Origin of the sequence: Corynebacterium renale (assembly GCF_002563965.1) — a bacterium.
Classification (GTDB): domain Bacteria; phylum Actinomycetota; class Actinomycetes; order Mycobacteriales; family Mycobacteriaceae; genus Corynebacterium; species Corynebacterium renale.
Genome location: NZ_PDJF01000001.1, coordinates 115344 through 173014, shown reverse-complemented (window position 1 = coordinate 173014; position 57671 = coordinate 115344). Strand labels below are relative to the sequence as shown.

55 protein-coding genes (2 of these 55 cut by a window edge) are annotated in these 57671 nt (G+C 60.2%); 37 read left to right on the top strand and 18 right to left on the bottom strand.

The features are described from left to right. Positions 1 to 481: the 5' portion of an acyl-CoA carboxylase subunit beta gene (locus tag ATK06_RS00805; protein ID WP_098388681.1), read on the bottom strand. It extends 1148 nt beyond the left edge of the window; 481 of the gene's 1629 nt are visible here — the first part of the coding sequence; it begins with the start codon at positions 479 to 481; its stop codon lies beyond the left edge, outside the window. Positions 482 to 756: 275 nt separating this feature from the next. On the opposite strand from ATK06_RS00805, the gene ATK06_RS00800 reads away from it, so the two are divergent. The 5 genes from ATK06_RS00800 (at position 757) to ATK06_RS00780 (ending at position 4292) form a co-directional block, all read left to right on the top strand. After that, on the top strand, positions 757 to 1506 hold the full coding sequence (locus ATK06_RS00800; RefSeq protein ID WP_053072887.1) for a biotin--[acetyl-CoA-carboxylase] ligase: 750 nt from the start codon (positions 757 to 759) through the stop codon (positions 1504 to 1506). Between the two features lie 6 nt (positions 1507 to 1512). Beyond that, positions 1513 to 2028, top strand: coding sequence for a hypothetical protein (locus ATK06_RS00795; protein WP_048381444.1), 516 nt, complete (start codon positions 1513 to 1515; stop codon positions 2026 to 2028). Positions 2029 to 2093: 65 nt separating this feature from the next. Continuing rightward, entirely contained in the window at positions 2094 to 3290 is a 1197-nt protein-coding gene (locus ATK06_RS00790; RefSeq protein ID WP_231913475.1) for a 5-(carboxyamino)imidazole ribonucleotide synthase, read from the top strand. Between the two features lie 24 nt (positions 3291 to 3314). Continuing rightward, positions 3315 to 3821, top strand: coding sequence for a 5-(carboxyamino)imidazole ribonucleotide mutase (gene purE, locus ATK06_RS00785; protein ID WP_258863129.1), 507 nt, complete (start codon positions 3315 to 3317; stop codon positions 3819 to 3821). Beyond that, entirely contained in the window at positions 3822 to 4292 is a 471-nt protein-coding gene (locus ATK06_RS00780) for a YdcF family protein (protein ID WP_048381442.1), read from the top strand. It abuts the gene before it with no gap. Here ATK06_RS00780 and ATK06_RS00775 read toward each other — a convergent pair. Continuing rightward, positions 4283 to 4945 carry a TIGR03089 family protein gene (locus ATK06_RS00775; protein WP_098388680.1) on the bottom strand — a complete coding sequence of 221 codons (663 nt, stop codon included), beginning with the start codon at positions 4943 to 4945 and terminating at the stop codon, positions 4283 to 4285. The genes ATK06_RS00780 and ATK06_RS00775 overlap by 10 nt on opposite strands. 168 nt (positions 4946 to 5113) lie before the next feature. After that, complete coding sequence (locus tag ATK06_RS00770; protein ID WP_048381934.1) at positions 5114 to 6634, bottom strand: LCP family protein; 1521 nt, start codon at positions 6632 to 6634, stop codon at positions 5114 to 5116. A 115-nt stretch (positions 6635 to 6749) separates the two neighbouring features. Here ATK06_RS00770 and rfbD point away from each other — a divergent pair, with 115 nt between their 5' ends. The 4 genes from rfbD (at position 6750) to ATK06_RS00750 (ending at position 10395) form a co-directional block, all read left to right on the top strand. Beyond that, complete coding sequence (gene rfbD / locus ATK06_RS00765) at positions 6750 to 7577, top strand: dTDP-4-dehydrorhamnose reductase (RefSeq protein WP_048381436.1); 828 nt, start codon at positions 6750 to 6752, stop codon at positions 7575 to 7577. Between the two features lie 5 nt (positions 7578 to 7582). Continuing rightward, positions 7583 to 8479: a glycosyltransferase family 2 protein gene (locus tag ATK06_RS00760; RefSeq protein WP_098388679.1), complete on the top strand. Its 897-nt coding sequence runs from the start codon at positions 7583 to 7585 to the stop codon at positions 8477 to 8479. Positions 8480 to 8616: 137 nt separating this feature from the next. Beyond that, on the top strand, positions 8617 to 9696 hold the full coding sequence (gene manB / locus ATK06_RS00755) for a mannose-1-phosphate guanylyltransferase (protein WP_048381434.1): 1080 nt from the start codon (positions 8617 to 8619) through the stop codon (positions 9694 to 9696). A 456-nt stretch (positions 9697 to 10152) separates the two neighbouring features. After that, the gene (locus ATK06_RS00750) at positions 10153 to 10395 is read left to right on the top strand and encodes a WhiB family transcriptional regulator (RefSeq protein WP_169916298.1); all 243 of its coding nucleotides are present in this window, start codon (positions 10153 to 10155) and stop codon (positions 10393 to 10395) included. A gap of 53 nt (positions 10396 to 10448) precedes the next feature. Here the strand turns inward: ATK06_RS00750 and ATK06_RS00745 are convergent, their stop codons facing one another. Beyond that, positions 10449 to 10904, bottom strand: coding sequence for a metallopeptidase family protein (locus tag ATK06_RS00745; protein WP_048381432.1), 456 nt, complete (start codon positions 10902 to 10904; stop codon positions 10449 to 10451). 167 nt (positions 10905 to 11071) lie between these two features. Here ATK06_RS00745 and ATK06_RS00740 point away from each other — a divergent pair, with 167 nt between their 5' ends. The 3 genes from ATK06_RS00740 to manA all read left to right on the top strand — a co-directional run bounded on the left by ATK06_RS00740 (position 11072) and on the right by manA (position 14373). Beyond that, entirely contained in the window at positions 11072 to 11509 is a 438-nt protein-coding gene (locus ATK06_RS00740) for a DUF3499 domain-containing protein (protein WP_048381430.1), read from the top strand. Positions 11510 to 11643: 134 nt separating this feature from the next. After that, positions 11644 to 13011: a phosphomannomutase/phosphoglucomutase gene (locus tag ATK06_RS00735; RefSeq protein ID WP_098388677.1), complete on the top strand. Its 1368-nt coding sequence runs from the start codon at positions 11644 to 11646 to the stop codon at positions 13009 to 13011. A gap of 189 nt (positions 13012 to 13200) precedes the next feature. Continuing rightward, complete coding sequence (gene manA / locus ATK06_RS00730; RefSeq protein ID WP_197712608.1) at positions 13201 to 14373, top strand: mannose-6-phosphate isomerase, class I; 1173 nt, start codon at positions 13201 to 13203, stop codon at positions 14371 to 14373. A 158-nt stretch (positions 14374 to 14531) separates the two neighbouring features. Here manA and ATK06_RS00725 read toward each other — a convergent pair whose 3' ends face one another. After that, complete coding sequence (locus ATK06_RS00725) at positions 14532 to 15341, bottom strand: hypothetical protein (RefSeq protein WP_048381429.1); 810 nt, start codon at positions 15339 to 15341, stop codon at positions 14532 to 14534. 207 nt (positions 15342 to 15548) lie between these two features. Here ATK06_RS00725 and ATK06_RS00720 point away from each other — a divergent pair, with 207 nt between their 5' ends. From ATK06_RS00720 to secA, 9 genes are all read left to right on the top strand, one after another. After that, positions 15549 to 15902 carry a hypothetical protein gene (locus tag ATK06_RS00720; protein ID WP_048381427.1) on the top strand — a complete coding sequence of 118 codons (354 nt, stop codon included), beginning with the start codon at positions 15549 to 15551 and terminating at the stop codon, positions 15900 to 15902. Between the two features lie 187 nt (positions 15903 to 16089). Next, positions 16090 to 17541, top strand: coding sequence for an adenosylhomocysteinase (gene ahcY, locus ATK06_RS00715; protein WP_048381425.1), 1452 nt, complete (start codon positions 16090 to 16092; stop codon positions 17539 to 17541). Beyond that, entirely contained in the window at positions 17541 to 18179 is a 639-nt protein-coding gene (locus tag ATK06_RS00710; RefSeq protein ID WP_048381423.1) for a dTMP kinase, read from the top strand. Before ahcY ends, ATK06_RS00710 begins: the two co-directional genes overlap by 1 nt. 56 nt (positions 18180 to 18235) lie before the next feature. After that, positions 18236 to 18919, top strand: coding sequence for an MtrAB system response regulator MtrA (mtrA, locus tag ATK06_RS00705; protein WP_048381421.1), 684 nt, complete (start codon positions 18236 to 18238; stop codon positions 18917 to 18919). 21 nt (positions 18920 to 18940) lie between these two features. Continuing rightward, the gene (mtrB, locus tag ATK06_RS00700) at positions 18941 to 20686 is read left to right on the top strand and encodes an MtrAB system histidine kinase MtrB (protein ID WP_098388676.1); all 1746 of its coding nucleotides are present in this window, start codon (positions 18941 to 18943) and stop codon (positions 20684 to 20686) included. Continuing rightward, entirely contained in the window at positions 20683 to 22404 is a 1722-nt protein-coding gene (gene lpqB, locus ATK06_RS00695; protein WP_098388675.1) for an MtrAB system accessory lipoprotein LpqB, read from the top strand. The genes mtrB and lpqB overlap by 4 nt, the downstream gene beginning before the upstream one ends. Before the next feature lie 21 nt (positions 22405 to 22425). Continuing rightward, a complete protein-coding gene (locus ATK06_RS00690) occupies positions 22426 to 23046 on the top strand; it encodes a ComF family protein (RefSeq protein WP_048381419.1) in 621 nt (206 codons plus the stop codon). 165 nt (positions 23047 to 23211) lie between these two features. Beyond that, on the top strand, positions 23212 to 23880 hold the full coding sequence (gene hpf, locus ATK06_RS00685) for a ribosome hibernation-promoting factor, HPF/YfiA family (protein WP_048381417.1): 669 nt from the start codon (positions 23212 to 23214) through the stop codon (positions 23878 to 23880). 210 nt (positions 23881 to 24090) lie between these two features. Then, complete coding sequence (secA, locus tag ATK06_RS00680) at positions 24091 to 26634, top strand: preprotein translocase subunit SecA (protein ID WP_098388674.1); 2544 nt, start codon at positions 24091 to 24093, stop codon at positions 26632 to 26634. 98 nt (positions 26635 to 26732) lie between these two features. On the opposite strand, the gene ATK06_RS00675 is transcribed toward secA, so the two are convergent. From ATK06_RS00675 to ATK06_RS00660, 4 genes are all read right to left on the bottom strand, one after another. Continuing rightward, positions 26733 to 27362, bottom strand: a complete 630-nt coding sequence (locus ATK06_RS00675) for a LutC/YkgG family protein (RefSeq protein WP_048381415.1) — start codon at positions 27360 to 27362, stop codon at positions 26733 to 26735. Continuing rightward, on the bottom strand, positions 27363 to 28901 hold the full coding sequence (locus ATK06_RS00670) for a LutB/LldF family L-lactate oxidation iron-sulfur protein (protein WP_048381413.1): 1539 nt from the start codon (positions 28899 to 28901) through the stop codon (positions 27363 to 27365). Next, the gene (locus ATK06_RS00665) at positions 28898 to 29683 is read right to left on the bottom strand and encodes a (Fe-S)-binding protein (RefSeq protein ID WP_098388673.1); all 786 of its coding nucleotides are present in this window, start codon (positions 29681 to 29683) and stop codon (positions 28898 to 28900) included. The genes ATK06_RS00670 and ATK06_RS00665 overlap by 4 nt, the downstream gene beginning before the upstream one ends. A gap of 128 nt (positions 29684 to 29811) precedes the next feature. Further along, on the bottom strand, positions 29812 to 30243 hold the full coding sequence (locus ATK06_RS00660) for a hypothetical protein (protein ID WP_048381411.1): 432 nt from the start codon (positions 30241 to 30243) through the stop codon (positions 29812 to 29814). A gap of 119 nt (positions 30244 to 30362) precedes the next feature. Here ATK06_RS00660 and ATK06_RS00655 point away from each other — a divergent pair, with 119 nt between their 5' ends. Together ATK06_RS00655 and ATK06_RS00650 are read left to right on the top strand one after the other, a co-directional pair. Further along, positions 30363 to 30773, top strand: a complete 411-nt coding sequence (locus ATK06_RS00655) for an HAD-IA family hydrolase (RefSeq protein ID WP_048381409.1) — start codon at positions 30363 to 30365, stop codon at positions 30771 to 30773. A gap of 2 nt (positions 30774 to 30775) precedes the next feature. Next, a complete protein-coding gene (locus tag ATK06_RS00650; protein ID WP_048381407.1) occupies positions 30776 to 31282 on the top strand; it encodes a DUF6912 family protein in 507 nt (168 codons plus the stop codon). Here the strand turns inward: ATK06_RS00650 and rsgA are convergent. Both rsgA and aroA read right to left on the bottom strand, forming a co-directional pair. Continuing rightward, positions 31279 to 32298, bottom strand: coding sequence for a ribosome small subunit-dependent GTPase A (gene rsgA / locus ATK06_RS00645; RefSeq protein WP_048381405.1), 1020 nt, complete (start codon positions 32296 to 32298; stop codon positions 31279 to 31281). The genes ATK06_RS00650 and rsgA overlap by 4 nt on opposite strands. Further along, entirely contained in the window at positions 32291 to 33577 is a 1287-nt protein-coding gene (gene aroA / locus ATK06_RS00640; RefSeq protein ID WP_098389357.1) for a 3-phosphoshikimate 1-carboxyvinyltransferase, read from the bottom strand. Before aroA ends, rsgA begins: the two co-directional genes overlap by 8 nt. A gap of 54 nt (positions 33578 to 33631) precedes the next feature. Between aroA and ATK06_RS00635 the strand changes: the two genes are divergently transcribed. The 3 genes from ATK06_RS00635 to ATK06_RS00625 all read left to right on the top strand — a co-directional run bounded on the left by ATK06_RS00635 (position 33632) and on the right by ATK06_RS00625 (position 35321). Next, entirely contained in the window at positions 33632 to 34306 is a 675-nt protein-coding gene (locus ATK06_RS00635; protein WP_098388672.1) for an SOS response-associated peptidase, read from the top strand. 67 nt (positions 34307 to 34373) lie between these two features. After that, entirely contained in the window at positions 34374 to 35054 is a 681-nt protein-coding gene (locus ATK06_RS00630; protein ID WP_048381403.1) for a sigma-70 family RNA polymerase sigma factor, read from the top strand. A gap of 3 nt (positions 35055 to 35057) precedes the next feature. Then, complete coding sequence (locus tag ATK06_RS00625) at positions 35058 to 35321, top strand: zf-HC2 domain-containing protein (protein ID WP_083986175.1); 264 nt, start codon at positions 35058 to 35060, stop codon at positions 35319 to 35321. 98 nt (positions 35322 to 35419) lie between these two features. On the opposite strand, the gene ATK06_RS11520 is transcribed toward ATK06_RS00625, so the two are convergent. After that, positions 35420 to 35494, bottom strand: a complete 75-nt coding sequence (locus ATK06_RS11520) for a 50S ribosomal protein bL37 (protein ID WP_374188503.1) — start codon at positions 35492 to 35494, stop codon at positions 35420 to 35422. Between the two features lie 677 nt (positions 35495 to 36171). Beyond that, positions 36172 to 36429 (bottom strand): WhiB family transcriptional regulator, encoded by a 258-nt coding sequence (locus tag ATK06_RS00620; RefSeq protein ID WP_048381401.1) that lies wholly within the window; start codon positions 36427 to 36429, stop codon positions 36172 to 36174. Between the two features lie 507 nt (positions 36430 to 36936). Here ATK06_RS00620 and ATK06_RS00615 point away from each other — a divergent pair. Next, positions 36937 to 37374 (top strand): hypothetical protein, encoded by a 438-nt coding sequence (locus ATK06_RS00615; RefSeq protein WP_231913476.1) that lies wholly within the window; start codon positions 36937 to 36939, stop codon positions 37372 to 37374. Positions 37375 to 37443: 69 nt separating this feature from the next. Here the strand turns inward: ATK06_RS00615 and ATK06_RS00610 are convergent, their stop codons facing one another. Together ATK06_RS00610 and ATK06_RS00605 are read right to left on the bottom strand one after the other, a co-directional pair. After that, entirely contained in the window at positions 37444 to 38664 is a 1221-nt protein-coding gene (locus tag ATK06_RS00610) for an Rv3212 family protein (RefSeq protein ID WP_098388671.1), read from the bottom strand. Continuing rightward, the gene (locus ATK06_RS00605; protein ID WP_048381399.1) at positions 38661 to 40031 is read right to left on the bottom strand and encodes a DEAD/DEAH box helicase; all 1371 of its coding nucleotides are present in this window, start codon (positions 40029 to 40031) and stop codon (positions 38661 to 38663) included. Before ATK06_RS00605 ends, ATK06_RS00610 begins: the two co-directional genes overlap by 4 nt. 212 nt (positions 40032 to 40243) lie before the next feature. On the opposite strand from ATK06_RS00605, the gene ATK06_RS00600 reads away from it, so the two are divergent. The 8 genes from ATK06_RS00600 to ATK06_RS00565 all read left to right on the top strand — a co-directional run bounded on the left by ATK06_RS00600 (position 40244) and on the right by ATK06_RS00565 (position 53073). Beyond that, positions 40244 to 40471 (top strand): DUF3107 domain-containing protein, encoded by a 228-nt coding sequence (locus ATK06_RS00600; RefSeq protein ID WP_048381397.1) that lies wholly within the window; start codon positions 40244 to 40246, stop codon positions 40469 to 40471. Between the two features lie 193 nt (positions 40472 to 40664). After that, positions 40665 to 41567, top strand: a complete 903-nt coding sequence (locus tag ATK06_RS00595) for a DUF3152 domain-containing protein (RefSeq protein WP_098389356.1) — start codon at positions 40665 to 40667, stop codon at positions 41565 to 41567. After that, positions 41564 to 42487 (top strand): TIGR02569 family protein, encoded by a 924-nt coding sequence (locus ATK06_RS00590; protein WP_098388669.1) that lies wholly within the window; start codon positions 41564 to 41566, stop codon positions 42485 to 42487. The genes ATK06_RS00595 and ATK06_RS00590 overlap by 4 nt, the downstream gene beginning before the upstream one ends. A 7-nt stretch (positions 42488 to 42494) precedes the next feature. Next, positions 42495 to 45629: an ATP-dependent DNA helicase gene (locus ATK06_RS00585; RefSeq protein ID WP_098388667.1), complete on the top strand. Its 3135-nt coding sequence runs from the start codon at positions 42495 to 42497 to the stop codon at positions 45627 to 45629. Then, a complete protein-coding gene (locus tag ATK06_RS00580; protein ID WP_098388665.1) occupies positions 45619 to 49056 on the top strand; it encodes an ATP-dependent helicase in 3438 nt (1145 codons plus the stop codon). The genes ATK06_RS00585 and ATK06_RS00580 overlap by 11 nt, the downstream gene beginning before the upstream one ends. A gap of 40 nt (positions 49057 to 49096) precedes the next feature. Continuing rightward, positions 49097 to 50173, top strand: coding sequence for a potassium channel family protein (locus tag ATK06_RS00575; protein ID WP_048381395.1), 1077 nt, complete (start codon positions 49097 to 49099; stop codon positions 50171 to 50173). Then, the gene (locus ATK06_RS00570; protein WP_048381388.1) at positions 50173 to 50937 is read left to right on the top strand and encodes an NAD(+) diphosphatase; all 765 of its coding nucleotides are present in this window, start codon (positions 50173 to 50175) and stop codon (positions 50935 to 50937) included. The genes ATK06_RS00575 and ATK06_RS00570 overlap by 1 nt, the downstream gene beginning before the upstream one ends. Positions 50938 to 51021: 84 nt before the next feature. Continuing rightward, on the top strand, positions 51022 to 53073 hold the full coding sequence (locus ATK06_RS00565) for an ATP-dependent DNA helicase UvrD2 (protein WP_098388664.1): 2052 nt from the start codon (positions 51022 to 51024) through the stop codon (positions 53071 to 53073). Here the strand turns inward: ATK06_RS00565 and ATK06_RS00560 are convergent. Continuing rightward, on the bottom strand, positions 53015 to 53944 hold the full coding sequence (locus tag ATK06_RS00560; protein ID WP_048381385.1) for a hypothetical protein: 930 nt from the start codon (positions 53942 to 53944) through the stop codon (positions 53015 to 53017). The two genes, ATK06_RS00565 and ATK06_RS00560, sit on opposite strands and share 59 nt — an antisense overlap. A 109-nt stretch (positions 53945 to 54053) precedes the next feature. On the opposite strand from ATK06_RS00560, the gene ATK06_RS00555 reads away from it, so the two are divergent. After that, the gene (locus ATK06_RS00555) at positions 54054 to 54596 is read left to right on the top strand and encodes a M48 metallopeptidase family protein (protein WP_048381383.1); all 543 of its coding nucleotides are present in this window, start codon (positions 54054 to 54056) and stop codon (positions 54594 to 54596) included. Here ATK06_RS00555 and ATK06_RS00550 read toward each other — a convergent pair whose 3' ends face one another. Further along, the gene (locus tag ATK06_RS00550; protein ID WP_048381382.1) at positions 54597 to 56024 is read right to left on the bottom strand and encodes a zinc-dependent metalloprotease; all 1428 of its coding nucleotides are present in this window, start codon (positions 56022 to 56024) and stop codon (positions 54597 to 54599) included. A gap of 157 nt (positions 56025 to 56181) precedes the next feature. Between ATK06_RS00550 and ATK06_RS00545 the strand changes: the two genes are divergently transcribed. Continuing rightward, entirely contained in the window at positions 56182 to 57237 is a 1056-nt protein-coding gene (locus ATK06_RS00545; RefSeq protein WP_048381379.1) for a YlbL family protein, read from the top strand. Positions 57238 to 57240: 3 nt separating this feature from the next. On the opposite strand, the gene ATK06_RS00540 is transcribed toward ATK06_RS00545, so the two are convergent. Next, positions 57241 to 57671 carry the 3' portion of a hypothetical protein gene (locus ATK06_RS00540; protein WP_048381377.1) on the bottom strand. The gene runs 250 nt beyond the window's last position, so only the last 431 of its 681 coding nucleotides appear in the window; its start codon lies beyond the right edge, outside the window — the gene reads right to left on this strand; the stop codon is at positions 57241 to 57243.

The window sequence follows — 57671 nt, the reverse complement described above, 5'->3', positions numbered from 1 at the left end:
CAATCCAGTCTAGGGAAACCGCGCCATCTTGAATGCGGGCGCCGGCGCCTTCGTACAGCCCGATGAGGGGCCGGCCGGTGGCGATGGCTAGCTCCATGATCTTGATCATTTTTTCGCCGTAGACCTCCCCCAGTGCGCCACCGAAGACGGTGCCGTCCTGGGAGAAAATGCAGACTTCGCGGCCGTCGATCGTGCCCCAGCCGATGACCACGCCATCAGTGACGGGACGTTTGGCCTCCATGCCGAAGGCCGTGGTGCGGTGGCGGGCCAACTGGTCGATCTCGACGAAGCTGCCCTCGTCGAGGAGGTAGTCAAGGCGGTCGCGCACGGAAAGGCGACCGGTCTCGCGCAGGCGGTCCAGGCGCGCTTGGCCCATGGGCGCTGCGGCCTCTTCGCGGCGACGCTGTAGGTCGCGCAGTTTCTCCGCAGTGGTTGCCGGTGCTGGGGTATCCGGGCGTGCTGGGCGTGCTGGGTCTGTCATGGAAGGTTATAGTAGCCCTTTTTAATTTTGATTTCCACGACAAAACTCATTGCTCCTCCGGTAAATGTGCTCTGAGCTGCGCCGTTGGTTCTGAAACTTTTCCAATTTCGCCAAAATATGCCTACGGTTGCGTAAGTTACGGTGCCGTAAAGGGCCCGTGATGTCCGGGGGTGCTGTTACTATGGCACCACTGTTACGAAGGCATGCACGAGTGCATGGCGCCGCCCGCGCATAGCTCTTCCCGCATAGCCTGCCCGTTTCTTGGAGGAATACTCATGGCCACGAATTTCACCCACGGAATCTGGAACGTCACCCATGTCGACGCCACCGGATCCACCAACGCTGACATCCTTGCCGATGCCGCGCACCCGCACGCTGCTGTGATTATCGCGGACCACCAGAATGCAGGGCGTGGGCGAATGGCGCGCCAATGGGTCGCACCGGCCGGCTCCTCGCTGTCCCTTTCTGCAGGCTGGCGGGTGCCCACCGAGCGGACCGACACAATTTGGGCCATCCCGCTGGCAGTTGGCCTCGCGCTCACGGACGTCATTCCCGGATCTCAACTGAAGTGGCCCAACGACCTCCTCCTCAACGGCAAAAAAGTCTGCGGCATCCTGTGCGAGGCCGAAACCTCCTCCGAGGGCGCCTACATTGCCATCGGTATCGGCACCAACATCAGCCTCACCGAAGACCAGCTGCCTGTCCCGCACGCTACCTCGCTCGCGCTCGAGGGCATCGAGGTAGATAAGGAAACCTACGCCACCCAGCTTCTCGACGCCCTAGCGCGCCGCCTCCACCAGTGGGAAAGCGCACTGCCCGAGCTTCTCGACGCCTACCGCTCCCGCTGTCTGACCATCGGCAAAGAGGTATCCGTGGACACCCCTTCAGGGGCAATCTCCGGAAAGGCCACCGGCGTCGATGATTCCGGCAACCTCGTCGTCGCGGCAGCGGATACTACCCACCACATCGCAGCCGGCGACGTGCACCACGTCCGCGGCGCCGACGGCAGCTACGAAGGCAACTAAAACTCTATGGCGAAGAAAGCGGCACTGTATCCCACCCGCGGCGAACGCGTGTACGTGGACATGACCTCTTCCTTGGGGTCGCTGACCTTCCATGTCCTCGAGGCGATTGCTATTACCGGCGTGGTGTGGATTGCGATTGGGGCGGTTGATACCGGTCTCTTATACGACTGGGGCGTGCTCGACCCCATGCCCGTACGCAGCGGGCTGCTCATCTTCTGGTTGCTGCTCCTGCTGTGGCGTCTCGTCCTGCCGACCTGGCGTGCGCGCCGCAAACGCTTCATGGTGACCAACCGTAGGCTCGTCGTCCGCCAAGACAAGATCAGCGCCCATGCCTCCGAGCTCCCCTTGGCCGATATCACGCAGGTAGGACGTGGAAAGCGGGGGCAGATTGTAGTCCACGCGTGGGGCCGGCCACGCCCGCTCGTCTTTGCCGGGGTGCCCCGGTCAAAGCGGATTGTAGAGGAGACGCAGCGGTGTGTTGATGCTGTTCCGCCACGTTCCTACGACGGCTATTACGCCTAGCGGTATGGGGGTGGCCATAGGGTGAAAACCCTTCGTGGCGCGTGCCACCCGCTATAGTGCGTAGCGTGAGCGGTCAACAGAATTCAGCCCGAACCTATCCCGTTGTCTCTGTGCTTGGTGATGGCCAACTGGCCCGCATGCTGCAAACCCCTGCCGTCGAACTCGGCATGGAATTGCACCTGCTCGCCGGTGCCAAAGACGCCTCCGCAGCCCAGGTTTTTACCACCGTCTATCCCGGTGATTACACCGTGTGGGAAGACGTGGACCGTGCCTGCCAAGACGCGGACGTAGTCACCTTCGACCACGAGCACGTGCCCGCAGAATTTTCCCGCCGCCTCGTGGAACGTGGGATTCAGGTAGAACCGCGCCCCGAAGCCCTGCAGTATGCGCAAAACAAGGCAACCCAGCGTACAAAGATGGCCGAGCTCGGGTTTCCTGTTCCTGACTTCGCGGTCCTGGAGACTGCAGATGACGTCGAGAAGTTCTGGGAACGCACCGGTGGGGCTGTGTGCCTGAAGACTGCAACCGGAGGCTACGACGGCCACGGCGTCTGGTTCCCGGAAACCGTCGCGGAAGCCACCGAACTGGTCGCGAGCGCGACCGCCGACGGCCACACCATGCTCGGCGAAGCAAAGGTCCCCTTCGAACGCGAACTGTCCATCCTGGTAGCACGTCGTCGCAGCGGGGAGGTCCGCGCCTGGCCAGTCGCGCAGTCCGTGCAGAAGAACGGAATCTGCGTCGAGGCGATAGCACCCGCGCCGGGCATGAGCGCAGAACGCAGCGCCGAACTCGAAGAAATGGGTACCCGCATCGCCGAACTCCTCGGGGTCACTGGTGTGCTCGCAGTGGAGGTCTTTGAGCTTGCCGACGGCTCCGTGCTTATCAACGAACTCGCAATGCGCCCACACAACACCGGCCACTGGACCCAGGACGGTTCCGAAACCAGCCAGTTCGAACAGCACCTGCGCGCCGTGTGCGACCTACCTTTGGGCTCAACTGAAATGCTGCGACCAGGTGCAACGACCGTCATGCACAACACTCTGGGCGCCGAACAGCCTGCTGGTGTGACATTGTCGGAGCGCGTGCGCACAGTCATGGAAGAACACCCCGACGCTAAAGTCCACCTCTATGGCAAGGACTACCGCGCCGGCCGTAAATTGGGGCACGTGAACATTGTGGGCGCGCTTGATGAACCCGCAGACGCCGTCCGCGAACGCGCGGCGCATGCTGCCCGGATTCTTACCCACGGCCCCGCCAACTAACACTCCAGAAAGGGGTACTCACCCGTGTCTACAGCACCTCAGGTTGGGCTCATCATGGGCTCAGATTCCGACTGGCCTACCGTCGAACCCGCAGCCCAGGCCCTGGCCGAATTTGGTATCCGCTTCGAAGTGGGTGTGATGAGCGCTCACCGCACCCCAGAACGCATGCTGTCGTACGCCAAAACCGCACATGAGCGTGGCTTGCAGGTCATCATCGCGTGCGCCGGCGGGGCAGCGCACTTGCCCGGTATGGTCGCGGCGGCCACGCCACTTCCAGTGATTGGCATTCCGCGCGCTTTGGAAACCCTGGACGGTTTGGATTCCCTGCTGTCTATCGTCCAGATGCCCGGTGGTGTGCCGGTGGCAACCGTGTCTATCGGTGGGGCGAAAAACGCCGGTCTGCTCGCTGCCCGCATCATCGGTGCCGGTGACCCCGAGATTCGCCAGAAGATGGTGGAATATCAAGAAAACATGGCCGACGAGGTCGTGCGCAAAGACTTAGCCTTGAAGACTCGCCTGTTAGGCGAATAAGTGCGCGCCCTCTTGGTGCTGGGCTGCAAAGTCCACGACCACGGGGTCAGCACCCTGCTGGAGTCCCGCCTGGAGTGCGCACTACGTATCGCTGACCAGCACCGCTACCTACCCATCGTTGTCTCCGGGGCCGGCGAAGCAGAAGCGATGGCGCAGTGGCTGGTAGCACACGGTATCCCGAAATCACGCGTGGTGGTGGAACCTACGGCAACGTCGACCAACGAAAATATTGAACGAGCCAGCGCACTCCTCCCCGAGGCCACGCGGTGGTGGATTGGCACCAGTGACTTCCACGTGTGGCGCACACGCATGTGGGCCTGGCACCTCGGAGTTCGCGCGAAGGTAACGGGGGCGCGCACCCCAGCTGAAGTGCGCGTGAAAAACTACGTGCGTGAAATGGGTGCATTGCCGCACTCGGCGCTGCGCGTGGCCTGGCGGCGGTTGAAATGGCGCCTAGTCCACTACACCTGATCGGTGATTTTCTCCGTCTTGGCGATATGGGCGAGGCGTTCGGGCGTCGTTAAGCCAGAGACGATGACCACCGATCCGCCGCTTGCTAGGGGTTGCAGAACTACGTGGTCGAAGCTGTCGGTATCTGTCCACCCGGTGGACAGGACGCGGGCACCGGGTTCCCACTGGCTGGGGTGGTCCGCGAGTGCTGGGGTGGGGGAGAAGAATTGGTCGCCGAAGAAGCGGACTGTGGGGCCGAAGTCGATCATTCCGGCAGGAACAGTTCCGCCGGTTTCTTCGACGCCACGGCCGAAGGGATCGTCGGTGACAAGCACTACGTCGATGGTGGCGGGGTCGAGGCCGAGCTCGGCGGCGCGGTCTGGGTTGGTGAAGTGGACCTCGGAATCAGAGGCTGGTTCGCCGAACCCGAATTCTATGCCGGCGGCCACGGCGCCTAATGCGATGGCGATGGCTTGCCAGCCGACGGGGAGGTCGATCGTGATGCGACTGCCGGGTTCGAGGTCGAATTCTTCGTAGAGCATGTTCGCCACTTTGGCCGCCCAGTTGTCCAGGGTGTGGCCGGAGAAGTCGAGGCGGGCCCCGGTGGTCTCGTTGTACACGGTTACGCGCGGGGCGGCGGGGTCGTCGTTGAGAATGTGCGCCAAGAGTTCCATGCCCGCCCATAATAGGGGGTTTTCCGGAGCGCAGAGCCTAGCTGTGAATAAGCTGGGCGCATCCGGGGTGCCAAAATCCTAACTTTTCCGCGAATAAAATGTTTTTGGCACCCCGAACGTGCCAAGGAAACTCACAGCTTACGTCCGGCGGCCCCAGCCCCGGCCGGGCTAGTTGACGCAGCGTGGGCCGTTGCCGCCGGCGTCGATGGTGGGGGCGACTTCTGCGGCGCCGAAGTCTGCACCGGGCTGGCCGACGGCATCTTCGGGGTCGGGTTGGATGTCTTCGGCGTTCTCGTCGCGTGGGCCGGTGTAGTCGTTGGCGGTGACCACAATCAGCGTGTTCGCATCCAAGGAAGCATTGGCAACGACGGGCAGGCCGCCGAGGGCTTCAGCAAGGGCGAGCGCATCCGGGTCGCTTTCCGACGGCGCCAGCACCTGCGAGGCGCTGTACAGCCCAGGCATCGCGTTTGCTGTTTCCACGACAGTGTTTCCGGCATTCGCCAGGTAGGATCCCACGCCGGCTGCCAGGCCTTGCGGGCCGCCTGCGTTGAGGACGTGGATTTCCTTGTCGGTGACCGCGACGCCACCAGCTGGTGCTTCCTGGGTGGGGGTTTCTTCAGCGGATTCTTCTTCGCCGAGGAGGTCGTCCATGAACGCGTGTACTTGGTCGACGTCGACGGTGACGATGGATTCGCCGTAGTCGCCGACGCCGTCGACGGAGGTGACGGGGATGGTGGAGAAGGTGACGTTGCCGCCGGCAAGGCCTGCGAGTTGGGTGGCAAAGGAGACGATGTCCCAGCCTTCGTCGATGATGACGGAGCGTTCCGCTGCAGTCGAAAGGTCGGAAAGTTTGGAGGGGCTGGTCAGGGTGCCGGCGGACAGGACCTTGTTGACCATGGAAGCCATGAATGCTTGCTGGCGGACAACGCGGTCGAGGTCCCCGCGGGGGAGGCCGTGACGTTGGCGGACGAAGGCTAGTGCTTCGTGCCCGTTGAGGGTTTGTACGCCGGCGTGGAAGTTTGCGCCGGAGAACTCGTCGTACACGTCATTGTTCAGGCAGACGTCTACGCCACCGAGGGCGTCGGTAAGCAACACAAAACCGACAAGCCCAATTTCGGCGTAGTGGTCGACCTCGACTCCGGTCAGCCGCGAGACTGCGTCGATGAGGCCTTTACGGCCGGCTTCGGTAGAACGTCGGACCAGCGTGTCCTCGTCGGTGACGCCGGCATTCATGAGCTCTTCGCGCTCATTGTTCATGTGGGTGGAGAAGACGCCGTTGATCTTCATGTTGCCGAAGTCGCCCTCGTTGACGTAGGTGTCACGGGGGATGGACACGGCGGTGGCAGAGGATCCGTCGTTGGGCACGCGGATAACCATGATGGTGTCGGTGTTGTATTCGCCGTCTTCGACACCGGCGTTTAGGGCGGCGAGTTCCTGTTCACTTAAGGGGTTGCCTTGGGCGTCCCTGCGTGAGTCCGAACCGACGAGCAGGATGTCCGTCGCACCGTCTTTGGCGTCCTTGACGCCTTGGCCACCGCCCAAGCTCAAGTTGCTTGCCGACGCCACCTCGTTACCCAGCCGCCCCACAGAGAAGTAGCCGAGCCCACCCACGACCAGGACGAGGACAGACATGACCGCGATGAGAGTTTTGCTGATGCCAGAGCCTGCTTGTTCGATACGCGTGGGCATATCGGGGGCGGGTTGGAATTCGCGCACAGTTCGCGCAGACCTGTTCTCTTTCACTTTCCGAGTGCACCTGTCTTCGACGGCCGTTGCATTTACTTAAGTTAATCTACTGTACGTGATGGAAAAGAAGCGGATTGTTGTCACTGGCGCTGCCGGCCAGCTAGGTCAGGCTTTGGCAATGCACCCCGATGCGTTGCCGGCGGTGTTCGCAACCAGGGAGGACCTGCCGCTTGCAGCCGCGGAGACCAGCCCGCTGCTCGACGGCGTGGACATCATCATCAACGCTGCTGCATACACGCTTGTCGACGCCGCCGAGTCCCACCCGGACGCCGCCTGGGAAGTCAACGCCGCCGGCCCGGCAGCGCTGGCCAGGCGCGCGGAGCGGGAGAAAGCGCACCTTATCCATGTGTCAACCGATTACGTGTTTGGCCAGGCACCGGCGCGTGAGCCGTTGCGTCCATGCGACCCACCGCGCCCGGTGAGCGTGTACGGCCAGACGAAGCTAGAAGGGGAGATCCCCGTCCTTGCCGGCGGTGGCACCGTGATCCGTACGGCGTGGGTTTATTCAGGCAACCTGCTTCCGGAGCACAAGGATTTTGTGTCAACGATGCTGCGGTTGGCGGCGGGGGAGGCCCCTGTCCGCGTGGTCGACGATCAAATCGGCAGCCCCACCTTCGTCGGCGATCTAGCAGGCGCTATCTGGCACGAAGCCCGCGCCCTGCGTCCTGGAATCTTCCACGCCACCGGCGCGGGGCGGGCCTCGTGGGCGGACGTCGCCCGCGCAGTCTTCGAAGAAGCAGGCTACGACCCCAACCGTGTAGAACGCATCACCACCGCCGAATATCCCACGCCTGCGCAGCGCCCGGCATGGTCCGTGTTGCACAGCGATTACGCACTACCTCAGTGGCGTGACGGTATTGCCCGCGCGGTAGCCGGTAGACTCTGACAACTATGAGTAGCCACGCCCCAAAGAAAGCAACAGAATCCTCCGCCCCAACCTTGGGCGTGGTGACGGTGACTTTCTCCCCCGGCGAGCACCTAGGCAAACTGGTGGATTCCCTGCCCACGGCCACGGATCGGGACGTGCAGCTCATCCTGGCGGATAACGGTTCTACCGACGGCTCCCCGGAAGAACAAGCACGCAAGCATCCTGATTGGGTCACCTTCTTCCCGACGGGCGGGAACATCGGCTACGGCGCCGCAATGAACGAAGGTGCTGCCCAACTTCGCGGCGAGGTCGCCTCCGACTACCTCCTCCTGGTCAACCCTGACGTGGTTTTTCACGAGGGCGCTATTGATGCCATGATCCGCTGCGCGGAGGCGCACCCGCGCGCCGGTGTGGTGGGCCCAAAGATTATTGATATCGACGGTTCCATCTACCCTTCAGCGCGCGCAATCCCGACGCTGCGTAACGGTATCGGGCACGCGCTCCTCAGTTCAGTGTGGCCGAATAACCCGTGGACACGTGCGTACAAGGATGGGGAACGCATGGATTCCGAGCGCGAAGCCGGCTGGCTGTCTGGGTCGTGCATGCTTGTTCGCTGGGATGCTTTCGAGGAGGTCGGAGGCTTCGACGAACGGTACTTTATGTACCTCGAGGACGTTGACCTGTGTGACCGGCTGGGCAGGGCAGGGTGGTCGAGTGTCTGGTGCCCAGACGCGGTTATTGAGCATGCGCGCGGCCACGTGGCCAGCACACACACTGCCATTACGGTTCCGGCACACCACGACAGTGCGTACCGATTCCTGGCAGATCGCCTACCGGCATGGTGGCAGGCACCGGTGCGTTGGGTCCTCAAAGTGGGGTTGAAGGTGCGGAGTGCGCTCATCCAGCGCAACGCCCATTAATCGTGTAGACGAAAACGAACCGGGAGGGCGTCGATAAGCGTGGCAGTCCCAGCGCCTAAGTGCCAGCCGGTAGCATCATCGTGAATTCGTCCCGGATTGGGGCGCGATGGAAAACGCCTATGTAGTGGGAGTAAGTAATGGTAAATCCAGCGGCAACAGATGCTGTGATTCTGGTCGGTGGCAAGGGCACGCGCCTGCGGCCCCTGACCGTGAACACACCAAAGCCGATGCTGCCGACAGCCGGGTTCCCTTTCCTGCAACACCTGCTTGCGCGCATCAAAGCGGCGGGCATCACCCACGTTGTGTTGGGTACCTCTTTCAAAGCAGAGGTGTTTGAGGAATACTTCGGCGACGGCTCCGACATGGGGCTCGAGATCGAATACGTCGTTGAGGAGACCGCCCTGGGGACGGGTGGCGCGATCCGTAACGTGTACGACCACTTGCGTCACGACACCGTCATGGTGTTCAACGGGGATGTCCTCGGCGGCACGGACCTGCATGCAATCTTGGATACGCACGCCACAACCGGCGCGGACGTGACCATGCACCTAGTGCGCGTTTCGGACCCACGTGCTTTCGGGTGCGTGCCTACCGACGCGGACGGCCGTGTTCTGGAGTTCCTCGAAAAGACCCAAGACCCACCAACTGACCAAATCAACGCCGGCTGCTACGTCTTCCGCCGCGAGATTATCGCCGATATCCCCGCAGGACGCGCGGTGTCCGTAGAGCGCGATACCTTCCCGCAGCTGCTGGAAAGTGGCCGCAAGGTTTACGGTCACGTGGATCAGGCGTACTGGCGCGACATGGGCCGCCCCGAAGATTTCGTGCAGGGGTCTTCGGATTTGGTGCGCGGCATTGCCCCCTCGCCACTGTTGGAAGGGCGTACGGGGGAGGCGTTCGTCGACGAATCCGCAGGCATTGCTGGTGGGGCGCTCCTGCTTGGCGGGACGACGATCGGACGCGGCGTCGAAGTGGGCGCCGGCTGCCGGATCGACGATTCCGTCCTCTTCGAAGGTGTGACCGTAGAACCTGGCGCGATTATTCGTGGTTCCATCATCGCTGCCGGCGTGACGATCGGTGCGAACAGTCGTCTCGAGAATTGCGTGATCGGCGAAGGCGCAGTTATCGGTGCGCGCTGCGAGTTGCAGGGCGGTATGCGAGTCTGGCCGGGCGTCCATATTCCGGACACAGGGATTCGCTTCTCGACGGACGCATAAAATCCTGACGCTACAGCCGGTAGGGGCGTGAAACACTAGGTGTGCTGCCTCCATCGGCGTCTATCGGCGTGGTGCCACCCAAAGTGTGTGGTCGCGTGCATGCGTCATGGGGCTTTGATTAGGTCGCAACACTACATGTAGTACCCCCGAAAAATGCCCCCTATTTGTGTGGTTTGTGACGGATGTGACTGGTGTGAAACTTGGTCTGAAACTTTCACGGCGTTTACGCAGGTTTGGAATGATTTTTCGCGGTGAAAGTCTCACGTAGTTGACGTGACCGAAAAACCCGTGTTGAATCACAGGGGTGTAATCAACTGCGCACACCAATCGCCACCCCTACATATAGTGTTGGCTTTCGCTACAGTGGTGTGTGTACCAGGACAACGGAAGGGAGTCGGCGTGGAAGATAGTGTTGGCAACGCCGCCCTCCGTGGTGGGGCGTCGAACAAGCTCACCCTGGATGATCTTTTTACTGCCGTTGAGCAGGAGTGGCAGGATCAAGCGCTCTGCGCGCAGACTGACCCAGAAGCATTCTTCCCTGAGAAGGGTGGTTCGACCCGGGAGGCTAAGCGTATCTGCAAGGCGTGCCCTGTCCGTGATGAGTGTCTGGAGTTTGCCCTCGAGCATGATGAGCGCTTTGGTATTTGGGGTGGTCTTTCGGACCGCGAACGCCGCCGCCTGAAGAGGGATATGGCTTAGAGGCCTGCTATTACCCGCTGAAACGCTTGCCGTGTTTCAGCGGGTTTGTGCATCTATAGCTCGAAGTCCGGCTTAATGGTGCGCGGGTCCACATTCAGGTAACTCGCTACGAGGGCCGTCACCACAAGGGAGAGTAGGTCCTTGCGTTCCCATGCAGTTTCACAACGCTGTTCAATCGGCATGCGGAACACTACGAACCGTGTGCGGGTAGGGCGTCCCTGACTATCTACGCCCGCCGGCAAAATGCGGCCGAGCGGAACAGGGCCGTCGGCAACAATCTCGTCGGAAAATAACGGCATATCGGCGCGCAAATTCATACGCGGAATCGTGTCTACCGCCAAATCCACGTGTGCTAACTGCTCCGGGAAGCGGGCCACCAAAGGGGCGTAGGCGTGCAGCACCGCGCGATCAAAATGCTCAGCGCGCGTTCTATAGGAAGGAACCGCCGTCGGAGTCAGCGGGCCACGTAGACCACGGCCGTGCCGGTCATGAAAAGGGCGGACATACATGCCAGGCATTCTAAACCGCACGCCGGGGCGCATGGGGGAGCAACGCGGAGAACGTGCACGTCAACTGTCACAATGTGGTGTGTGGCCGGAGGGAACGTCGAGAAGCGTCCTGAAACGGATGGGGCAGAAGTGGGCAAAAAGGGCGTCCGAGTCTACACTCTGAAGATGTGAGTCAGTTTCGTCGTTGTTCTCGTCCAGGTTGCGGTCGCCCCGCGGTCGCAACATTGACCTACACGTATGCAGAATCCACCGCCATCGTGGGACCCCTAGCACCGAACGCGGAACCGCACAGTTGGGACCTGTGCCAAGAGCACGCTGAGCGCATCACTGCGCCACTCGGGTGGGAAATGCTGCGTGTAAGCAACATCGATATCGACGACGATGAAGAACTAACAGCCCTTGCCGAAGCCGTACGGGAAGCCGGACGCATGCCATCAGGTCTTGTGGAATCGGCTGACCCCAACAATCAAGATGATTCCGCCTTGCGCCCAGACAGCTCCCGGCACCCTGTGCATCGTTCGAAGCGTGTCGCACAAGCGCGTAGCGCCCGCCGCGCACACCTGCACGTGGTGCCCGACATCGTCGAAGAAGACGCGGGGGACTAACCCCGGCTCTGCGGAAATCCTGGGGAAATGCTCCCTAAACCCTGTTGGTCCTCCCACTGCGGCGCAGACCTGCAGTCAAGCACGTTAGACTTGGGGGAAGTAAAAATCAGTGCTGTCCAAGGAGGACCGATTTCATGCGCGATCGCAACCAGCTTGCGGGAGTAATTAAGGCCTACGACGTCCGTGGTGTCGTAGGCAAGGATATTGACGCAGAGTTCGTCCGCGAGGTCGGTGAAGCCTTCGGTCAGCTCATGCGCGGTGAAGGTGAAACCACCGTCGCTATCGGCCACGATATGCGCCCCTCCTCCCCGGAGCTCTCCGACGCCTTCGCTGAGGGCGTAGCAGCCCAGGGCCTTAACGTGGTCAAGATCGGCCTTGCATCCACCGATGAGCTCTACTTCGCATCCGGAACCTTGGACTGCGCCGGTGCCATGTTTACCGCCAGCCACAACCCAGCCGAATACAACGGCATTAAACTGTGCCGCGCGGGTGCGCGCCCTGTTGGGCAAGAATCCGGCCTCCAGGACATCACCGACGCGCTCGTCGAAGGCGTTCCTGCCTACGACGGCCCATCCGGTGAGATTTCCGAGCGCGAGATGCTCGACGCCTATGGGGAATACTTGCGTGAGCTCGTGGACTTGAGCGAGATTCGCCCGCTTGTCGTCGCAGTTGACGCAGCCAACGGCATGGGCGGCCACACCGTGCCTGAGGTGTTCAAGGGCCTGCCGCTGGACATCAAGCCCCTCTACTTTGAGCTCGACGGCACCTTCCCGAACCACGAGGCCAATCCGCTCGACCCCAAGAACCTGGTTGACCTGCAAGCTTTCGTGCGTGAGACCGGTGCAGACATTGGGCTCGCCTTCGACGGTGACGCCGACCGCTGCTTCGTCGTCGATGAAAACGGTGAGCCCGTCACGCCGTCGTCAATCTGCGCGCTTGTTGCAGAGCGTTACCTGAAGAAGTACCCAGGGGCCACGATTATTCACAACCTGATCACCTCGAAGAGCGTGCCTGAGGTCGTGGAAGAGAACGGTGGCGTGCCAGTACGGACCCGAGTCGGCCACTCCTTCATCAAGGCGACGATGGCGGAGAAGCAAGCCGTCTTCGGTGGCGAGCACTCCGCCCACTACTACTTCACCGAATTCTGGAACGCGGACTCCGGAATTCTGGCCGCTATGCATGTGCTTGCAGCCCTAGGTAGCTACGAAGGCACTCTGTCGGAACTCATGGATCAGTACAACCGCTACGTTCCATCCGGGGAAATTAATTCCACGGTCGATGACCAGGAAGCCACCACCGAGGCCGTTATTGACGCGTTCGCTGAGCGCGCGGAAAGCGTAGATACTCTCGACGGCGTGACCATCCAGCTCAAGGACACTCCGGCCTGGTTCAACGTGCGCGCTTCCAACACGGAGCCACTACTGCGCTTGAACGCAGAAGCTCCAACGGAGCAGGAGATTACCGCTCTCACCGAGGAAGTCTTGGGGATTATTCGCGGCTAAAGACCGCAGATTTTCCGAGGCGGGGCTTGGTCTGGTGACTCATCTGGTTGTTTAGCCAAGCCCCGTAATGGTACTTTTGTACGAATCAGGCAGCCGGAAAGAGTCCATGATGGATAGCCGGCCGCCGTAACCGCCGCTGTGGGGTACAGGTGGCGGTTATTGTTGTGAATGGAAACGGAGACTACCACAATGAGCGTGTACAAGCTCGAAGGCGCATACCGTTCTTACCCGTGGGGTTCGCGTACCCTCATCGCAGGGCTCCGCGGCGAGCCCGTACCATCAACCCGGCCCGAGGCAGAGTTGTGGTTCGGCGCACACCCCGGCGCCCCTTCGTACGTCGATGGCACCCCACTGGACCAGATCATCGCACAGAACCCACAGCAGACACTTGGCACTTCGCTTGCCGACGACCATCCGGCCGCCCTCCCGTTCCTGGTCAAACTCCTTGCTGCTGATCAGCCGCTTTCTTTGCAGGCGCACCCTTCAAAGCAGCAAGCAGAAGACGGTTATGACCGTGAGGACTCCGCAGGCATACCGGTCGACGCACCACAGCGTAATTACAAGGACCGCAACCACAAACCCGAAGTCATCATCGCGTTGACCGAGTTCACGGCGATGGTGGGATTCCGCCCCTTGGACAAGACGATGGAACTCTTCACGGCGTTGGATTGCCCATTGGCCAGCCGTTATGTCGCTATGGTGGATGCGACTGGGGATGAGGAAGCGGGGTTGCGTGCGCTTTTTACCACCTGGATTTCATTGCCACGTTCGGCCCGCGAAGAGCTCATTTCCGCAATCATGGAAAGCGCGAGCGCTCTGGGCCAGCGAGGTGACTGGATCGGTGACGTCTTAAACAACGCTGCCGCATTGAATGAACGCTATCCCGGCGACGTAGGCGTGCTGGGTTCCCTATTGCTTAACCTTGTGACTCTCCAGCCAGGTGAGGCGCTGTTCTTGGACGCCGGCAATCTGCATGCTTACGTCAGTGGTCTGGGCGTTGAGGTGATGGCTAACTCCGACAACGTGCTACGCGGCGGCCTGACTTCTAAATACGTGGATGTTGGAGAGCTTGTTCGGGTCCTGAAATTCCAGTCGTTGAGCGATCCCCGCGTGCCCGAAGGGCCGAACGGCTACGAGGTTCCGGTTGACGATTTCACCGTGCGCCGCCTTAATATCGAGCCAGGTCACGACTGTACTGCAGATGTCACCGGTCCCGTCATCGCACTATGTACCCGTGGGCGCGCGCAGATTGGTGACGTCATGGTTCCGCAAGGCAATGCTGTGTGGATTCCAGCTGAATCCGACGCCGTCACGCTTTCCGCGGAAAATGCGCCGGCAGAAATTTTCTGGGTCACCTGCTAAGACCGCAGCACGATATCACTCCAGCGACCGTGTCGGCGCTGGGGTTTTTAGTATCACTGGCTGCAATGCGCGTATAGCTTAGCCCCGCCTGCGTTGTTGCGGTTAAGCGAAAACGGCCAGTTCACAAGGCGCGCTACATCACGGCCGGATTCTATTCTTTAGTTATCCGCTTCCGCTGTAGGGGTTGCGCTTGGAGTTGTACTCGGAGCTGTCGGCTCGGCAGCTTCCTGGCGCACCTCCGATTCAGATTCCTCCTGTGGATCGATTGGCGTGGGCTCAGGTGTTGGCGCAGGTGGTGGAACTGCCCCTGGCTCGACACCAGGTTCTGTGCCCGGCTGCGGAGTCGGTGGCGGAGGGGTCAGTGGTAAATCTTCGATGGGGGCATCCGGTTGCGGCCGGGCAGGTGAAGGTGCCGGTCGTGTGGTTGGGCGCTCATCATCGCTACCAAAAGTGGGCGTCCACGGACTGTAATCGGTAGTGTCCTCGGGCGCGTCGGCTCTGGACGAGCGCGACGCCGGTGGTTGTTGCGCAGGCCGTGGTTCAGCCGGACGGTTACTGTTCCGGCTGGTATCTGCGCCACCGGCTGGTGATGTGACGTTAGACGGGCGGTAGTGGCGCGTTGGCGCAGGTGCAGCTGGGGCTGCTGATACGTGGGCGTGCGGTGGCAGGAAAGGATCTGCTGCCGCGCCCCCGCGTTGCGGCGTACCAGGAAGGATGTGCGCCCGGGGCGTCTCCGTTTTCACCGCCGGGGTGGTTGGGGCGGAGGTGGCGTCGAGAAGCGGGGAAATCGAGGTGGGTTCGGTTGTGGGGGCGAAGCCAGCGGCCTCGACGTCGGGGGAAGACGTAAGCTTTGACACCGCGAAAGCAACCACAGCTAGAGCCACCAGACTTACGGCAGCGATGGCAGCGGGGGAGCGGCGGGTCGCGGACGTGTTGTCAGCGGAACCGTCCACGTTTTGGATCGACATGCCTCTCCTTCCGGGTGCGAAACTATCGCTCCTACAGCGTTAGGCACTGATATTAGCGCGCTCTAGCCCCGGTTGTACACCTTTGACCGAACCGATATTCGGGGCCGAATTCTCATTCGAGCGTCGACGTGGTAACAAAGGTAACAGATACGGATACGCCTCGGGGTGTGGACATTTTCCACATTCCACGGACTTGGAGGAAAAATCATGGCGTCGTGGGACGTAGAAGTCTTCACTGATGAACTCAACGTAGAATTCCTAGAACAGCTCGTTGACCTCGACGAAGATGACATTCTGGAGGCCATCGAGGCCGCTTGTCGCCTCGCCGCACCAGACAATGACCCCAATGAAGAAGAGCTTGCTAACGGCAACGCCGCTGCAACCATTGCCGCAATTTGGGCAGGCGCACCATTCTCCGCAGGTGAAGCCGCAGAAGAATACCCCTTCATCCGCGAAATGATCGGCACCGGCAGCGAAGCTTTGCACGAGGCTGCACTGGAGATCCTCGAAGATGTCGACGAACAGTACGACGTCGAAGTTTTCATCGAGGCCTTGTCTTAAAAATTCCGCGTCCTCGCAGCAATCGCGTTAATCGCGTTAAACGCAGTATTCTCGGGCACTTTCACAGGGCCACCAGCCTCGTGAGGGTGCCTGAAGTGTCTTTAGCGCGCAGCACGCTACAGTTGGGAGCGAATCTTTTACAGCGCACCAACGCATAAAAACACTCTACGAAGGGAAGTGTCACCCCATGGCCGAACAGCGCCCTACCGTCACTGAATTCAAGGTTGCAGACTTAAGCCTGCACGAGGCTGGTCGCCACCAGATTCGCCTCGCCGAGCATGAGATGCCTGGCCTGATGGAATTGCGTCGTGAATATGCTGATGAGCAACCTTTGAAGGGTGCTCGGATCGCAGGTTCTATCCACATGACCACCCAGACAGCGGTTCTCATTGAGACGCTGGTTGCCCTGGGTGCTGAGGTCCGTTGGTCTTCCTGCAACATTTTCTCCACTGAGGACGAGGCAGCGGCTGCGATCGTCGTCGGCGATGGCACCCCGGAGAATCCAACGGGTTCGCCAGTGTTCGCATGGAAAGGTGAGTCGCTGGATGAATACTGGTGGTGCGTGAACCAGATTTTCTCGTGGGGTGAGGGCGTGGAGCCGAACATGATCCTCGACGACGGCGGTGACGCCACCATGGCTGTCATCAAGGGCAGCGAATTCGAGGCTGCCGGCGCTGTCCCACAGCCGGATGAGACCACCTCTGACGAGGAAATCGCATTCCTGGGCATGCTGCGCGAGGCTTTGGCGAAGGACTCCTCCAAGTGGGGGCGCATTGCGGAGTCCGTCAAGGGCGTCACCGAGGAAACAACCACCGGTGTCCACCGCCTCTACCAGGCTGCCGCCGACGGCACCCTGCCGTTCCCCGCGATGAACGTCAACGACGCCGTCACCAAGAGCAAGTTCGACAACAAGTACGGCACCCGCCACTCGCTTATCGACGGCATCAATCGCGCTACAGACGTGCTCATCGGCGGAAAGAACGTGCTCATCTGCGGCTACGGTGATGTGGGCAAGGGCTGCGCTGAAGCAATGAAGGGCCAGGGTGCCCGCGTGAAGGTCACGGAAGCCGATCCGATTAACGCTCTCCAGGCGCTGATGGAAGGCTTCTCCGTGGTTCGCGTGGAAGATGCCATCGCCGAGGCGGACATCGTCATTACCGCTACCGGCAACCGCGACATCATCACCTGGGATCACCTCATGGCGATGAAGGATCACGCGATTCTGGGCAACATCGGCCACTTCGACAACGAAATCGACATGGCCTCCCTGATTCACCGCGACGACGTCACCCGCACAGAAATCAAGCCGCAGGTCGACGAATTCACCCTGCCTAACGGCCGATCCATTATTGTTCTGTCGATGGGCCGCCTGCTCAACCTGGGTAACGCCACCGGCCACCCCAGCTTCGTGATGTCCAACTCCTTCGCGGATCAGACCATCGCGCAGATTGAGCTCTTCCAGAATGGCGATAACTACGACAACGAGGTGTACCGCCTGCCGAAGATCTTGGACGAAAAGGTTGCCCGCATCCACGTCGAGGCTTTGGGCGGCCAGCTCACCGAGCTGACCAAGGAACAGGCTGCGTACATCGGCGTGGACGTTGCTGGCCCCTTCAAGCCGGAGCACTACCGCTACTAATGATTATCGCAGTCGAGGGCATCGACGGTGCCGGCAAAAACACCCTGGTGAGCGCTGTAAGCGAGGCCTTCCCGGGAGTGGAAGTGCTCTCTTTCCCACAGTATGGAAAGAACGCGCCTGCACGCCTGGTGCAGCGCGCCCTGTACGGGAAGATGGGGGACCTGACCGAATCCGTCAACGGCATGGCCACCATGTTCGCCCTTGATCGCCATGCCGCCGTGGATTATCTCAACCAATTCGCGGCAGGCGGCGCGCGGTCCCACGACATCTTGTTGTGCGACCGCTACGTGGCCTCGAACGCGGCATATTCGATGGCCCGCCTCCACGACCTTGACCCGAATGGTGCCATTGCTACGTGGACCAAAGACGTGGAGTTCACCGAGCTGGGCCTGCCGGTGCCAGATCTTCAGGTGTTGCTGGATACCTCCCCGGAAGTGGCGGCGCAGCGCGCCCAGCGCCGCGAAAAACTGGATGCGCGCCGCACCCGCGACGAATACGAAAAAGACGCGGGGCTTCAAGACCGCACCTTCGCCGCGTACCAGGTGCTTGCACAAAATAGTTGGGCCAGCCCGTGGCTGGTAACCTCTTCTGCAGAAGAATTGGTTGAGCAGATTACCTCCCTGCGCGCTGCCCGCTGAGTCCCAAGACCAGCGGACATACCGCGGGGCTGCAAGCAGAAAGGGGACCACTACGCATGGTTGCCACCATCCTGGTCGTCGACGATGATCCTGCGATCTCGGAGATGCTGACGCTCGTTTTGGAATCCGAGGGTTTCACAGCTGTCCCCGTCATGGACGGCACGGAAGCCGTAGCCGCGTTCCACCAACATGACCCCGATTTGATTCTGCTTGACCTCATGCTTCCTGGTATGAACGGGGTGGATATCTGCAGGGCTATCCGCACGGAATCTTCTGTTCCGATTGTCATGCTCACCGCGAAAACCGACACCGTGGATGTGGTGTTGGGCTTGGAGTCTGGCGCCGATGATTACGTGACCAAGCCGTTTAAGCCTAAGGAACTCATCGCGCGTATCCGCGCCCGTCTGCGCCGGATCGTGGAGCATGAGGAAGCGGAGATCATTCACATCGGAGATATTGAAATTGATGTCCCGCAGCACATTGTTACCCGCGACGGCGAAGACCTAGGGCTTACCCCAATGGAGTTTGACCTCCTCCTTGAAATGGCACGCAAACCAGGCCAGGTGTTTAGCCGCGAGGAACTGCTGGAAAACGTGTGGGGCTATTCCAATTCGCCGGATACCCGACTGGTGAACGTGCACGTTCAGCGGTTGCGCGCGAAGGTGGAGCAGGACCCAGAGAATCCACGCTTGGTGCTCACTGTGCGTGGTGTGGGATACAAGACCGCCCACGGCGAATAAGCCTTCAGGTGTTAACCAACTGTGCGTGAAAAAATTCAAGCGTGGATTGATCAGCTCGTCTATCGGTTCCGGACGTCGCTGCAATTTAAGGTCGTCGGTAGTTTCGTCGCACTGACTACCATCATCATGGTCCTGTTTGGCATCGGCCTGCTGACTTTGGTGACTCAGCAGTTGGTCAACGCAAAAATTGACACCGCGAGCGCGGAGGTGGAGCGTGCGCGGGTCACGGTCGAGGAACAAGTGTCCTCTACTGCCACTGGCAGTTCGGTCCAGGTGCGGTTGAACTCGGCGCGCGCGGCTTTGACCACGCGGGCGTCGCAGCAGGCTGAGACCCAGTCCACTTTCGACGCGGTGCTTCTAGTGAGCCATCGCGACGGCACAGTGACGGTATCGCCTGAGGGGTACAGGATTCCTGACAAGTTGCGCCACTTCGTTGATGAAGGTCAGGTGGCTTATCAATTCACCCCGATTTCTCGGGAGAACGGTACCTCTTATAACGCGCTGGTCATCGGTAGTCCTACGGCGTCTGATATTCCGGGCCTTCAGGTGTACCTGGTGCTGTCGATGGAAGACGATGAAGAGATGCTGGCCCTTTTGCGCATGCTCATCGTCGGTGCGGCGGGTGCCCTTATTGTGGTCTTGTCGGCGGCTGGTTACATTTTTATTCGGCAGGTGATTAATCGCGTGCGTGCGGCGTCGGAAATTTCTGAGCGCCTGGCCGAGGGGCATTTGCGTGAACGTATGCCGGTTGAGGGGGAAGACGAGATGGCTCGTCTTGCAATGAGTTTCAATACGATGGCCAGTTCATTGTCGGCGAAGATTTCCCAGTTGGAGGACTACTCGGAGCTGCAGCGACAGTTCACTTCCGACGTCTCGCATGAGCTGCGTACCCCGTTGACGTCGATACGCATTGCCGCGGACCTGATCGAGGCAAAGTCCGACGATTTTGATCCGGCTACCAAGCGCAGCGCTGAGGTTCTGGTCACGCAGGTGGATCAGTTCGAACAACTCCTTGAGGACCTGCTCGAGATTTCGCGCCACGACGCCAATAAGGCGGACTTGGTTCTGCACCCGGCCGACGTGCGCGATTGCGTCCACGGCGCATGGTCGAGTGTGAAGGAACTGGCGGACAAGGTCGGGGTTCCTGTCTTCTTCCCGGACCATACTGCGCCCCTACCTGCGACGATTGAGCCGGTACGTGTGGAGCGTATCGTCAAGAATCTTTTGGCTAACGCCGTGGACCACTCGGAGAATAATCCGGTTGTGGTGCGCTGGGCTGCCACTGAAGAATGTATTGCGCTGACCGTCACGGACCACGGCGTTGGGTTGAATCGTGGCGACGAAAATCGTATTTTCCAGCGTTTCTGGCGCGCGGATCCCTCGCGCGTGCGGCACTCTGGCGGTACCGGCTTGGGTCTGGCAATTGCGCTCGAGGACGCTGAATTGCACGGCGGTTCCCTCGAGGCTGCCGGCACCCCCGGTGTGGGGTCACAGTTCCGGCTGGTACTCCCGACGGCGCCGGGAAAGAGCATCATGCACCCGCCGCTGGGCCTCCGGGCTCCGGTCAAGCAGGATCGTGATTCCATGCTCGCTATGGTCACGCGCCCGACGGTGACGCTTCTCGACGTCCTCGGCCCCGACGCACCGGATACTCCTGACGCGGCGGCTACTCTGGAAGAACCGGTCACTGAGGCAGGGGCACACGAGAAGCAGCCGGACCCGTCAGATACCTTGCTCAAGCCGGAAGAGAAGGGGGAAGTACGGTGAAGCGTAAACTTGCACGGCACGTCAAGGTTGTGGTCGCGGTGGCGTCGATAGGCGTCCTGGGAGCGTGCAGTTCCCTGCCTGCGAATACGGAGCCCACTGCGCTGCATTCCTTCCAACCGCCTGTCGTGGAGGAGGAATCCCTGGCGCCGCAAGATGGCCGCGAACCGGATCTGCTGCTGCGTGATTTTTACGCCGCGCTTGCCCGTCCGACCCAGGACTACCAGGCGGCACGTGCTTTCTTGGCTGGTGATGCGGCCCAGAATTGGCGTGCGGAGGACCGCACGTTGGTGGTCGACCGGATCGACATCAACTCGCAGGTGAGCCAGTCGGAGAACCGACGGGTCTTTGACGTATCTGGCATCGTGGTGGGGCAACTGGCTACGGATGGTTCGTACACGCCTGATCACAGCACGTATACGGCGCATATTGAGATGCAGAAGGTCGACGGCCAGTGGCGCATCACTGCGCTGCCGGCTGGGGTGGTTATTGAGCGTGTGGAGCTGCGAAATCATTACGATCCGCGCAACGTGTATTTCCTCGCCCCAGGTGGAAATGTACTGGCCCAAGATCGCCGGTGGACGTATAACGGTCAGACGAATATGGTGACCGTCTTGGTCAACATGCTCATCGAGGGGCCCTCCCAGCAGATTCGTCCCGGCGTCTTTAGCGCGATCCCTAAGGAGGCGACGTTCCTCGGACTCAATGATGGCGTCTACGAGTTCACCGGTTTCCAGAACGCCACTCCCGAAGAGCGCCTGCACTTCGGTGCCCAACTGGTGTGGACACTGGCGGATGCAGGTGTTCCGGGACCCTATGATGTGCTTCTCGACGGCGTCCCGTTGTCACCCGGCTACGCGTCCCTCTCGACGGACGATTTCGCAGCCTATAACCCGCAGGTAGCCTCTGCGGCCGTGCAACCGATTTACGCGCTTCACGACGGTCACGTCTACCGCGTCGCGTCCTCTGGCATCGAGCCGGTGCCCGGCGAGGTGGGCGTGGGCCAGCCGGTGCAGTCCGCCGATATATCCCCACGCCAGCGGGTCGCCGCGGTGCGTGCAACCGGGAATGGGAATGAGAAAGAACTGGTGATTGGCACCTTGGACGGGGCCGTCACGGTGGTTGGTCGAAACGACATGATTACCCGGCCGAGCTTCGAATTCGATGATTCCGCAGTATGGACAGTCGTAGGCGAAAGTGACGTAGTGCGTGTCGTGCGCGCTCCGAATACTGGGGATATTTCGCAACAACCAGTGGATACGTCGTCGTTAAGCGCGATCGAGGGGGAGATTTCGGTCTTGCGCCTGTCGCCGAGTGGTGTGCGGGTTGCCATGATCATCAATGGGCACCTGTATATGGGTGTGGTGGAGCGACAGGCAAACGGCGCTCGCCGCATTGTCAACGTGCACGAGCTCGCTCCGGCACTGGCCGGAACTGCGGTGTCGGTGGCGTGGCAGCCGGCGGGTTTTCTCGTCGTGGGGACGTCCTCTGCGGAGACCCCGATTTGGCGGGTGGAGTACGACGGCTCCGCGGTCGCTACGCTGCCCTCGGGTAACGTGACCGTGCCGGTCGTGGCTGTGGCGTCGACGGGAACCACCGTGTACTTGACTGACGCCATCGCCATCCGTCAATACACCACAGGTGCCGGTGCTGATACCTCTTTCTGGCGTGAAGTACCTGGCCTGCAAGGCCTGCGTTCTGCACCGATTGTGGCCCAATAACAGCGGGGAACGGGGGACTAGATGTGGGATGAACTGGCGGACCTGATTGTGCCGCGCTACTGTGCCGGATGCGGTGCCGCCGGGGCGGTACTCTGCCGTGACTGCTTCGACCACGTGCGCCAACCTCCACACCTCATCAGCTCTACGACCGACGTGGGAGTCCCCGTGTTCAGCATGGGGCCGTACTCGGAGATTCGCCAGCGGCTCATCGTGGCGATGAAAGAACGAGGCAACATGGCCGCGCGCCGGGCACTCGGTCCCGTCTTTGGGGCCGCGGTCGCGTACCTGCAAGCTCGCGGTGAGCTTGGAAGATCGCTGGTTGTTGTGCCTGCTCCGACGAGTGTTGCGCACGCCCGAGCCCGCGGTGGGGATCATGTGACTGCGATCGTCGCCGCTAGTGGCGTCCCGTACGTGCAGGCGGTTCGGCACCGACAGGGAGTGCGTGATTCGGTCGGGCTTGGCGTGCATGCGCGGAGGCTTAACATGGCTCACGCGGTTGAAGTTGTGGCACCGCCACAGCCAGTCTCTGCGGTGCTTTTCGACGACATCGTGACCACCGGAGCGACGCTGCAAGCAACTGTCCGCGCATTAATATTGGCAGGTTGGCAGGTCGAGGCTGCCGTTACGCTGGCAAATGCCTGACAATGCGGAATCTTCCGGACGTAAAAATGTTGTGGCGGGTAACATAGGTTGTAGTTCCTAAAGGCTATCGCACAGGCGGACATCCCTGAGTTGAAAGCCCGAACTTATGTGGTGGCCTTGGACAGTTTGTGACCTATCCGTCCTTATGTGAAAGGGAGAAGCACGATGAGCAATCCTGCTGAGAACGCCGAAGTCTTGAGCCCCGACGCCCAGGTGACCATCACCGGCCGCAATGTTGAAATCCCGGAACACTTTGCAGAGCGCGTCCACACCAAGTTGGCCAAGATTGAAAAGCTTGACCCTACACTCACTTTCTTCCACGTGGAATTGCAGCATGAGCCCAACCCACGCCGTGAAAACGAGTCTGACCGTATTCAGATCACCGCTACCGGCCGTGGCCATATTGCCCGTGCAGAAGCTAAGGAAGACAGCTTCTACGCTGCACTGGAGACTGCGCTGGCTAAGATGCAGCGTTCCCTGCGTAAGGTGAAGGCTCGTCGTTCCATCGCCCAGTCCGGTCACCGTGCTCCGAAATCCACCGGCGAGATTGCTGCTGAGTTGGCTGCTGAGGCTGAGGCAGCGCGCGCAGAGGGCGAGCAGAAGGCTGATCCTTACGAGGATTTGGTCCAGGACGTTCGTCCCGGCCAGATTGTGCGCCGCAAGGAGCACACGTCCACTCCAATCAGCGTGGATGAGGCGCTCAGTGAGATGGAATTGGTCGGCCACGATTTCTATCTCTTCGTTGATGAAGAGACCGGCCGCCCATCTGTGGTATACCGCCGCCACGCATACGATTACGGTCTGATTTCTCTTGCTGAGGAAGAGGAAAAGTAAACCATTAATGCGGATTACCGCTAGTGTTCCCACTGCCACGTGGGCGCTAGCGGTTTCGTGCTTTCAGCATATTCCCAGTTGGGCTAAATGGTAAGTACAGCGTAGTCTGACTAAGATTATTCAATTGGTAATTGTCCAGGTTTCGCCGTGGCGCCTGAAGGGTGCCGGCCGGGCCTGGCAGCGATATGTAAACCGTAAGGAACCTGCAACGTGTTTGGACTTTCCAAGCTGCTCCGCGCCGGCGAAGGCCGTACTGTTAAGCGTCTGAAGAAGATTGCTGACCAGGTATGCGACCTCGAACCTGAGATCGAAAAGCTCTCAGACGATGAGCTCAAGGCTAAGACGGATGAGTTTAAGAAGCGTCTCGCTGACGGCGAAACCTTGGATGACATCCTGTTGGAAGCCTTTGCAGTGATCCGCGAGGCATCGTGGCGCGTGCTGGGCCAGAAACCGTACCCAGTCCAGATTATGGGCGGCGCGACCTTGCACTTTGGCGACGTTGCCGAGATGCGCACCGGTGAAGGTAAGACACTGACGTCCGCGTTGCCGGTTTACCTCAACGCGCTTGAGGGCAAGGGCGTGCACGTGGTCACGGTGAACGATTACTTGGCTAAGCGTGACGGCGACTGGATGGGCCGTGTGCACCGGTGGATGGGCCTAACTGTGGGCACGATTCTTTCGGAGATGCGCCCCGCAGAACGCAAGCAGGCGTATGCGTGCGACATCACGTACGGCACGAACAATGAACTTGGCTTTGACTACCTGCGCGATAACATGGTCCGCAGCCTGAATGACAAGGTGCAGCGTGGCCACCACTACGCCATCGTGGATGAGGTGGACTCGATTCTTATCGACGAAGCACGTACCCCACTGATCATCTCTGGCCCGGTGGACGGTTCCTCCCAGTTCTACAACGTGTTTGCCCAGTTGGCGCCACGCATGCGCGAGGGTATTCACTACGAGGTTGACCAGCGTAAGCGCACCGTCGGCGTGCTCGAGCAGGGCGTCGAGTTCGTGGAGGACCAGCTGGGTATCGACAACCTGTATGCGCCACAGAACTCGCAGTTGGTCAGCTACCTGAACAACGCGCTAAAGGCGAAGGAACTCTTTGAGCGCGATAAGGACTACATCGTGCGAAACGGTGAGGTGCTCATCGTGGACTCCTTCACCGGCCGTGTTTTGGCGGGCCGTCGTTACAACGAGGGCATGCACCAGGCCATCGAGGCTAAAGAGGGCGTGGAGATCAAGAATGAAAACCAGACCCTTGCAACGGTGACGCTGCAGAACTACTTCCGTCTGTACGACAAGCTGGCCGGCATGACCGGTACGGCGGAGACCGAGGCAGCCGAGCTGCACCAGATTTACAAGGTCAACGTTGTTCCGATCCCGCCGAACCGCCCGAACCAGCGTGTGGACCACTCGGACCGTATTTACAAGACCCAGGAAGCAAAGTTCGCCGCAGTTGCCGACGACATCGCCGAGCGCCAGGCTGCCGGCCAGCCCGTGCTGGTGGGTACCACCTCGGTGGAACGTTCCGAATACCTATCCCAGCTGCTGCAGCGCCGTGGCATCAAGCACAACGTGCTCAACGCGAAGTACCACGAGCAAGAAGCGGAGATCATCGCACAGGCAGGTTTGCCAGGCCAGGTGACTGTTGCAACCAACATGGCTGGTCGTGGTACGGACATCGTACTCGGCGGTAACCCCGACATCTTGCTGGATATTCGCCTGCGTGAGCGTGGCCTGGACCCCGTGGAAAACGCTGAAGAATACCAGGAAGCGTGGGAGGCAGAGCTGCCTGCGTTCAAGGAAAAGTGTGAGCGCCGTGGTGACGAGGTCCGTGAAAACGGCGGCCTGTACGTCCTGGGTACAGAGCGCCACGAGTCCCGTCGTATCGATAACCAGCTGCGTGGCCGTTCCGGCCGCCAGGGTGACCCAGGCGAGACCCGCTTCTACCTATCCATGCGCGACGACCTCATGGTGCGGTTCGTCGGTCAGTCCATGGAGAACATGATGAACCGCCTCAACGTCCCCGACGACGTCCCCATCGAGGCGAAGATGGTCAGCAACTCCATCAAGGGTGCGCAGGCGCAGGTGGAGAACCAGAACTTTGAGATGCGTAAGAACGTGCTCAAGTACGACGAAGTTCTCAACGAACAGCGCAAGGTCATCTACCGCGAGCGCAACCACATCCTCGAATCCGAGGACATCGGCGAGAACATTCAGACCATGATCGACGACACCATCTCCGCCTACGTCGACGGCGCCACCGCCGAAGGCTACGTGGAGGACTGGGACCTGGATACCCTCTGGCACGCGCTCGACGCACTGTACGGCCCGACCTTCAGTGCCCAGGAGCTTATCGACGGCTCCGAGTACGGCCAACCAGGCGAACTCACCGCCGAGGACCTCAAGGCAGCAGTACTTGTCGACGCCCACCGCGAATACGATCGTCTGGAAGAAAACGTTGCCGCAATCGGTGGCGAGCAGCAGATGCGCAACATCGAGCGCATGATTATCCTGCCGGTCATTGACCAGAAGTGGCGTGAACACCTCTACGAGATGGATTACCTCAAGGAGGGTATCGGCCTGCGTGCGATGGCACAGCGTGATCCTCTGGTTGAGTACCAGAAGGAAGGTGGCGACATGTTCTTGGCTATGAATGATGCGATCAAGGAAGAAACGGTTCGCCAACTGTTCCTCCTGCGCCCGCAGTTTGAGCCAAAGGATGAGGACACTACGGTGACCGTCTAAAAGCCGCGAGAACAGCCCAGCATGCGCTGGGCTTTTTTCATGCAAAAAACTGCCCCACCAGGAACGGGAAACCTAGTGGGGCAGACTCTGGATGTTAGTTAGTCGATCACGAAGACGATGAGGTCTCGTGGACCGTGGACACCTTCGACGCGTTCCAACTCGATGTCGGATGTTGCGGAGGGGCCGGAGATCCAGGTAATCGGGGTGTCGGGGGAGAGGCGAGAAACGGTCTCTGGGATGCCGTACACGACGGTGTCCATGTGGACTAAGACGATGTGACGGTCAGGGACCAGGGTGAGGGCGCGGCGGCCATCTTTAGCGCCCGCTTGCAGGCAGATGGTGCCGGTTTGTGCGCAGGATACGGTGGAAGCGGTCAGCACTGCGTCCACGGAATTCAGTGCACGCGGGTCGGACTTCACGTCGTCTGCCGTTGCAGTAACGTCGGCGTCGGAAAGCAATTCGCTATCGAGGCCGGGTGCGTACACGACGGTTTTCGCACCGCGGTCAGCGAGGACTTCTGCCAGCTTGGCTGGGACCTCGTCGGTGGTGGTGCGGACGACGTCAGCCTTGTAGTCCACGAGGCGGTCAATGAGAAGTTCCCGCAGATCATCGCGGCTCATATCAGAGCTGCGCTTGTAGTTGCGTGGAATCTCGCGCGGCTCTGCTGGGACGCCAGCGAGCTTCTCCGCATTGCGGATGCGGCTCAGGATTTCAGCTTTTGCGCTCATTTACTTATCCTTCCCAGCGTCGTTTGGCATGCCTTCGCGGCGAGCTTGCTCGAGGAGTTCCTTGGCCTCGTCGGTCTCCCACCACTGGCGGAACGACTTCTTCGGTGGAACAGCGGTATCGCGGACATCGGACCAGCCAGCGAAGATGAATGGCAGGCTCGTCATGATGTGGTTACGGCCGCCGAGGATACGGGCCATCCATACCCAGTTCATCGCAAAGTCCCACAGTTTCGGCTTGCCCCACGCCACCTGAGCAGCACCCATGAGAGTGCCCTCGATCTTGGGCTTGTCGGTCTCGACCTTCTGGTGGCGCATCTCCAGGAGAATGTCGGTGATCGGAATCTTCACGGGGCAGACCGAGTCGCAACGACCACAGAGAGAGGATGCGTACGGTAGGGAAGCGGATGGGTCATCCTTGCTGTCAATACCAGTCAGCTGCGGGGTCAAGATGGCGCCAATCGGGCCTGGGTAGACCGAGCCGTAGGCGTGGCCGCCGGCGCGCTCGTAGACGGGGCATACGTTCAGACAAGCGGAGCAGCGGATGCACTTGAGTGCCTCGCGGCCAATCGGGTTGGCCAATGCTGCGGTGCGTCCGTTGTCAAGGAGCACGATGTGGAAGTTCTGTGGGCCGTCGTCCTCCGTGACACCGGTCCAGATGGAGGTGTACGGGTTCATGCGTTCGGCGGTGGAGGAACGCGGCAGTAGCTGGAGGAAAACTTCCAGGTCTTGGAAGGTTGGAACCAGTTTTTCGATACCCATCACGGAAATCAACGTCTCTGGCAGGGTCAGGCACATGCGGCCGTTGCCTTCAGATTCGACGATGGAGACCGTACCGGTCTCGGCGACACCGAAGTTCACGCCCGAGATCGCAACCTTGGCCTTCATGAACTGCTGGCGCAGGAAGGAGCGCGAGGCTTCCGCCAACTCTGGTGGGTTGGCCGGAAGGGTCTCGTCGGTATTAGGCATTTCGCGGACGAAGATGTCGCGGATCTCTGCGCGGTTGCGGTGAATAGCCGGCACCAGAATGTGGGACGGCTTGTCCTTGCCCAGCTGGACGATCAGCTCGGCCAAGTCGGTTTCCTGGGCGTGGATGCCTTCGGCCTCAAGGACTTCGTTGAGGGCGATTTCCTGGGTAGCCATGGACTTAATCTTGACTACCTCAGTCTCACCAGTGTCCTTGATGAGCTTGGTAATAATCTGGTTGGCTTCCTTGGCGTCGCGTGCCCAGTGGACGTGACCGCCGCGAGCCGTCACGGCTGCTTCGAACTGTTCCAGCAGGTCAGCTAGGCGCGCTCCGACATCGAGCTTTAGGGCAGAGCCAGCAGCGCGCAGATCCTCCCAGTCGTCCATTTCGGACACCACGCGGGCACGCTTGTTGCGGATAGACGTTGTCGCGTGCTTGAGGTTGCGACGCTGCGTAGCGTTGTCGAGGCCGTCGTGAGCCGCGGCGGTGAAGCCACGGTCACCGCGCAGGTGCGAGTACGTGGGATCTTGGGAAGCCCGTGGGGGCAGGGTGGGTTGTCCGAGTGAAACTTTCACAGCATGACCTCTCGCTTGTATGCAGCCTTTTCCGGGGTCCACGGGTGTTCCTTCGTGGATGCCAAGATTTCAGCGATATGCAGGGCGCGGATACCAGTACGCTGGCGCGATAGGGCGCCGGCGATGTTCATCAGGCAGGAAGAGTCGCCGGCGGTGACGTATTCTGCGCCGGTGCTGCGAATGTTGGTCACCTTGTCGGAGACCATCGCAGCGGATACTTCCGCGTTCTTAATAGAGAATGTGCCGCCGAAGCCACAGCATTCTTCAGAGTTCGGTAGCTCTACTAGCTCAAGCCCCTCGACGTTGCGCAGCAATTCGTATGGGCGGTCGCCTAATTTAATGAAACGCAGGGAGTGGCAGGAAGCGTGGTAAGTGACTTTGTGGGGGAACCACGCGCCAAGGTCTGTGCGCTGTTCGACGTCGCACAGGAACTCGGTCAGTTCCAAAGTCTTATTCGCAGTTTCCTTGGCGCCGGTGGCTAGGGCCTTGGATCCGTAACGGTCGGCGATGCGCTCGTGCTGTTCGCGGACAGCGCCGGCGCAGGAACCGGACGGTGCGACGACGTAATCAATCGATGGATCATTAAATGCATCCACGTACGATTCAATGATTGGTACAGTTTCGCGCTGGTATCCGGTGTTGATGTGCATCTGGCCGCAGCAAGTCTGCCCCTCAGGGAAAACGACCTCATGTCCAAGGCGCGTCAGAAGGAGCGCAGTGGCTTTGTGGGCGTCAGGGAAGAGTGCGTCGCCGATGCAGGTTGTAAATAATGCAATACGCATATGCTCTCCTAGAGTTGTGATAACAGTTACCCAGTCTAGTGGAATATGGTGTTATTTACTATTTAAATATCGCGCTGACCTGCGATAATATGGAAACATTAATGTTGCGTAATTAGGAATTGGGCAGGTCAAATTATCTGTAGTTCTACCAGAGTTTTACCCACAACTTTGCCGACGAAGGCATAGGCATGACCCCCCGTTCGGACAATCCCGTGAAAGTTAACAAAACGGATGTCGTACTTTGTCGATACGTCGGGGTCCAGATGCGTGATCTCCACAGCCTTCCCCGCCGGGTGGCGTAGCCGAGTATTTCGCAGCATTTTATTGATAAAAGGACTATATGTCGGCCAGTGGATAAGACTATTCGGGCGGGAGCGAATCAAAACCTCAAAGACCACCTGACAGCGGGCGCGTACCAGCGCCACGATGGCCGGGTCCACGGCCTCAGGTTCGGATTCAGCTGGGCGGGGAGGTGGGGCGACGTCGAGCGTCGATAAGAGCACCAAACCGGGGATAGGGCGCAGCCGCGAACCGCGCTGCACAGACTGCGAAATGGGCACAGCAGAATCTCCTGACGTATCCGCCAGGCAGGTGTAGGAACCTAAACGGTATCATGGCCTATAACTCGACGGAGATGAATCGGGCCTTCTTAAGGCCCCACAACGTAGGAAGGGACTGTATGCGCGGATTAATCGTGGATTATGTAGGCGTGCTCGACGGCACGGAGGAAGACCAGAAGCGGTGGCGCACCCTATTTGCTGCCGCCCGTGAAAACGGTGTGGGAACCGCCATCCTGTCTAACGATCCAGGCGGCCCGGCGGCAGAACCAATCCGCGAATGGGAATACCGCGGAATCGTTGACGCCGTACTCCTCTCCGGCGAAATCGGTGCCGAGAAGCCCGAAGAAGCAGCCTTCGAAGCAGCGGCCAACGCACTAGAACTACCCATGAACGATTGCGTGCTTGTCGACGACAACGTGCTCAACGTTCGCGCGGCCGTCGAAAGTGGCCTGGTGGGCGTGCTGTTCTCCAACTTCGACCGCACCGTCGTTGAGATTGTGAACCTATTCGATATTGAGGGTGAGTTCTAAGTATGCGCGTATACCTGCCAGCAACCTTCTCCATGCTGCGCGACCTGGAAGAAAACCAAGAAATCACAGCACGTTCTGGCTGGGGTTTCACGGTCACTGATGGTTTGCGTGACCTCTTTGATTTCGGCGAGGAGGAAGAATTCGAAGAGATCGCCTTCGACCTTGCCTCGGAGGCGTCGTTGCGGTTGCTGGCTATCGGTGATGAGGAAAAATTCCCGCACCGACGCGTGGTCATCTCGGTAGACGTCGACGACTCCACCGTCACCCCAAACCTCGACTACGGCGAAGGCGTCGTGGCGCTGCAGCCCGCAACGGTTGCCCTGGACAAGGTAGCGGCCATCCACATTGATGTCGAGGAATCTGAAGAAGCAACCGCTAAAGCTGTCCAGGCGATCGACGCCGCTGAACTCGGCGACGAAGACGCAGCTCTGGCAGTCGGCGACGCTCAAGATAACTTCCTGGCCTGGTACGACCCCTCCGAACTCCCGTTCCTCGTGGAGCTGCTCTAAGCCCAGTCCACATTCGTGCGCAACGCTTTAAGCAAACTGCGCACAGCTTCCGCCCGCCGCGCTGAGGCCCCCTCAAGGTTGTCCAAACCACACTCCGGATCCGCCGGCGGGCCTAAGTGTGTGCACCCACGCGGACAGTCCTGAACCGCCTCGGCGAGGTCATCGAAAACGCCGATGACCTGGTCGGCATCCACATGCGCCAACCCGAAAGAACGGATTCCGGGGGTATCCACGATCCAGCCTCCGTTTTCGCCGGGCAGGCGCAGGGCCACCGACTGCGTTGACGTATGCCGGCCCTTACCTACCTCAGAGACTTCGCCCGTTTCGCGGTCTGCGTCGGGCACCAGGCGGTTGACCAGGGTTGACTTGCCTACTCCGGAATGTCCGACGAGGGCGGAGACGTGGCCGTCGATAAGCGAATGCAGTTGGGTGAGGTCGTCGTCGACCCCGCAGGTGACCACGGGAACGTCCAGGTCGGCGAATTCGGCGGCGAATTCAGTCGGATCGGCGAGATCCGTCTTGGTCAGCGCGATAACGGGCTTGACATTGCCTACAAATGCGGCGATGAGCGAACGCTCAACGAACCCGGCGCGCGGTGGGGGATCGGCGACTGCGGACACGATGAGCAGAATCTCCGCATTCGCTACCACGATGCGCTCGTAGGGGTCGGTGTCATCGGCGGTGCGGCGTAGCACAGAGGTCCGCTCTTCCAGCTTCACGATGCGTGCCAACGTATCCTTGCGCCCGGAAGTGTCGCCAACGACGCCCACCCTGTCCCCGACCTCAATGGGGGTGCGGCCCAATTCGCGGGCGCGCATGCAGACTATTGCGGGGGCCTCATTACCGAGGGCTGCGTCGTCGCGGTCCAAGACCACGCCCCAGCGGCCCCTATCTTTTGTGACGACCATGCCGAACAGCGCGTCCTTGTGCGCGGGGCGGTCCTTGGTGCGCGGGCGTGACCCCTTGCCTGGGCGGATTTTGACATCGGATTCGTCGTAGTAGCGACGCCTAGCCACGCACCATCGCCTCCCACATCTGGGCGAAGCCGGGGAGTGTCTTGGCAGTTGTTTCTACGTCCTCGACCTCGACGCTCGGGACCTTCAGGCCGATGATTGCACCCGCGGTGGCCATGCGGTGGTCCGCGTACGAATGCCACGTGCCGCCGTGGAGGTCAGCAGGTGTGATCGCGAGGCCGTCGGCAAGCTCCTCGCACTGCCCGCCGAGCGCGTTGATTTCCGTGGTCAGTGCTGCCAGTCGGTCTGTCTCGTGGCCGCGGAGGTGCGCGACGCCAGTCAGCCGTGACGGGGTGGTGGCAAGCGTTGCTAGAGCTGCAACGGTGGGGGTGAGTTCTCCGATATTGCCCATGTCGCGGTCAATACCTTTGAGCTTCCCGCCGGTAGGACCAGTGACCGTGAGGGCCCCGTCCGCCATAGTGACTTCGCAGCCCATCTCGGTGAGGATTCCGCGAATTGCGTCACCAGGTTGTGTAGTTTCTGCAGGCCAATGCGGGACTGTAACGGTGCCGCCGGTGACTGCGGCGGCGGCGAGGAACGGCGTGGCGTTAGAAAGATCCGGTTCAATGACCCACGTGTGGCCCGCAATTGGGCCGGGTTCTACGCGCCAGGTTTTTCCTTCCTGGGTCACGGTCACGCCGGCGGTGCGGAGCATGTCCATCGTCATATCGATGTGTGGCTGGCTGGGGAGGCTTTCACCGGTGTGGTGAATCTCCAGGCCTTCCGCGAAACGTGCGCCGGCGAGCAACAAACCAGACACGAACTGGGAGGACCCCGAGGCGTCGATATCTACCCGCCCCCCGCGTGGGGTAGTACCGCCCGTCACCGTGAAGGGGAGGCGGTCGCCTTCAGCCTCCACGCCGAGGTCACGCAGCGCATCCAAAATGGTAGACATTGGACGCACCCGGGCCTGCGGATCGCCGTCGAAGTGTGAGGTACCGTGCGCGAAAGCCGCGACCGCGGGGACGAAGCGCATGACCGTACCTGCCAGGCCGCATTCCACATCGCCACCGTGGAGCGTGCCAGGCGTGATGGTGAAATCGGTGCACGTGGCTGCGTCAGCGCCGTCTGCACCGCCAGCGGGGGTGATGTCTACCCCCAGGGCGCGAAGCGCATCCATCATGAGGTCCGTGTCGCGGGAGCGCAAAGTTCCCACGATCGTGGATGGGCCAGCGGCGAGTGCAGCCAGAATCAGCGCCCTATTAGTCACGGACTTAGAACCCGGAATCTGCTGCGTCCCAGAGATAAGGCCAGCGGCAGTCGGAGCGGGCCATACAGGCATCGAGGTCTGCTTATTTTTAGTCACGTGTCCATGATAGTGGGCATAATGGTGCATATGTGTGGACGCTACGTACTCTTTGCCGACGAACCGACAATGACCGCCACGCTCGAGCAGTACCTAGGCCCTCACACAAGCGTCGAGTACCCGTACTCCATGCCCGGGGCCCGGTACAACATTGCTCCCACCACGATCGTGCCCGTGGTGCAAGCCGGTGGGGAAGACAGGGCAGTGGTACATCCCGCGCGGTGGGGCCTGCTTCCGCACTGGAAGAAGGACATGGAAGGCCCGCCGCTGTTCAACGCGCGGGCTGAAACGGTTGCTGAGAAGCCGTCGTTCCGCAGCGCATTTTCGGCCCGCCCAGCGCTCATCCCGCTCGATGGCTACTACGAGTGGAAGGATAAGCAGCCGTGGTTCGTCCGCCGCATCGATGGCGTACCGCTGCTTGCTGCAGGTCTTTGGGACACGGGTGCGGACACCACCTCAGCGACAACGATCACCACCGCTTCTGCCGGTGACCTCGAATGGTTGCACCACCGGATGCCCCGCTTCCTCGCCCCGGATGAAGCGCGCGCCTGGCTCTACGGTTCCGCTGCAGATCGCGCGGCCCTGCTTGAGCCTATGGGTTCTGGGCTTATCGACGCCATGACCTGGGGGAAGGCCGATCAGAGGGTGGGCAGTGTAGCCAATGACGACGCCGACCTGCTCCCGCAGGAATGCGTGGACCGCTGAAGGAAGCGCTGGTGCGCATAGAATAGGGCAGAACTAGCCCGAAACCAGAAAGGTAAGGCTGATACACGTGACAGAAAAAGGTCACGAATCTGCACCCGCTGTAGATCAAGCCACGCTCAGCGCACGCTTCGAAGAAGAAGCACTACCGCTGCTCGACCAGCTCTACGGCGGCGCGCTCAAAATGACGCGCAACCCCGCCGACGCCGAAGACCTCGTCCAAGAAACCTACATGAAGGCGTTCCAAGCCTTCGACCGGTTCAAGCCGGGAACTAATTTGAAGGCGTGGCTGTACCGCATCATGACGAACACGTACATCAACGTGTACCGAAAGCGGAAGCGGCAGCCATACTTCACGCCAGCTGAAGATATGACGGATTATCAGCTGTACACGTCGTCATCGCATGACTCCACAGGCCTGGAATCTGCTGAAGTTGAGGCCTTAAAAAACATGCCCAACCAGCAGATCATCGAAGCCCTTGACCAGCTGCGCGAAGACTACCGCATGGTTGTGTACTACGCCGACGTCGAAGGGTTAGCGTACAAAGAAATCGCTGAGATCATGGAGACTCCGCTCGGGACCGTCATGTCCCGCCTCCACCGTGGAAGAAAACAGCTCCGCGAGATGTTAAAGGAAGTAGCACACGAACAAGGTATCGGCTTAGACCACCCCGACATGGGAAGTGACGCCGACGAAGCAAAAGCGGCCGCCGGTTCTCAGGCGACTGCGGGACAACAGAAGGTGAAATAAGACATGACGCACCCAGAACACACTCGTGCTGGCTCGGGCGGCTGCTCTGACATAGACGAGCTCCTCGTCCGCCTCCTGGACCGAGGGCTCGGCGCCGAAGAATGTGCCAGTATCCGGGCACAAATCGCCGACTGCCCCCATTGCCAATCGCGCCTGGCCAGCGAAGAAGAAATCCGGGCCTTACTGCGTTCTTGCTGCGGGCAATCCCACGCATCGGCTACGCTACGCACACGCATAGTTGCGCAGATTAAATACCGCAGCAGCTAACGCTTGCGCAGACACTGGCGTGGAAAAACGGTCATGTCCTGAGAATCAGGACATGACCGTTGTGCGTTCTTCGGGGGCAACCCGAAGAGGACCACGACTTAGCAGTTAGGACGCTTGCCGCGGTTTGCGCTCTTCTTACGACGTGCCTTGCGCTTACGACCACGCTTGCTCATGCGGATCACTCCTTTGCCAAATTGAAACTGTTATCTGCCATGCGGACATAGCTCGTCCCTAACACTGTAGCGGGTGCAGGCGCTTGTGCGAAAACTGTGGCACGGGCACGCCCGGCATGTGGGGCTTAAGTAAAGAAAGGTGTGTCTCCAATCCGCAATATCCGCTGAAGAACAAAACTAAAACAGGTATCTATTGTTCCCAGCGAGCTATTAACAATCCCCATTTGCGAGGACCGACCCAGGGGCAAAGACGTAGGGCAGCCCTAAGTCCTACACTGTGTGCTCTCGGAGGGGGCATCGCTTGGCACATGATATGAAAAAGACATTCTGCGGTCATCTGGAAAAATTCACCTGGCTCTTTAATGTTCCTTAACTGGCAGAATGTCTTTTTCGTATCACGCGGCGCAATCTGCGCATGGCCGAGACCCGTCTGCGCGACGCAGTACATAAACAGGCCAGGTCACGCAACAGTCTCCGCGGCGGCCATGAAGAAACCCCTACCGTGAGGCGCGTGCGACGTCACCATTCGGTAGGGGTTTGTATATGTCAACGCTTAAGCGGCTACGCCCTTGGGCGGGGCGGTGTAGTCCGCGCGTTGTTATAGGAGAAGGAGGCCGAGTCTCATCAACAGGCCGGAGGTCTGGCGTGCAGTGCTACCTGGTGGTAGCGCTGGGTTTTTACGCTGCGGCGCGGCTGCGACGACGGCGGTTATTCAGACGCTTGATAGCGCGACGTTCGTCCTCGCTCAAGCCACCCCATACACCAGCATCCTGGCCGGTTTCCAGAGCCCACTTCAGGCACTGGGAGGTAACTTCACAACGGTTGCATACCAGCTTTGCCTTCGCGGTCTGTGCGAGGGCTGGGCCGGAGTTGCCGACTGGGAAGAACAGCTCTGGGTCCTCTTCGCGGCAGGTTGCCTTGTGGCGCCAATCCATGATGTAATCCTCTCCTTTTATCCATGCCGAGGCATGGGTGATAGACAGCACTGCTGTGCTGTGTGTGCACGTGTGACGTGAAACGTAACTTCTGCAAGAACATGAATGCGTGGCCAGGGTATAAATTCCCGAGTACACACCTGGTCTACGTGATGGCAAGATCGTGATGCCGTATCCATGTGACGTTAACGCTTGGTTAACATCCCGTACGTTTCGGTTACTTGGAAATGATGACATGAATACAGTCCCGCGTCTAGGGGTAGAGGGTATAATGTGACTAAACTCACCGGGTTTTAACGTTTTGGCGTGAGTAAAAATGGCCCCGACAGTGCGGTAGTCACTAAGTGTAGCCTTACTTAAATGCACATAAGCGCTGGTAGGGGCGTGGGATGCGTGTTGCGGAAATCGGGGATGTTTTTCAATGAATGTCAAATTGCTTCCACGTGGGCGTCGATAAGCACAGTAAGCACTACCCGAAACGTCCCAGCTCGCCTAAACTAAGCGCTCGTGAACACCTCGAACCCCGTTGCTCCTCCACCGACCAGCATGAAAATTGGCGCGGGCATCGCCATCGTGCAATCGCTCGTTGTCATCGCCTACGCCATCCTGCTCATCGTGCGCCAATTCCTCGGTTACGAGGATCAATCGATCGTCAACGAGGGCGAAAACAACATGGCCTGGGTCGGCACCGGTACCGCCGCATTTATGCTCATCATCTTCGGCTTCGTCACGTTTGCGGCTATTACTCTCATTCGTGGAAAGCATCATTGGGGTCGCGGGCCTATAGCAATTTTGCAGATGCTGCTCCTGCCCATGTCCTTTCAAATGTTTCAAGGCGGGGCAGTCTTGCTGGCCATCGTCACAGCGCTTTCCGCAATCATCTGCCTGGTCATGCTCTTTAACCGGCAGTCTGTTGAATGGGCAGCCAGCGCCTACCGCCGCTAAAGCGCTCACAAACAGTGCAAACAGGTCACCCCGGAACGGTTTTTCGTTCCGGGGTTTTCCATTCGTGAACTAGCCGAGCGCGACGAGTTCGTTGCCACGCTTTTCGACGACCATCCGGCCGGTCGTCGCTAAGCCCACTGGGCCAGAATATTCGCCACGGTCCACTGGGATCGTGCGCACAACCTCACCGGTGTCGGGATTCATCACTGCTAGGCCACCGCGCACCGGCACCACAACATCGCTGCCCAGGTTGATCGGATTGCCTATCGCTTCCTCCGAGACGGCGCTCACCCCCAGATACGTTGGGTGGAAAAAGTAGAGCCGGGAACCGTCAAACCACGTCATATTGTGTTGCACGTCCCCAGTCCACGCGGTTAAGCCAGCGGACACCGGCATAGGTGCCCGGTAGGGGATTGTTTTTGGCGCGCCATCGTCGCCGTACGTGAGGAGTTCCCCACCAGTTTCGGTGGGAGACCAGATAGCAGCGGCATCCCCAGAAATCGCCACGAGTGTAGAACCCTCTGGAACGTTAATCTCCTGAGTTATTTCCGGCTTGCGGGAATCCTCTGGGGTGGTATCCATAAACCGCAGCCACGACTGCCCATCCGGACAGTGCCCCGTGACCGCAAGATTGTCCGAGCGTGTGAGAGCAGAAGTGATCGTGCACTGCGCATTCGGTTGCATATCGGGCTCTTGCGGCGCTTCTACCTCGCCATATTCGATCGTGCGCACTAAGTCCGAACGCCACAATTCCAGGCGCTCCGGGGCGACCGTGCCCACCCGATCATTCGAGACCACAGTGGCTACGTCGGCAGCATTCAACGCCGAACGAGTCGCCGCGTAGGTGCCATCCGCTGCATTAATGGCTACGGCATCACCGCAGCCCACACCGGTTCGATACACCGCAACAACGCGCCCCCACGCGGCGCCCAACGCGCACAAGGGCTCCGTACGGCTGTACTCCCAGGCCACGTTGCCTGTGGTGTCGAAAGCGCGCAACGTGGAATCTTCATACGCGACGGCAACCGAACCAATGGCCACGGGTTTAAAGACCCCTTCGAGCTCAGGGGCTGGAGCACGCCACACTTCGGTAAGGGACTCCGGCGTGACCGCAAACGTTTCCCCAGCATGTGAAGGCGTGCCATGGGCCTGAAGCGAGGAAGAACGAATCGGCGCCGTGAAATACGCAACCGCAAGCACCAACACGGCGCACACGCCCAGCGCCACCGCAAGCCGTACATTGCGGTGGCGCTGTGCAGGGCTTTCTAGGACCTCTGCCTTCGTGCTCACTTGCGCCCACCTTGCTGACGGCCACGCAACCGGCGGCTCCGCGCTTTCCGCGCTGGACTGCGGCCGGTACTCCGCGAACGCGTGCGATCGAGCTCCTGGCGCGCAAACGACTTCTGCCCGAACACTGGCCGTGCTGGGCCCACGGAATCCGCCACATCATCGGCAATGTCAAACGCTTCCCGGAGTTCAGGGGAGGTAGAAAACCACGTTGGTGGCTTGGGCTTATCGACGCCCACCTCGGCGTCGATAAGCGCCCATTTATGGAGCTCATCGAGATCTACAAACGTCACGGCCGTACCAGAGTGACCGGCGCGACCGGTGCGTCCAATTCGGTGGATATACGTCATCGGATCATCGGGGACGTGGAAGTTGATGACGTGCGTGACGTCGTCGACGTCGATGCCCCGGGCGGCGACGTCGGTAGCCACCAAGATAGAGACCTTTCCATCGCGGAAGGCCTGCAGGGAACGCTCGCGCGCGGACTGCGGCATATCCCCATGCACTGCAGCGACGTGGAATCCGCGCTGCGCCAGATCCTCAGCGACCGCGGCAGTACTGCGACGAGTTCGGCTAAAAATAATAGTTTTCCCGCGACCTGGACTCTGCAGAATCGTTGCCAAAACCGCCGGCTTATCCATCCGATGCACGGAAAACACTACCTGGCGGGTGGACTTGTGCGTCTTCGATGCGTCCGCTTGTTCAGCGCGGATGTGGATCGGATTGTGCATCATGGAACGCGCCAGCGACAAAATGGGGCCCGGCATCGTGGCGGAGAACAGCATCGTCTGATGGCGGCGTGCGGTGCCACGATTACTGACGGCGCGGAGGATCTTCTGCACGTCCGGCAGGAAACCCATATCGAGCATCTCATCGGCCTCATCTAAGACCACGATCGCAACCCGCTGAAGCGTCAGCTCTCCTTGATTATGCAGGTCAATGATGCGCCCGGGCGTGCCCACGACAATGTCGGTGCCTTTGTGCAGCTTAGCTATCTGTTTCTCATACGGCGTGCCGCCGTACACCTTGGTGATGCGCACCGGCAGATTTTCCGCCGCGACAAGAAGGTCCTCGGCTACCTGGTCGGCGAGCTCGCGCGTCGGCGCAATGACTAAGCCGCGCGGCGTGCCGTCAAGTTCTTCCACGTCACCGGCGTCGAAGACGCGGTCGAGCAGCGGGATTCCATAGCCCAAGGTCTTGCCCATACCCGTACGAGCCTGCCCAATAATGTCATGCCCATCAAGAGCAAGCGGCAAAGTGAGCTCCTGGATAGCAAACGGGTAGCTAATCCCATGCGCTGCCAAAGCGTCAGTGATTTCAACAGCAACACCCAGTTGCGCGAAAGTACGTTTCTGCGAATCCTTAGACACGCCCCTTAGTCTATCCACCTAGGTAGCTATGATGGGCACCAGTCATGCCCCGCGCTCAGCGAAGCTTGCGGAATGCCAGCGGAAGCCCCCAGGTGCTTGCTGCGGCTGGCTGTGGCTTGCTGCGGCTGGCTGAGCCCCACGCGAGGTGTACGCTACATTGAAATAGAACACAGAAATAGAACACGAACGCAATAAATAGAAGGTGACAGTCAATGGATATCAAAATTGGATTCGTAGAAAACGGCCGCGAACTGGCTCTTAGCACCGCACAATCACGCGAAGAAGTGGAGGCAGCTGTCCGCGATGCACTCAGTGGCGCATCCGACCTGTTGCAGCTCGACGACTCCCGCGGTCGCCGCTACATCGTGCGCACTGCGACCATTGCCTACGTAGAAATTGGTACCGCAACCCAGCGCTCCGTCGGCTTCGGTGGCGCATAAATAGCCCGTTTCCGCAGATCGACCCACGAGCATGGCACGTACCGATAACGATTCCACACCGCCGCATCGCCCCGACGACGAAGGCGGCGGTGTGGCACGCGCGCATCGTTTCGAAGAAGGCGAGTGGGAAGAACGATCTAACGGGACTATGGTCCGACGGATCGTCGTCACACCCGAAGATTCACACCGAGAAATGCGCCGCGCACATGGGCGGGGGCAGGCGCACCACAGGGGCCACGATTCCTCGCTCGTTCGCTTCGCTAGCCAATATGGGTGGCGCGCCTACGCGATTCCGGTGTTGCTAGTAATCACCGTGTGGTTGCTGTGGGACGTAGTGTTGTCCAGCAGCGATGCACAGCCCACCGCTGAGTCTGCAGCGTCGAGTGCCCACCACGAGGAAACGCAACCCGGCCCGAACCCCGCCGAGCACACTGCAGCACCGGTGGATATTAAAGACCTACCCCCAGGCGGCGCCTTCACCGAAAAGGGCGATGGAACTTACCGCGTGGTAGGAACACCCGGTGCCGCCGCCGGTGAGGGCACTGAACGCGTAGTGCGTTACGTCGTCGAAGTAGAAAATGGGGTAGACACCGCCAGCTACGGCGGTGACGACGCTCTAGCCCGCATGATCGATGCCACCTTGACCAATCCCAAGGGCTGGATTGCAGACCCGCGCTTCCGGTTCGAGCACGTCGCCCCGGGCGATAAACCCACAATGCGCATCCAGTTGACTTCCACCGGAACCACGCATGCCACCTGTGGCAATGACCTAGAGATGGAGACGTCCTGCTTTTACCAGGACGGGCAACGCTTGGTTATCAACGAATCGCGGTGGGTCCGCGGAGCTAGCCCCTTCGACGGGGACATCGGCTCCTACCGTCAATACTTGCTCAATCACGAAATGGGCCACGGGCTCGGTTACGCTGCACACGAACCGTGTGGCGGGACGGGGGAATTGGCGCCCGTCATGATGCAACAGACTCTCAGTCTGGATAATTCGGTGCTGTACAGCATCGATAGCTCTGAGGTGTACCCCGATGATGGGGCGCACTGCCAGTACAACCCGTGGCCGTACCCGAAAGGAGCGCAGCGATGAGTGCTGAAAACCCGGACTACACCAGTGCAGACGCGGGCGCTGATACGCCGACTGAATCGCCAGGCGAGCAGGTAGACCGCGAAGAAACCGTGGGGCCGCCAGAGCATGTCGTCGCTGCGTTTTATTCCCATACTGGGCGCGCACCTCATCCGGTACCCGCAGGCAGGGCCTGGGACTATGGGTGGAAGGTGGGAAACATTGTGTTCTCGCCAGTGGAAGGCCATCAGGCTGCGTGGTCGGCCCGTGTGCGTGAAGCGATCCGTCACGAGGGCGTGCGGTGTGCGCGTCCTTTGCGGTCGGCGGATGGGCGTGTCATGGTTGCAGGTTGGCGAGCCAGCAGTTTTGAGCCCGGTCGGCCTGAGGAAAGAGTCGACGAAACGGTCGCTGCCGCCGTTCGTTTAGATGATGCACTGCGCCCCATCACTGAGTTCCCGGACCTGTCCGCCTCCGATGTGTTTGCGCGGGCAGACCGTGCCGCGTGGGCGATAACCCCCGGAGGTAACCTGCTCCCGGACTCTGAACCGCTTGACGACGGCCTCTCGGTGGTCATGCTTCGGCGTATCCAAGAACGCCTGGAAATCCCCGGCGAGGAGTTCGAGAACCTGCAGGTAACCCACACCGCGATGCTGGACACCACGATTTACCATGATTTGCGTACTCCTGTGGTTACGGACATCGTGGGTGCGGTCCGCCCCTACGGATACACGGCTGCCCTCACGATTGTGGATGCGCTCATCGCCCAAGCCTGCCACGCGGACATCATCAACCGGTTTAACCACATCCCTGATTTGTATGAGCTAGTGTTGCGTGGTTTTGCGTACCGAATTTACGTCCACGAATTGTTGGAAAACCCTTCCTCCCAGGGGATTTCGCGGATGTTCGAAGCGCTTGAAACGGTATGTCCGACCTCTGTGCAATGATGCACACATGCACTCGCCGTTTGTTCCACCTAATCCCACAGTTGTCCTCACAGAGGCGTCGGTAGATCCCACGCCGCGGTCTTGGGAGCACCTCCCGCAGGAAGGCCGCTGGAGAGTGACAGGTGTGGCTGGCAGTGGCGTAAGTTCACTGATCGTAGACACCGCCTTGGATCGTGTCCGTGCCGGTTATGATCCCGTGGGTTTAGCTGTGATTACGGCCTCTAAGGAGGCGGCCTCGCGGCTGCGTCGGGATTACGTTTCCCGGTTGACAGCGGAAGAGAAAGCAGAGGATTACGCCTCGCATGCAAGCCCATTTCGGTCCGTGCACTCGTTGGCGTTCGCGGTGGTGCGTCAAGGCGTAGACGATCAGGTTCGCTTGATTACCGGCGCTGAGCACGACGCCATTATTCGCGAACTTCTCGCTGGCCATGCCGCCTCTGGTGCACCCACGTGGCCTGCGGATATTAGGCCTGCGGTTGAGCTGGTAGGGTTTGCCCGCCAACTGCGTGACTTCCTCCTGCGCGCCGCAGAACGTGGCGTGAGCGCGAAGCGGCTCGTGGACCTTGGCGCCGCGTTTGGCAAAGGGTTGTGGCAGGCAGCGGGAACGTTCCAAGAAGAATTTGCCCAGATTGCGCGCTTAGCCGGCAGCCACAACGTCAACGCTTCTGAATTGGTCACGCTAGCTCTTGCGGCGATTAAGCAGCACCCTGAATTAACGCGGGGATGGCACACCGTGCTTGTCGACGACGCCCAGCACCTCGACCCGAAATCCGCCGAATTCATCCAGGCTCTCGCCGCGGGGGCGGAGTTGTTCGTCCTTGGGGGAGACCCAGAGCAGACGGTGTTTAGTTTCCGTGGTGCTGACTCCGAGTTTTTGGAGAAAACTCCCGTTGACCATGAGTTGGTGCTGGGAACAACCCGGCGTACCCCGGACCGGGAAGTCCTGTTGAGCCGCACGCCTGGTGAGGAGCGTGCGGCGGTCGCCGCGTTTGTCCGCCGTAGCCACCTGTTGGATGAAGTGCCCTGGTCCGAGATTGCTGTGGTGGTGCGCAGCGCAGGAGCGCTAGAACCTACGCGGCGTGCGCTGCTCACCGCCGGGATCCCTGTGCACACCTCTGCCACGGATATTGTGCTCAGTAGCCAGAACGTGGTGCGTGCAGTAATTCTTGGGCTACGCAGTCTGGCGGTTCCGTTGACGAATACGGAACTGGAGGAACTCCTGGTAGGCCCCATCGGTGGCGCCGATGCAGTGATGCTGCGACGTTTATTGCGGGGGCTACGCCGCTTCGATTTCTCCACGCGAGCTATAGACACGCTGCGCACACTCATCGACCCGACACACGAAGACATCGCTGACGTACTTGATCCGGCTGAAGTAGAACGCCTGCATACAGTTCTCACGGACCGCGAGTTGGACATTCTCACGCGCATGCGCACAGTGTTGCGCGCCGGGTGGGTGGCACGCCACGAAAACCAACCGGTGGAAGCGGTGTTGTGGGAATTGTGGTCGGCGACGGGCCTGTCAGAACGCCTCGCGGCGGAGGCTTTGCGAGGCGGTGCCCAGGGCTCCCAGGCAGACCGCGACCTGGACGCCATGATGGCGCTTTTCGACGCCGCCGGCGACTTCGTAGAGCGTCACCCCGAGGCAACCATCGACACATTCATCGCAGACATTGCAGCACAAGAATTACCCACGGGTGTCCGTGACCGGCGTACCGCCCGCCCCGAGGCCGTTACCGTACTTACCGCACACGGCACGGTTGGGCAGCAGTGGCAGCGCGTTGTTATTACCGGCGTCCAAGACGATGTTTGGCCTGCTCTAGGAGAAACCGGATCCATTTTTGACCAGGTGGAATTCGTGGATTATCTCGACCGGGATATTGAACCCGGACTTCCTGTCAGCCATACTGCCGAGCGCTTGGCTGAAGAACGTAGGCTTTTCCACGTTGCTGCAACTCGTGCCACTGAAAACCTTGTGATTACAGCAGTGGACAACGAAGACGGAGATGAGATTTATCGACCTTCTCGTTTCATCGCCCCCTGGTGCACCGAGCACGGAATCGTGCCGCGGCAGGTGAGCGTCCCAGCAGGGGAAGGCGGCGCTGAACAGGAACTGGCACGGCGTTTTACGGGTCTTTCGCGTGACACCGTTATTGCAGAACTACGGCGCGTTCTCACGGATCCTGACGCTTCGCCGGCACGTTCCACCCAAGCTGCCCGCCAGTTGGCGCGTCTTGCACAGGCGGGCGTTCCCGGTGCAGATCCCGAGGAGTGGATGACCACCACGCGGGCGTCGACAAGCACCCCACTGCAGCCGGATAATCAACCTGTCCGTCTCTCCCCATCACGGCTGGAGGCGTTCAGCGAATGCCCGCTGCAGGCAACGCTGGGTTCCGTGGCACAAGACCAGATGGATACCCAGCCGCTCCTGCGAGGTTCGCTGGTACACGCCTTTGCTGAGGCGCTTGCCCGGGGCGTTGAACCGGAACGTGCCCATGACCTTGTTACCCACGCCTACCTGGAGATCGGCGAGGTACCTGCATGGCGGGAGGAGAAACATCGTGAGGAATGGGAACGCCTCCTTGCCCGGACACAGGTGTGGTTAGAGACCTCGCGGGCCGCCTACACCGAAGTTGGCGTGGAGGTTCCGGTTTCCGTGGCGGTGTCTCCCGAGGTCGTGCTGAATGGGCGTATCGACCGGCTAGAGAAAACCGACGACGGGTACGTGGTCGTAGACCTCAAGACTGGCTCGACCGCGCCTTCCCAAGCCAAAGCCCAGGACAACCTGCAGCTTAAGGCCTACCAATTCGCGCTCGCGCACGGCGCGCTCGTCACCCCAGAGACGTCCGAAATCCCGGGCCAGGTGCACGTGCGCACCGCAGGCCAAAACCAGGAAACGCTTGATCCTGCTGGGGGAGTGCTGGTGTACCCGGCTCATGATACGAAGGCCGTCGCCACGCGTGAACAGACCGCGCTGAGCGAAGAAGATGCCCAGCACCTGCGGCAACTGTTACCCGTCATCGCGAGCGAACGGCGTGGTCCTCATGTCACCGCACGCGTCAGTAAGGCGTGTGACCATTGCCAGCTCAAGCCCATCTGCCCAGTCCAGCCCGAAGGAAGGTACATCACCGATGTCCGCTAAACCACGCACCCCGGAACACCGGATTTCACCGGAACTGCTGGCAGCTGTCCTTGGGCGCAACCGCCCCACCGAACAACAAGGCGCGATCACCGGTGCGCCCCCGGGCCCGCGTTTAGTCGTCGCAGGAGCAGGAGCCGGGAAGACAGAGACCATGGCTTCCCGTGCGGTATGGCTCGTAGCCAACGGGTTCGTCGATCCCGAAAATATTCTCGGGCTGACCTTCACCCGCAAAGCAGCCCAAGAATTACGTGTCCGAATCACCGACCGGCTAGCCCAGCTTGCCGGGACCCCGAAAGTTCGCGACCTCGACCCCTCTGGCGAGTTAGCCGAAAAACTGGTGACCACCGAACCCACGGTGCTCACCTACGACGCTTATGCCGGACGCCTCATCCGCGAATACGGACTGCTGCTGCCGGTTGAACCCACTGGCAGAATAATTACCCAAACGGAACTGACCGCCATCACCCAAGACCTGGTACGCAATTACACTGGCCGCATTCCCGGAGGAAATAAACCGGCCGCAGTTGTAGAAAACCTGCTTGCCCTGCACTCCGAGATGGGAAATCACCAAGTAGGTCCAGAAGGCATCGTCGAGGAATCACGCGCATTTGCGGCCCTCTTCCAGGAGCTCCCAAAAGGACCCCGGCAAAAGGACACCCTCAACAAGACTGCACAGAAGTGGCACGATACCCAACTCGCCCGGGTAGATTACCTGGACCTACTGGAGCAGCTGAAGGCAGATCTCACAGAGCGCGGGGTAGTCACATTCGGTGAACAAATGGCTATGGCCGCACGTCTAGCCAGCGAACATCCCGCGGTAGGTAAAGCACAACGCGCCCTCTATCACGTGGTGATGCTCGACGAATACCAGGACACGTCCCACGCACAGCGCGTCTTACTCTCCTCCCTATTTGGGCACGCTGCCGATCCACGCCTTACGGTTAATGCAGTGGGCGACCCGATGCAAGCCATCTACGGATGGCGCGGGGCTACAGCAGCGAACTTGTCTGCGTTCGTCGAAGATTTCCCCACCACAGAAGGGCCCGCACCGAAGTCAGAAATGACTATTAGTTTCCGCAACCCGGCCGAAGTTCTTGAACTGGCCAACGTTGTAGCCGAGCAACTCCTCGGCCCAGCTGACGCACCCGGACGGGCAGTTTCACCGCTGGAACCATTTACCACGGCTGGGGGTGAAGCGCCAGAGAAAACTCCTATCTCCCTGGGCTGGTTCCGCACAATTGAGGAAGAACGTGCTTACGTCGCAGACGAGATGGCCCAGCGCTACCAGCAGGCACAGGAAGAAAACCGCCCGTTTAGTGGCGCCATCCTGATCCGAAATAATAGGCAAGCTATCCCTATCGCTGAAGAACTCGCAGCCCGCGGTATCCCCTACGAAATCGTGGGGGTCTCCGGATTGTTGCGGGTGCCCGAAGTCGCAGACACCGTGGCGCTAGCGACCATGCTCATCCGCCCCTTCGACAACGCCGCGGCACTGCGCATACTCGCCGGCCCCCTCGTGGGACTCGGTATCGCCGATATCCAGGCGCTACACCGCCGCGCACGCAACCTGGCTGCCCGCGCGAACACTCCAGAATCAGTCAGCGACAACGACGTGAACGAGGCGGAGCAACAGCCCCTCGACGCCCTCAGCATTCTGGAGAAAGAAATCGCCGAAGCCACCGAAGCTGACCCCGAGCAGATTGTTGGGCTTACCGACGCCATCGCCGACCTCGGCGAACCAGGGCGATTCAGCGAAGAGGGCTATAAGCGGTTATCTCACCTGTCCGCGCGCTTGCGCCACTTACGCCGGCACAGCCTAACCAAAGCTTTGCCGGACCTGTTTGCCGATATCATCGACATCTTCAACATCCGCATCGAAGTCCTCGCCCGCAGCCAAGCCCACACGGATGGGGCAGCAGGGACCGTTCATCTTGACCGGCTGATCGAAGAGGTCACCACCTACGACGCCATTGCGCACTCAAGCTTAAGTGGGCTGCTCGACTACTTCACCCTCGCCGAGGAACACGAAGACGGCCTAGCAATGGGGACAGTTGAAGTCCGTGCTGACCAAGTTCAGATCCTGACCATCCACAAGTCCAAGGGCCTGGAATGGGACCACGTAGCTGTGGTTCACGCAGACAAGCAAACCTGGACCGGCACCACCGAAACGTTCCTGACCCAGGTGAAACTCATCCCCGCTGACCTGCGCGGTGACGCCGGAACAACCGCACCATTACTGGATACCTCCGGTGTAGAAACGCGTGCAGATTTAGAAAATGCATGCAAGGCCTACCTCGAAGACGTCAAAGCTTCCAACGCAGAGGAAGCGACACGACTTTTCTACGTAGCCCTGACCCGAAGCGGAAAAGACCTCCTTGTCACGGGATCGGCTTTCCGGGGCGGAACCAGAGAGTACCCGCCATACGGCAACTTTGACCTACTTAAAAACTACGTGGATAAGCATCACCCCGACGCGGTGGCACACTGGTACGAACCAGGCGCGGAACCCGAAGACGAAGAATCAGGTTCCCACGCACAGCCTGAGCAAGAGGCACAGGAAGCGCAGTTCCCACGCTTGGACATCGATGACCACACGCGCCGTGCGGCGGACGCCGTGTACGCCGCGATGGACGCCTTGCCGCCAGTTGCCGAAGACGAACTTTCCCAACTTTGGGAAGCAGACGTCGAAGCGTTGATCAGTGAATACGCTGCGCTTCAAGCCCCAGAATTGGAAGTCGAACTCTCTGAAGAACTCACCGCAAGTGACTTGGTTGCCTTGCGCGCAGACCCCGAACAGTTCGCCCGCCGGGCCCGCCGCCCGGTGCCCTTTAAGCCGAACGCGTACGCCAAACGCGGAACCGCGTTCCATAGTTGGGTGGAAAACCTGTACGGAAAGCAAAGCCTCCTTGATGAAGACCAACTTCCCGGAATGGGTGAAGAAACGGTAGGGGAGAGGGACGTCGAAAAGCTCAAAGAACAATTCTTAGAATCATCTTGGGCCCAGCGCACCCCACCTTTCCGGGAGCTCCCCTTCGAGGTTCGTATCGGCTCCGCGGTCGTCCGCGGACGCATGGACGCTGTCTTCTATGACGAAGATGACAATGTGTGGGACATCGTGGACTGGAAAACTGGCCAGCCACCAACCTCCCAGGAGAAGGCGGCTGCAGAAATCCAGCTGGCGGTGTACGCGTACGCGTTTAAAAAACTGCTCGCCACGTGGGAGAAGCGGGGCGCAATCCCAGTCCAGGAGGGCCGTGAGGACGTTTCGCAGAACTCCCCAGAAATGCCCATGACGGAGAAGATGCGTGATGCGCAGGTGCGCGCTAGCTTCCATTATGTGCGTTGGGGAACCACGCTTACGCCACGGAATCTTCCCGATGGCGCCGAGCTGGAAAGATTATTAGCGCAGGCCACCCAGGCGGACTAGGGTGTGTTGGGATTATGTGTCAGGAAGAAAGTAGGGCCGAATGAAGGGTTCATTCCGAGGGCGCTTCCACCGCGACGAGCAGCTATCTAAACTGCCCGTTCACGCGCTGTTGGATGTCATCACGATCCCTAATGCGCTTGCAGCCAGCCCGTGGTCGTTGATTGCTCGGCGCATGCTCTACGCCATTGGCCTGCTGTTTATCTCCACCATGGTGGTGTGGTTAGACGGTGACAACGGCTACAACGAGCATCTTTCATTCCTCGATGCGTTCTACTATTCCTCGGTCACACTATCCACAACCGGCTACGGCGATATCACCCCGGTAACTCCGGAGGCCCGGCTGGTTAACATCATCATTCTGACGCCACTGCGCATCGCGTTCCTGGTGCTTACAGTGGCTACGACACTCTCGGTACTTACTGAAGAGTCCCGTCAATCATTCCGAATCCAACGTTGGAGGTCACGGGTGCGTCAACACACCATCGTCGTCGGCTACGGTACGAAAGGCCGGTCCGCGGTCGCTGCATTGCTTGCCGACGGCGTCACGCCCGAGCAGATTGTCGTCATCGACAAAGATGAGGCCGCGCTTACCCGGGCGGAAAATAATGGGCTCGTGACTGTGCGCGGCAACGCCACCCGCGCAGAAGTCCTCAAAGTCGCTGGTGTGACGCGAGCCCGTTCCGTGGTGGTTGCCCCCAACCAGGATGACACGGCGGTGCTTATTACTCTCTCAGTGCGTGAACTGGCCCCGAGCGTGATGATTGTGGCCAGCGCCCGCGAGGCGGAAAACCAACACCTTCTCGAACAATCGGGTGCGGACTCCGTGGTGATTTCCTCCGAAACCGCCGGTCGCATGCTAGGCCTTGCCACCGTGACCCCTTCCGTGGTGGAGATGATGGAGGACCTGCTTTCACCGGACGAAGGCTTCTCCATCGCGGAGCGTCCCGTTGCCGAAGACGAAGTCGGCGCAAACCCCCGCAACCTGGCAGACATCGTGCTCGGTGTGGTCCGTTCTGGTGAGCTCTACCGCATCGACTCCCCAGAGGCAGAGACCGCTGAACCGGGCGACCGCCTCTTGTACGTGCGCCGCGTGTTCAGTGAGGACGTGAAACGGTAGTGGGCGTCTGCATAGTTCTTTCGCCGTCAGGGGAAGTCATCGTTACTGACACCGACGTGCCCGAACCCGCGCTGGTTATCGTGCCGGAGGAGACGTCGCAAAGCAGTGTGCCCTTGCATGGCGACGTCCACGCCATCGCCCTACCCAGCTCCACGCTGCACCAGTGGGCGCAGGAACAGGGGCATCGCGTGGGCACGATCCGCGATTTTCCCGGCCCCAACCTGGTGACTCGAGCTGCAGCAGTACTGCGTAACCAGGGCTATCACAAGTATCACCCGACAACCGGGTTGCCCCTACACTTCGACGACGCTGGCATCGTCGCACGGGATACCGAGGGTGCCGAGGTGTTCCCGCGGCTGAACCCGGCGGTCATTGGGCTCGTACGCCTGGGTGGCACCGACAAGATTCTGCTCGGCAGGAACTCGGCACGTCCAGGGTATTTTTCGCTCATCGCTGGATACGTGGATTTGGGGGAGACACTCGAAGGTGCCTTCGTCCGTGAAGTGCGCGAAGAAACTGGCCGCATCGTAGACTCTGACTCGGTTCGCTATTGGGGTTCCCAACCATGGCCACAGTCGGGGTCCATCATGGTCGGGTTCACCGCCACAACAGAGCACGAGGAACCCACCTTGCCTACCGACGACGAACTCCTAGAAACCATCTGGGTGGAGGCATCCGAACTGCACACGGTAACCGGCCCTGCCCCGGGTTCTATCGCGCACACCATGCTCGCAGAAGCCGCTGCTCAGGCACGTCGCCGCTAGCGGTTTTCGAACAGGTTGGCGGATGTGTCGGGGTGGGGATGTAGGGTGTGTGTAGTTCGTTTTTAAGTAAAGGGGGATAGGCCTGTGTTTGACATCAATGATCTTGACCAAGACCAGTTGGTAGCAGCTACTGCACCACGCGGCCCCGTCTGTATTTTGGCCGGCGCCGGCACCGGTAAAACACGCACCATCACGCACCGCATCGCCCACCTCATCCAGCAGGGCTTCGTCGGGCAGAATCGGGTGCTCGCGGTGACGTTTACTTCCCGGGCCGCGGGTGAAATGCGGGACCGGCTTCAGGCAATGGGGATCGGCGGGGTGCAGGCGCGTACTTTCCACGCAGCTGCCCGCCGCCAGTTGCGCTACTTCTGGCCCCAAGTAGCAGGTGACCTGCCATGGAAATTGATTGACAACAAATTCCCTTTGGTCGGCCGTGCTGCGCGCAGCGTAGGGGTCGGTTCCACTACAGAAAACGTGCGTGACCTCTTGGGCGAAATTGAGTGGGCGAAGGCGTCCTTGATTTCTGCGGACCAGTACGCGGAGGCGGTAGACAAGCACGATCGCACACCACCGGAAAGCCCAGCCAAGGTAGCGGAGGTGTACCGCCGGTATGAAAAGCAAAAGACCAGCCCGGAAGGTATGCTCCTAGACTTTGACGACCTGTTGTTGCACACAGCAGCCGCGATTGAGAACTCCACGGCCGTCGCCGAGGAATTCCGGCACCAATATCGCACGTTCGTCGTCGACGAATACCAGGACGTCACTCCCTTGCAGCATCGTCTACTGCAAGCCTGGTTGGGGCAGCGCGACGACCTTACCGTGGTCGGCGACGCGAACCAGACCATTTATTCTTTCACGGGTGCGAGCCCCGAGTTCTTGCTGAACTTTTCCCGCGATTACCCGCATGCAACAACGGTCAAACTCCAGCGAGACTATCGCTCCACCCCGCAGGTTACCGAACTAGCAAACACGGTCATCGACCAAGCCAGTGGCCGCCTGGCAGGCACACGCCTAGAACTTATCGGTATGCGCCCCAATGGCCCAGAACCTGAGTACCACGGGTACGACGACGAACCCACAGAAGCCAGGGAAGTAGCCGGCAAGATTCTCACGCTTCTCGACGCCGGAGTGCCCGCCTCTGAAATTGCGGTTCTCTACCGAATCAACGCGCAATCAGCGGAATTCGAGCAGGCACTCTCCGATGCCGGGATCGTGTACCAAGTCCGCGGCGGGGAAGGCTTCTTCCAGCGCGCTGAGATCAAGCAGGCCATGACCCAGATTGTGCGCGCTGCCCAAGCCGGCACTGTTCCTGGAGGAACAGTCGCCCAGCAAGTTCGTGCAATACTTGCGCCCCTAGGCTTAACCGAGCGTGAACCCGAAGGTGCGCAAGCCCGCGAACGCTGGCAACTGCTCGGCGCCGTAGCAGACCTCGCTGAAGACCTCACAGCCACGGTCCCAGACTTGGACCTGCACGGTTTCATCCGTGAGATGCAACGCCGCGCCGAATCACGGCAACCACCGACTGTCGAAGGCGTGACCCTCGCCAGCCTGCACGCCGCCAAGGGCTTGGAGTGGGACGCCGTGTTCCTCGTGGGGTTGGTGGAAAAAACCCTACCGATTAGCCACGCTATAAAGGCTGGCGATAAGCAGATCGAAGAAGAACGCCGCCTCTTCTACGTAGGTATCACACGTGCCCGCGAACACCTCTTCCTGTCCTGGTCACGGGCTCGCCAAGAAGGTGGGCGTGCCAGCCGCGAGCGCACTCGTTTTCTGGACAAAGTACTACCCGAACCAGAAATCACCGACGTGAAACCACGGTCCAAGCGACCCAGCCGGTGCCGCGTCTGCGGCCGGCCACTACACTCCGCCACAGAAAAGACTCTCGGCCGCCACGAAGACTGTCCTTCCGGAATGGATGAGGCCGTGTTCGAAGCCTTGCGCCAATGGCGCCTGAGCGTTGCCCGCGAACTCGACGTGGCTACGTACATGATCTTCACCGACGCAACACTGGTAGCCATCGCAGAAGATATGCCAGAAAACGAGCGTGACCTGCTGAACATCCCAGGAATTGGGCCGGCTAAGTTGCAGGAGTTTGGCCCGCAGTTGCTGGAATTTCTTGCGCAGTACCAGCACTAATCCTGCCCGCGGAGTCATTGAGGTGAAAGCAGACGTAGCATCGGCGGTGCGTCTGCATAGTCGCCGCAGACACCTCCCCGGTCAGTGGTGAAAAGGTTTCAACAAACCCAGGGTGCAAACGTTGAACGGGCGCACCGGGTGGGAAGGGGGCGTCGAGAAGCGTCTGCACCCACCACGCCGCCCGCGCCGCGACCGCGTACGCAAAAGCAGGTTGGGGAGTAGGAGCGCCCAGCGGTGTTTGACGCACAACATGGACCCACCGCGGATCGGTCTCGACTTGGTGCAGCATCGAACACAGAACACACGGGCCCTCGCCATCCAGGCGCAGTGGCCCGATGACACCGGTTGAATCGACCAAATTCACCGGGACCACGGTCTGTGCTTTGGCATGCAACCATGGGGCTAAAAGCTCGAAATGGGCGGCGCGGTCCACCACGATGACGGGGTCAGTCGTAGGCTTCGCCATCGTTTTGAGCATGTAGTCATCAGGAAAGCCGGCCTCCGTACGCTCCACGAGGACTCCGGCGTGCCGCAAAATATCGGCCATCACGTTGGCGGTCATACTGCGGCCTAAGAGCAGGACTCTCCGGTTAGGGCGCGGAACGGGGATGATAATTCGATAGGAGCGCAGGTCATCGATCATGACACGGGCCAACCAGGCGTCGATACCGCACTTCTCCAGGCGGGCCACCACCTCAGGCAAGGTTAGCGGGGTGCGGCGCAGCGTTAAAAATACTGCGGCTACATGGGCAGCGAGTGCCCGCCCAACCGGCAAAATCCCGGACTGTGTGGCATCTAAACCCCACTGCACTTCATGACGATTGCGCACAATCACATGCGTGCCACGTGCCAGCGTGAGTTTTTCTTCCATCCCCCGAACCCCTTGTGTATCCACGATGTACAACTTCCCCCGCCCAATTCTGGGCTTTCCTACTTTGTAGCACACCTCGATCACGTCGGGGCTGCTAGCGTTGTTCCCCGTGTTAGATTCCTCCAGCCCGCACTCGACTCAACCTGGCGAACCAAACGTAACGGTGATTCGCTCTGCCCGGCGTACCCGCAGCGCACAGGCCCGCTTTACAGCAGGGAACCGGATTGAGGTGCGCATTCCCGCCCATTTCAGTGCGCAGCAGGAGCGCGAGGTTGTGGCCGATTTAGTGGCAAAACTGAAAGCGCGCAGAAATCCCCAGGCCTTAAGCTCCCACGAGTTAGCGGAACGCGCCCAGGAGCTCAACGAGAAATTCTTGGATGGCCAAGCGGCTTTCAAGGAAGTCAAGTGGGTGACTAACCAGCAGCACCGATGGGCGTCATGTACTCCAGGAACAGGGGTAATCAGGTTGAGCCACCGGCTACAAATCGTGCCGGATTACGTGCTCAACGCGGTGATTGTGCACGAGCTTGCGCACACGTTTGTGCGCGGTGGCCACACGCCAGAGTTTTGGCAGTGGGCCAACCGCGCACCACAGGCAGAGCGGGCTGCCGGCTATTTGGAGGCTTACCAACGGTTCGGCAGGACCGAGTAGCTATTTCTCGTCGTCTTTATCGTCCTCGTCTTCGGCAGCGAGCCGTTCTTCGAGTGCCTGGATTTCGGAGATGGGGTCGAAGTCGGTGGCGGTGCCGTCGTCGATAAGCCCGTCGATGAAGTCGGCGGAGTTTTCTAGGTCTTCAGCAGTCGGCATGAAGTCGGGGTGCTGCCAGACGGCGTCGCGACGTTGCTGGCCTACCGCGGTGTCCGCGCGGCGCCACAGGTCTTGCGCGCCGGCGACCTCGGGGGCGTTGAATTCAATACCGACCACCGTGGAGAAAGCATCTTCGGCAGAACCGCCGGATGCGCGGCGACGTCGCCACGACTCGTTCAGCGCAGCGGTGGAAGGGATGCGTTCGCCAAGGGCTTCGGTGACAACGTGCTCGACCCAACCTTCGATAAGGGCTAGGAGCGTTTCCAAGCGGGTGACTGCGGCGGCGTTGCGGGAGGAAATCTTCGGGGACATATCCAGTCCCTGCAGATTTTCCATCGCTTCTTGTATCGCCTCCGGATCCTGGGATTCCAGGCCCATGCCCCGGATTGCTTCTTCGATGTGGGACGTGTCGATGACCAAACCCATCGCGTATTCCTCGACGGAAGAGACGAGGCGTTCGGTCAACCACGGGACGTTGTCGAAGAGGCGTTGGCGGGCAGCCTCACGCGCTGCGACGTAGACCATGACTTCCTGTGCGGGAAGTTCCAGGTCTTGGGCCAATGTGCTGATCGCGGAGGGAACCAGGGCCGTGGTGTGGGCTGGGGCGACCGGAATGCCGAAGTCGGAGCCGGTGAGCGCCTGGTTGGCTAGGTCGCCCAGCGCGTGGCCCAACTGCATACCAAAGTTCATCGCAGTGATTTGGTTGAGCATTCCGGACATGGGGCCCATCATTTCGCGTGCTTCTTCGGGCATCGAATCCAGCTGGGCTTCGTTCATGTGGCGGGCTACTGGTTCTACGAGGCGCTGCCACATCGGCATGGTTTCCTGGAGCCAGTCGTGCGGGCTCCACGCCACGACGCGGCTTTCGCCCTCGGGGAGGGAGGTGGCTTCCCCTAACCACAGGTTGGCTAAGCGCACGGAATCTTCGACGGCCTTCGTATCCTGCGGGCGCACGCGCTGACTACTGTCTACGTGCTGGCGTGCGGTGCGTTTTGCTACGTCATAATTAACCGGGCCAGCGCCTTCGGGCGAGTTCATGGAGTTACCCATGCCGGAGAGCATGGCGCCGAACTGGTTTAAAATATCGCCTAAATTGCCGGGCCCACCAGAGTTTCCGGAACCGGATCCGGACATGCTGAATCCGAAGGGGCCGCCAAAGAAACCAAACTGCGGCCCGTCATTACCGCCGCCGTTACCGCTGTTGCCGGAACCGTCCTCGCGGTCATCGTCGTCGTTATTATTAAAGCTAAATCCAAATCCACCTGAAGTCATGCCCCTAACTTACCGGCGTTTCAGGTCTGGCTGCCACAAAAGACGCTGATATGTATGACGCTGTCAGCGAACACCGCCACCTTCACAGGTGATGTACAGGGGAGGTGGCGTGGCGTCGATAAGCATGGCAGTGAGGTGGCAGGTAGGCTGTCCGTTTGTGAAACGTCGTGTGAGTACTGTCCTTCTGGGTGCAATCCCGGTTATCGCCCTTGCGGGGCTTGTCTCGTGGAACCATATTCCGGGCACGGATATTTCCTTGGCGGTGCCCTATGCGGCGCAGGGGCCGGGCCCGGTGATCGACACGCTCGGTGAGGTCGATGGCAAGCAGGTCATTGCTATTAGTGGTGCTCCCACGGACGACAACCCGGCTGGCGAGCTCAACATGACCACCGTGGCGGTGCGCACGAACATGAGCCTGCTGCAGGCACTCACACTGTGGGCCACCACGGATGATCAATTTGTGCCTATCGACGAGCTCTTTCCTCCCGGCGCTAGTGAGGAAGAGATCAGCCGTTCGAATCAGATTGCGTTTAATACGTCGGAGGCGAATGCTACCGTTGCCGCCTTGCGACATCTGAAGAAGCCGATGCAGGTTGAGGTTGCGGGCGTCCTCGAAGGCAGTGCCGCAGAGGGGATGCTCAAGGAAGGCGACGTCCTGCGCGCGGTCGATGGCACGGCAGTTGATACTCCTGCCGACGTCCGGGACCTAGTCACAGCGCGTGCGCCGGGAGAGACGGTGCGCTTTACTGTGCTTCGCGACGGCGCCGAGCACGAGATTCCCGTCACTTTGAAAGCTTCCGAGAGGGATCCGAAGCAGGGGCAGGTGGGGGTCCTTATGTCGTCACGATCCGCAGATGGAATTGACGTGACCTACAACCTGTCAGACGTTGGTGGCCCATCGGCGGGCATGATGTTTAGTCTTGCGATCATCGACAAACTGACCCCCGGAAATCTTACGTCTGGGGCCGTTGTTGCAGGTACGGGCACAATTAGCGAGGACGGCACGGTCGGGCCGATCGGCGGCATCGCGCACAAGGTCCGCGCCGCAGCCGATGAAGGCGCCCAGCTTTTCCTGGCGCCTAAGGATAACTGCAAGGAGGCGTTGTCCGCCGACGCAGATATTCCGCTGGCGAAGGTAGCTACGCTTGACGACGCCCTATCGGCCATGGACGCCCACGCGGCAGGAAAACCGTACCCCACCTGTAGCGAGTAGTTTTTAGGAGCGCGCCGGGGAAGAGGTTGGGGTGGCGCTTGCGGACTCGGTTCCTTCCCCCTCTGAGGACTCGTCTGACTCCCCAGAGGAGAAGTGCTTCTCCACGTGTTCTACGAGGCCAAGCTTCTTGATGCGTTCTTCTGGATCAACCTTGTCGGAGGAAATCATCTGCTGCATGACCTGCGCCTTGTGCGTGTCCACCACGGTGACCACAGCATTGTTGCCCAGGGTGGTCCACCCAATAATGTGGCTGCCAGTATCCAGGACTACGCGTGAACTGCGCAGTTCGGTAAGCAGCTGGGCGGTCGATGCGGCTTTGGATTCCGTGTCAAAGAACTGGAACTGGCCGATCTCACTGCCGGAGCATTCCATCGAGTTTTCCAAGCCGTTAGGGTTACACGAGTCGAACTGTGCGAACAGGGATTTCGGTGCGA

Coding starts and splice junctions, on each gene's coding strand:
- ATK06_RS00585 (WP_098388667.1), top strand. CDS start 42,495: ATGCACTCGCCGTTTGTTCCACCTAATCCCACAGTTGTCCTCACAGAG.
- mtrA (WP_048381421.1), top strand. CDS start 18,236: ATGGTTGCCACCATCCTGGTCGTCGACGATGATCCTGCGATCTCGGAG.
- ATK06_RS00590 (WP_098388669.1), top strand. CDS start 41,564: ATGAGTGCTGAAAACCCGGACTACACCAGTGCAGACGCGGGCGCTGAT.
- ATK06_RS00635 (WP_098388672.1), top strand. CDS start 33,632: ATGTGTGGACGCTACGTACTCTTTGCCGACGAACCGACAATGACCGCC.
- ATK06_RS00775 (WP_098388680.1), bottom strand. CDS start 4,945: ATGGAACTCTTGGCGCACATTCTCAACGACGACCCCGCCGCCCCGCGC.
- ATK06_RS00710 (WP_048381423.1), top strand. CDS start 17,541: ATGATTATCGCAGTCGAGGGCATCGACGGTGCCGGCAAAAACACCCTG.
- hpf (WP_048381417.1), top strand. CDS start 23,212: ATGAGCAATCCTGCTGAGAACGCCGAAGTCTTGAGCCCCGACGCCCAG.
- ATK06_RS00550 (WP_048381382.1), bottom strand. CDS start 56,024: ATGACTTCAGGTGGATTTGGATTTAGCTTTAATAATAACGACGACGAT.
- ATK06_RS00625 (WP_083986175.1), top strand. CDS start 35,058: ATGACGCACCCAGAACACACTCGTGCTGGCTCGGGCGGCTGCTCTGAC.
- ATK06_RS00580 (WP_098388665.1), top strand. CDS start 45,619: ATGTCCGCTAAACCACGCACCCCGGAACACCGGATTTCACCGGAACTG.
- ATK06_RS00655 (WP_048381409.1), top strand. CDS start 30,363: ATGCGCGGATTAATCGTGGATTATGTAGGCGTGCTCGACGGCACGGAG.
- manB (WP_048381434.1), top strand. CDS start 8,617: ATGGTAAATCCAGCGGCAACAGATGCTGTGATTCTGGTCGGTGGCAAG.
- ATK06_RS00600 (WP_048381397.1), top strand. CDS start 40,244: ATGGATATCAAAATTGGATTCGTAGAAAACGGCCGCGAACTGGCTCTT.
- ATK06_RS00595 (WP_098389356.1), top strand. CDS start 40,665: ATGCGCCGCGCACATGGGCGGGGGCAGGCGCACCACAGGGGCCACGAT.
- ATK06_RS00725 (WP_048381429.1), bottom strand. CDS start 15,341: ATGTCGATCCAAAACGTGGACGGTTCCGCTGACAACACGTCCGCGACC.
- rfbD (WP_048381436.1), top strand. CDS start 6,750: ATGGAAAAGAAGCGGATTGTTGTCACTGGCGCTGCCGGCCAGCTAGGT.
- ATK06_RS00560 (WP_048381385.1), bottom strand. CDS start 53,944: ATGGAAGAAAAACTCACGCTGGCACGTGGCACGCATGTGATTGTGCGC.
- ATK06_RS00665 (WP_098388673.1), bottom strand. CDS start 29,683: ATGCGTATTGCATTATTTACAACCTGCATCGGCGACGCACTCTTCCCT.
- aroA (WP_098389357.1), bottom strand. CDS start 33,577: ATGCCTGTATGGCCCGCTCCGACTGCCGCTGGCCTTATCTCTGGGACG.
- ATK06_RS00760 (WP_098388679.1), top strand. CDS start 7,583: ATGAGTAGCCACGCCCCAAAGAAAGCAACAGAATCCTCCGCCCCAACC.
- ATK06_RS00735 (WP_098388677.1), top strand. CDS start 11,644: ATGCGCGATCGCAACCAGCTTGCGGGAGTAATTAAGGCCTACGACGTC.
- ATK06_RS00650 (WP_048381407.1), top strand. CDS start 30,776: ATGCGCGTATACCTGCCAGCAACCTTCTCCATGCTGCGCGACCTGGAA.
- ATK06_RS00770 (WP_048381934.1), bottom strand. CDS start 6,634: ATGCCCACGCGTATCGAACAAGCAGGCTCTGGCATCAGCAAAACTCTC.
- ATK06_RS00690 (WP_048381419.1), top strand. CDS start 22,426: ATGTGGGATGAACTGGCGGACCTGATTGTGCCGCGCTACTGTGCCGGA.
- ATK06_RS00745 (WP_048381432.1), bottom strand. CDS start 10,904: ATGTATGTCCGCCCTTTTCATGACCGGCACGGCCGTGGTCTACGTGGC.
- ahcY (WP_048381425.1), top strand. CDS start 16,090: ATGGCCGAACAGCGCCCTACCGTCACTGAATTCAAGGTTGCAGACTTA.
- ATK06_RS00800 (WP_053072887.1), top strand. CDS start 757: ATGGCCACGAATTTCACCCACGGAATCTGGAACGTCACCCATGTCGAC.
- ATK06_RS00795 (WP_048381444.1), top strand. CDS start 1,513: ATGGCGAAGAAAGCGGCACTGTATCCCACCCGCGGCGAACGCGTGTAC.
- manA (WP_197712608.1), top strand. CDS start 13,201: ATGAGCGTGTACAAGCTCGAAGGCGCATACCGTTCTTACCCGTGGGGT.
- ATK06_RS00675 (WP_048381415.1), bottom strand. CDS start 27,362: ATGAGCGCAAAAGCTGAAATCCTGAGCCGCATCCGCAATGCGGAGAAG.
- ATK06_RS00620 (WP_048381401.1), bottom strand. CDS start 36,429: ATGGATTGGCGCCACAAGGCAACCTGCCGCGAAGAGGACCCAGAGCTG.
- ATK06_RS00720 (WP_048381427.1), top strand. CDS start 15,549: ATGGCGTCGTGGGACGTAGAAGTCTTCACTGATGAACTCAACGTAGAA.
- ATK06_RS00575 (WP_048381395.1), top strand. CDS start 49,097: ATGAAGGGTTCATTCCGAGGGCGCTTCCACCGCGACGAGCAGCTATCT.